Raw genomic sequence first — 57,388 nt, 5'->3', positions numbered from 1 at the left:
CATGATGAAGTCAGGCAGGGTGTGGTGGGTGGTGACGTCGATCGGCTTTGGATAGGCTGCGGTGTGGCAGAAGGACTGCATCACCAGGTCAGCCGAGAAGCCCAGGCACGCCAGGTCTTTCAGTTCGTCACGGGTCATTGGACCGGTGGTGTCCTGGGAGCCCACGGTGGTCATTTTCGGTTCGCAGTAGGTGCCAGGACGTACGCCTTGGCCTTCTGCCAGGCCACAAGCCTTGCCGACCATCTTCTGCGCCAGGGTGAAGCCCTTGGTGCTTTCAGCGGGAGCTTCAGGTTTCTTGAACAGGTCGAACGGTGGCAGGCCCAGCTCGGCGCGAGCCTTCTCGGTCAGGCCACGGCCAATGATCAGCGGAATACGGCCGCCGGCACGGACTTCGTCCAACAGTACGGGGGTCTTCATTTCGAAGGTGGTGATGACTTCGTCGGTACCGTGCTTGCAGACTTTGCCTGCATGTGGGTACAGGTCGATCACGTCGCCCATGTTCATGTTCGAAACGTCGAACTCGATTGGCAGTGCGCCGGCATCTTCCATGGTGTTGTAGAAGATCGGAGCGATTTTGCTGCCGAAGCAGAAACCGCCAGCGCGCTTGTTCGGCACATAAGGAATGTCGTCGCCGAAGAACCACAGCACCGAGTTGGTCGCCGATTTACGCGAGGAACCGGTACCGACCACGTCACCGACGTAGGCGATCGGGAAGCCTTGGCCGCGCATTTCTTCGATCTGCTTCATCGGGCCGGTCTTGCCTTGCTCGTCCGGAACGATGCCGTCACGGGCCATTTTCAGCATGGCCAGGGCGTGCAGCGGGATGTCGGGACGCGACCAGGCGTCTGGAGCAGGGGACAGGTCGTCGGTGTTGGTTTCGCCGGTTACCTTGAACACACGCAGGCTGATCTTGTCGGCCAGCACCGGGCGCTTCTTGAACCATTCGCCGTCAGCCCAGGACTGCAGCACGGCCTTGGCGTGAACGTTGCCGTTCTTGGCTTTTTCAGCCACGTCGTGGAAGGCATCGAACATCAGCAGGGTGTGCTTGAGTTCTTCGGCGGCTACCGGCGCCAGCTCGGCGTCGTCCAGCAGTTCCACCAGGGTCACGATGTTATAGCCGCCCTGCATGGTGCCGAGCAGTTCAACGGCACGCTTCTTGTCCAGCAGAGGGGATTGGGCCTGGCCCTTGGCCAGGGCGGACAGGAAGCCGGCCTTGACGTAGGCAGCCTCGTCGACTCCAGGCGGAACGCGATTGGTGATCAGGTCAACGAGGAAAGCTTCTTCGCCAGCCGGAGGATTTTTCAGCAGCTCGATCAGGCCTGCGGTTTGTTCGGCGTTAAGCGGCTGGGGAACGATACCCAGGGCTGCGCGCTCTTCGATATGTTTGCGGTAGGCTTCAAGCACAGTTATTACCCTCATCAGTGGTCCCAAATGGGTGTCCGGGACGCTCATCCAGGAACCCACGGTACTCATGCGCGTCGACGGCTTTTTGAGCCATCACGCCAGAGTTTCCGCACGTTCCTCACAGAAGCTGCTTTCAAAGTTTTACGCCTGCAGAACGGGAGCTGATGAGGGTTGGCGTTGGGCTTTCCCCGCTGGAAAGACCCTTCGCCAACACCGCTCTGAAGGAACGACTGTGCTCGTGACGCTTTGAAAACAGCTTCTAACGGACATTGGCGCCTTAAAAGGCTGGCTGATTCTACGGGAAAAAAAAATTAAAGGTAAGTTGGGCCTGGAAGTTTGAGGGGTGATCAATCTTAGACAAAGGGCTAACATGCCGGCCTGTCCTGCTTTTGCGTGTGCGTTTCCTTATGCCCAACCAGCTCATCAAGACCCCCTGCGTCGGCCTTTGCTCCACTGTCTACGGTGACCTGGTGTGCCGTGGCTGCAAGCGATTCCACCATGAAGTGATTCACTGGAACGGCTACAACGAGGACGAAAAGCGCGCGGTGTGGATGCGGCTCGAGCAACTGTTGGTGCAGGTGATGGTGGCCAAGTTGGAGGTTTTCGACCCGGTATTGCTGCGCCAGCAACTGGAGTCGCGCAAGATCCGCTTTGTGCCGCACCAGTCGGAATATTGCTGGGCCTATCAGTTGATCGCCAGGGGGGCGCGGGTGATCAACAACCTGGAAGCCTACGGCATGGTGCTGATGCCGGAGTTTCGCGACTGGGACCTGCCAGACCTGCGCGACGCCATTGATCGGGAATTTTTCCTCCTGTCCGAAGCCCACTACCAGCGCTACATCGCGCCGGGGTTCTTGAAGGATGCGATTGGCGGCTGACTCCCCAGCCATTTATGCAAAGGCGTTTTTGTGCCCGGGAGCTTTTGTGGCGAGGGAGCTTGCTCCCGCTCGGCTGCGCAGCAGACGCCTGGATTTTTCAGGACCGGAAATTTTTAAGATCAAGAGCGAGGGGCGCTTCGCAACCCAGCGGGAGCAAGCTCCCTCGCCACAAAAAGCCCATTTGATCGTTCCCACGCGCAGCAAAGGAATGCATCCCGTGACGCTCTGCGTCACTTTGCAGAAGCGGAACGCGGAGCGTCCCTGGCGGCGTTCCCACGCGGGAGCGTGGGAACGATCGCATCAAGAGCGAGGGTCGCTTCGCAACCCAGCGGGAGCAAGCTCCCTCGCCACAAAAAGCCCATTCGCTTTATTCCTTGACCGCCAACTCCACCAGATGGTCCTCGACCTCCTGCGGCTTGAGCACCAGCACATCGCTTTCCAGCGTATCGAGCACGGCCTCGGCGGTGTTGCCGATCAGCACCCCGGACAACCCCGAACGGGCCACGGTGCCGATCACCGTCACCGCCGCCTGCAGCTTGCGCGCCATGTACGGAATCAATACGTCCGCTGGGCCTTCTTCGATGTGCAGATGCTGGTCGTCGATGTCGAACTCGGCCTGGAATGCCCGGCATTGTTCGCGATAGCGGGCCTCGATGGTTTCCTTGAGCTGGAACGTCGGGTCGGCGGACGAAAGCATCGGTGTGGGGTGGGCACTGATCACGTGCAAGTGGGCCTTGGCGAGGAGGGCGATGTCATAGCCATGATCGATGATGGTGGAGTGCAGGTGGCGATGCTCGCCGTCGGCATTGCCAACGTCGACGGCGGCCAGGATCACCTTGTCTTTCCAGGAACCGGCGGTTTTCACCAGCAGCACCGGGGTTGGGCAGTGGCGGAGCAGCTTCCAGTCCGCCGGGGTCAGCAGGGCTTTTTTCAGCGGGCTGTCGGGGAAGTGCTGCTTGATCACCAGACCGCAACCTTCCGCCTGCTGCACGTCGATGATGGTGTCGTGGAGGCTTTCGTTCCAGGCCTGCTCGGTGGTGACGCTGTAGCCGTCGGCCAGCAGTGCGGCCTTGAGCACGCTGAGCAGGCCGGCATGGTCATGCTTTTTGTCACACACCAGCAGGTGCAGGTGGGCCTGGGTCACTCCGGCGATCAGTTTGGCGCGCTTGAGCGCCAGGCTTTCCGAATGTTCGGGCTCAATAACCACCAGGATGCTGCGAATGGCTTGCATGATCGGCGTTCTCCTGCAATGAAAAGGCTGGCGTTGCTCAACTATAGTTGTTGTGGGGCAGTCTAGTTGCTGTAGGTGAGTCTTTGACTTGATGCATATCAACGGCGGTGGCTGGTGGTCTGGGGGCAGGCCGGTATAATCGGCGCCCTTCGCTCGACTACCTTTTCCCGTGAGCCCCATGAATCTTCCCGAAATTCACGAATTCCTTGGTTGCCGCACCCCCGATGCCTGGGTCCAGGCCGCGTTGGCTGACCAGGAAACGTTGCTGATCGACCACAAGAACTGCGAGTTCAAGGCGGCCAGCACTGCCCTGAGCCTGATCGCCAAATACCATTCCCACGTCGACCTGATCAATCTGATGTCGCGCCTGGCCCGGGAAGAGCTGGTGCATCACGAGCAGGTCATGCGCTTGATGAAAAAGCGCAAGATCGGTTTGCGTCAGCTCTCCGCCGGGCGTTATGCCTCGGGGCTGCGCAAGGTGGTACGCAGCCACGAACCGGTCAAGCTGGTGGACACCCTGGTGGTTGGCGCCTTCATCGAGGCCCGCAGTTGCGAGCGTTTCGAGGCCTTGGTGCCGCATCTGGATGAAGAACTGGGCAAGTTCTATTTCGGTTTGCTGAAAAGCGAAGCCCGGCATTTCCAGGGCTACCTGAAACTGGCTTACCAGTACGGTGACGCCAAGGATATTGCCCAGGTGATCGACAAGGTCCGTGAGGCCGAGCGGGAGCTGATCGAATCGCCGGATGTGGAGTTTCGTTTCCACAGTGGTGTGCCGGCTCGATAGTTCAAAGGGATAGTTCAGAGGGATAGTGCAGAGATGCCGGTCCTGACGTCCTCGCGAGCAAGCTCGCTTCCGCAGGGGATTTGTGAATTTCCCAAGTCCAATGTGGGAGCTTGCTCGCGATGGGGCCTTATGCAGCACTGCATCTCTAAGTGACCAGCCCCAGGCGCTCGTGCCACTGGGCAATGGACTCCTCGGGATAAACCTCGAACTGCCGATCGTCCGGATGCGCCTCGACTTCCACCCACGACGCCCTGGAACCCAGCATCAGGTGGGTGTGCTCCGGCGGTACCGGCAGCGGTGTGTCGATGGCCGAGGCAAAGGGGTGAACCAGCTCCGGCCATTCGGGGCTGAACAGCCATAGCCCCGAACCGCACAAGGAACAGAAATGCCGTTCGGCACTGCTGCGGTGGGCGCGTTTATCGCCTTCGTCCTTGAGTCGTGCGTGGTAGATCGAGATGTGCTTGCGACCGCGCACCTTCAGGCTCTGGGCATCGCCCCCCAGGTTGATCGCAAAACCGCCGCCGCCCTGGGTCTTGCGGCAGATCGAGCAGTAGCAGCGCTGATAAGGGTAGGGGTGGGCGCTGTCGAGGGTGAACGACACGGCGCCGCAGTGGCAGGATCCTTCGAGCTGCATGGGAACCTCCGATTGGGGACTGTAATGACTCTGGACAGCCTGGGCGGCCCGATGTTCTGGGCAGTGAAACGCATGGCTGACATGCGGACGCTATCGCGAGCAAGCTCGCGATGAACGAAGACACGGTCTAACGACCGGGCACTCGCCACAAATACCACGCCGCCACCGTCCGATAAGGGCTCCACGCCAGGCCGATCTCAATCATCTGCTTGCGGCTGGGCTGTCGTTCCAACCCCTTTAGCCGTCGATAACCTTCGCGTACGCCAAAGTCATCGGCCGGCAGGATGTCGGGGCGTTCCAGGCTGTAGATTAGTAGCATTTCCACGGTCCAACGCCCGACGCCGCGCAAGCTGACCAGGCGTTCGATCAACGCTTCATCCTCCATCGCCCGCGCTGTGGCGTAATCCGGCACGATTCCGTCCAGCGTCGCCTGGGCGATGCCCTGGATCGTCGCGATCTTGCTGGCTGAAAACCCGCAGCCGCGCAATTGCGCAACGTCTGTCGCCAGGATCTGTCCGGGATGGGGGAATGTCTGCGCCGGGAACAACGCCAGCAGCCGACCGAGGATGGCATCGCCTGCCTTGGCGTGCAGTTGCTGGTAGGCAATCGCCCGCACCAAGGCTTCATAGGGATCGCGGGCCGGCTTGGGTTGCAGCAGGCAAGGGCCGATCGCCTCGACGTGACGTCGCCAGTCTTCGTCGAGACTTGCCAGCAACGCGCTGGCGTCGTGGTAGGGCACAGGCATCGGGTATTTGTTCTCCGGGGCGCTCAAAACGCCAGGGGCAGCGAAACCTGCACCGCGGCTTTCTCCAGCCGTAGCAGAAATGCCTTGCGCGGCTGTCCGCCACCATAGCCGGTCAACGAGCCATCCGCCCCGATCACTCGATGGCAGGGAATGACGATGGCCAAGCGATTCTGCCCGTTGGCCAGGCCCACGGCGCGGCTGGCGCCCGGGCTGCCCAGCGCCGTGGCGATGCCGCCGTAGCTGCGGGTTTCGCCGTAGGGAATCTTTTGCAGTTCAGCCCAGACCCGTACGGCGAAGGCGCTGCCCGGCATGTGCAGCGGAACGTTGAATGCCGTGAGCTTGCCGGCGAAATATTCGGCCAGTTCGGTTTCGATCTGTTGCAAATGAGCGTTGTGCCCCGGCGCAACCGTGTAGCCGTAGCGTAGCTGCAGCTCTTCCAGCTCCTTGGTCAGGGCCGGGCGGTCGAGGAATTCCAGCAGCACCAGGCCTCGTCGTTCGGCCATGGCCAGCATGGGGCCCAACGGTGTGGTCAGGCGGGTGAACAGCAAAGGTTCGCTGAGGGCTGCGCGGCCCGGCGTGATGTGAAAGGATTTCACGAAGGCGTCACGAAAACCGCTCAATGACTCATAACCGGAGTCGAATGCGGCGTTGTCGATGGAGTTGCCGTCCTTGATGCCGCCCAAGGCGATGCCCAGGCGGCGGGTGCGCAGATAGGCGTGAAAGGTCATGCCGAAATGTTGCTTGAACCAGCGGCGCAATTTCAGTGGCTCGATACCTTGTTCCAGCAACAAGGCATCGGTCCAGCGCAGGTCGGGTTCGGCGTCCACGGTTTTGAGCAGGGCCTGGATCCAGTCTGGCGCGATGGCGGCGGCGTCCAGGGGCTTGCAGCGCAGGCAGGCCCGGTAACCGGCCGACATGGCTTCGTCGGCATGGGCGAAGAACTCCACGTTCTCCGGTTTCGGCTTGCGCGCGGTGCAACTGGGGCGACAGAAAATACCGGTGGTCTTGACCGCAGTGAAGAACACCCCCTCGTAGGCGGTGTCTCGTTCGAGCATGGCGCGGACCATCTCGGCATGGGGCGGGAGCAGCGAGTCGTGTAGGTTCATGGGCCTGAGCATAGAGCCGTGCCTGGAACGACTCCACCGAAAAATCGACAGTGAATTTCCGTTCACTTGGTCGGACGGTCACGAACAAAAATTGAACCTGAGAGTCTTAAAGGTTCAACCGTTGTTTTTGTCTTTCGGAGACATCATGTCCAAACATAAGAAATCTCTCATCGCCGTTGCTGTCTGTGCCTTGGCGTTCGGTGCCTCGGCCTTGCTGCCTGCTGAGTTGTCGCCTATCGGTTCGAGCTATGCCGCAGGCAATGGCGGCGGTGGTGGCAATGGTGGGGGTGGCGGTCACGGTGGAGGAAATGGCGGTGGTCACGGTGGTGGCCAGGGCCATGACAAGTCTGGTGATTCCAGCGGCCTTGGCAAAGGATTGGCTAGCGACCACACCGGTACCCGCACCCGCGATCATGGCCTGAGCGGCAAGCACACCGGCACCACCCGCACCGATCGCACCAGCAAGTCCTCGCTGACTTCGACCATCGCCAAGGACCGTGATACCCGTGGCCTGACCAAGGCATCGGCGATTTCCACCGCTACGCCAGGTACCCACAACACCAAGGGCCTGACCAACGCGACCAGCTCTTCGATCAAGAACGACCGCTGATCGCTTGAAAAAAGCCGCGACGCCTGTTCAGGGCATCGCGGCTTTTTTTTGTCTTGTGTCCGATGTCTTCAATACTTCCAGAACACCGGCGTGAACAACACCAGTACCGTCAGGATCTCCAGCCGACCCAGCAGCATGCCTATGGTCAGCAGCCACTTCGCCGCATCCGGCAAGGTCGAGAAGTTGCCGGCTGGCCCGATGATCGTGCCCAGCCCGGGCCCCACGTTGCACACGGCGGTGGCCGCGCCGGTCAGGGCGGTGGTCCAGTCCAGACCGATCAGCGCCAGCCCCAGGGCGATAGCGCCAATGGTGATGGTGAAGAAGAACGAGAAGGTCAGCAGCGAGCGGACGATCTCTTCGTCGATGGGGTGATCGTTGTATTTTTTCTGGATCACCGCCCGGGGATGGATCAGTTGTTTCAGGCTGCCCATCAATAACTCGCCGGCTACCTGGAAGCGGAAGATCTTCAGTCCGCCGGCCGTCGATCCCGAGCAACCGCCAACGAACGTCAAATAGAAGAACAGCAGCAAGGCAAAGCTGCCCCATAGGGTGTAGTCGCCCAGCGCCACGCCCGTGGTGGTGACCACCGACGTCACGTTGACGGCCACGATACGGACAGCATCCCACCAGCTGTAGTCACTGTTCAGGCTCAGCCAGGTCCCCACGATGAGCCAGGTGATGACCAGGAATCCGACGAATCCCTTGACTTGCTGGTCCTTGAGCAACGCGCGTTTGTGGCCGCGCAAGGTGGCGACGTACAAAGTGAAGGGCAGCGCGCCTGCCATCATGACGACCACCGACACCCAGTGAATGGCCGGTTGGGGCCAATGCCCCAGGGAAGCATCCGATGTGGAAAAGCCACCCGTGGAAATCAACGACATCGCATGGTTGATCGCTTCGAAGGGCGTCATGCCGGCCAGCCACAAGGCCAGGGTGGCGAGAGCGGTCAAGCCGACATAGATCCACAGGATGTAGTTCGCCGCGACATGGGAGCGCGGCGTGACTTTCTCTGACCAGTCCGACGACTCGGTCTGGAACAGCCGCATGCCGCCGACCCGCAGCAATGGCAGGATCGCCACCGCCATGCCGATAAAGCCGATCCCGCCGAGCCAGTGCAACATCGAGCGCCAGATCAACAGGCCGGGAGAGGCCGTGTCCAGGCCGGTCAGGATGGTTGAGCCGGTGGTGGTGATGCCCGACATGGTCTCGAAAAAGGCATCGGTGTAGCTGATGTGCTGGATGAACACCATGGGCAGGGCGGCGAAGCTGCAAACGATGACCCAACTGGCGGTGGTCAACAGGTACATGTCCCGCGGGCGCATCTGGGTGTGTGCTGGCCGACCACGCGCCACTAACGCGATGCCGCAGACGAAGGTGATCAGGCTCGACCACAAAAACGCCGAGAGGTCATCGTTGCGCTCGTATATCACCAGCGTCAAAAGCGGGATTGCCATGCTGGCAGCCAGGGTGATCAGGAAAATACCGAGGATGAAGCCAATAAACCGCACTACCGCAATGGACATAGAACACGCCTGGATGAATGAGCCGCACAGTATTGTTTTTGTGAAGGGCTGATGGGTAGCCCCCTTGGGCAGTTTTGTTCAATACCGCCTGCGATTGGCAATTTACCTTGATCGTCCCCTCACAGATATAAAGAAGGTATGCGATGAGTTTGATTCTTTCCATGGCGGCGTTTGCCCTGGTCGCCTCCATTACACCTGGCCCGGTCAATATCGTCGCCCTCAGCTCCGGGGCGCGGTACGGGTTTCGTGCGACGTTGCGCCATGTGGGCGGTGCAACCCTGGGGTTTGTCTTGCTGCTGGTGCTGATGGGGTTGGGATTGCATGAAGTGTTGCAACGCTGGCCTGGCCTCACACGGGTGGTGCAACTGGGCGGCGTGGCGTTCCTGTTGTTCATGGCCTGGAAACTGGTGATGGATAACGGGCACCTGGGAGGCGAGGACGAGGGACGGGCGCCTTCGATGTTCTATGGCGCGTTGATGCAATGGCTCAACCCCAAGGCGTGGCTGGCCTGCGTGGCGGGAATGGGGGCATTCGTGGCCGATGGCGAGGCGCGGCTGGTGTGGCAGTTTGCGGCGATCTACCTGGTGATCTGCTACGTCTCGGTGGGCTGCTGGGCTTACGCCGGGAGTTTTCTGCGCAGCTGGCTGGGTAATCCGGCGACCATGCGCCTGTTCAATCGGACGATGGCGGTGTTATTGGTGGCCAGTGCGGTGTATTTATTGTTGCCGTGAGCAGAAGTGGCGGGCAATCCGGGCTTTTGAGACGAGTGCTATTGTGGCCCTAATCCGCATTTTCGAGGCGGGGATGCTGTTGTGGCGAGGGAGCTTGCTCCCGCTCGACTGCGCAGCAGTCGCCCAGAATCGAGGGCTACTGCGTAGCCCAGCGGGAGCAAGCTCCCTCGCCACAGAGGTCCACCTGTTTTTGGTCCAAACAAGGTGGTGGGGCAGTATCAGCCGCGATACTGGCCGGGCGTGGCCGCCAGGTGTTGCTTGAAGGCACGCTGGAAATGCGCCTGGTCGGCAAACCCGCTGTCCAGCGCCACGTCGGCGATCAGCTTGCCTTCGCGCAATTGGCGCCGGGCAAACTGGATTCGGCGGTTGACCAGGAAGGCGTGGGGCGTCATCCCGTAATGGCGCTTGAAGGCTCGGCTCAGGTAGGACGGCGACAGTTGCGCGGCGGTGCAGATGTCTTCCAGCTTCAAGGCTTCGCTGCAATGGTCGTGGATAAACTGTGCCGCACGCATCAGGCTCGGATGGCTGCCACGATCCGGGCGACCGGCAGGGTTGAGCCGTTGTTGCAGGTCAATGAAAAATGCCTCGGCGGCGGCGTGCTTGTCGCCAGCGTCGAGTTGCTCGTCTACCAATTGTCCATACAGTTTTTCCAACGCGGTAAACAGTTCCACGTCGCGGCTGTGGGTGGTGGCGAAACCCTGGAAATCCAGGCTTTCGTCAAAGCCGACACGGCGCTGCAAGTCTCTGAGCCATTGGGTGTCGACGTACAACATCACGTAGGACCAAGGCTGATCGTCGATTGGGTTGCACGCGTGAACGTCGCCCGGGTTCATCAGCACCACCGTGCCACTTTCCACCTGGAATTTCGATCGTTCGTGAAGGTAGGTGCTGCGCCCAGCGGTGATCGCGCCGATGGAAAAGTGGTCATGGGAGTGGCGCGAATAGCAGACCTTGCGCCCATCGCCGATGGCCCGGGCTTCGATGAAGGGCAGGGCCGCGTCGCGCCAGAAGCGTGGGGCGTCGTCATGGGGGGCGTGCTTCATCGGTCAGCGTCCTCGTCTTGAACTTGAGTGGCAGTGTATTAGTCCTGACCGGCAAATGCCCGTCGGATTTAGCCCGTTCGGTTTGAAGGGCTGGGGTCCTGGGCTAGACTTCATGAAGTCCTGCCAATGGAGTTTCCGATGCTTGCGCCACGCAAACCGGACGACGAAGCCGCTCGCCTCAAAAATCTGCACTCGCTCAAGCTGCTTGATACCGCACCTGAAGAACGGTTTGACCGCCTGACCCGTCTTGCCCGACGTCTGTTTGACGTGCCCATCGCCCTGGTGTCCCTGGTGGACGCCAACCGGCAGTGGTTCAAGTCCAGCGCCGGCCTGGACGCCAGCGAAACCCCGCGGGAAGTTTCCTTTTGCGGACATGCGATCTTGCAGGATCAGATCCTGGAAATCTGCGACGCGGAGCAGGACGAGCGCTTTCACGACAATCCGTTGGTCACGGACAAGCCTGGCATTCGTTTCTACGCCGGGCATCCGCTGGGGCTGGAGGACGGTAGCAAACTCGGTACGTTGTGCCTGCTCGACACCCGGCCGCGCAAACTCAATGATGAGGAGCGCGAACTGCTGCGCGACTTGGCGCGCATGGCCGAGCAGGAAATGGTCGCGGTGCAGATGGCGAGCATGGACGAGCTCACGCTGCTATCCAATCGACGGGGCTTCAGGACGTTGGCCCAGCATGCGCTGAATGTGTGTGATCGCTTGTCGCGACCGGCGACGTTGCTGTTTTTCGATCTCAACGACTTCAAGCCGATCAACGACCGTTATGGCCACGCCGAGGGCGACAACGCGCTGAAAACCTTCGCCGATGTGCTGCGTATCGCCTTTCGCGAAAGTGACGTGATCGGTCGCCTGGGCGGTGATGAGTTCGTGGCGTTGCTCACCGGTTCTTCCCATGTCGAGATAGCGGCAATCATGGCGCGCCTCAAGGAAATCCTCGATGAGCGCAATGCGATGTTGCAGCGTGGCTATGACATTCGTTTCAGCGTCGGCCAGATCGAGTACGACGCCCAGCGTCATCAGTTGATCGACAATCTATTGGCTGACGCGGACGCGGCGATGTATGCGCAGAAACAGGCGCTACGCAGCTAGCACAAGCCAACCCCCGATCACACAGGGATTTATGTTGGTCGAAGAACCGAGACTCCCCCCTCATTCAATGGCGAGGGAGCTTGCTCCCGCTGGGGCACGCAGCGGCCCTGGAGCCCGGCGACGCGGTGGATCAGGTTGATTGAGTGAGCTTGAGAGGGGCTGCTGCGCAGCCCAGCGGGAGCAAGCTCCCTCGCCACAAAAGCTCAAAAGCTCAAAAGCACAAAAGCACAAAAGCACAAAAGCACAAAAGCACAAAAGCACAAAAGCACAAAAGCTCAAAAACTCAAAAACTCAAAAACTCAAAAACTCAAAAACTCAAAAACTCAAAAACTCAAAAACATCCCGGTCGACCAACCGACTTGCTCTTGAAATTGACACTGATTCGAGGCATTCCCTTAACCCACGCCGTGCCCAATCCCCGTGGCGAGGGAGCTTGCTCCCGCTGGGGCGCGCAGCGGCCCTAGAATCCGGCGACGCGGTGGATCAGGTTGATTGAGTGAGCTTGAGAGGGGGCTGCTGCGCAGCCCAGCGGGAGCAAGCTCCCTCGCCACAAAAGCTCAAAAGCTCAAAAGCTCAAAAGCTCAAAAGCTCAAAAGCACAAAAGCACAAAAGCACAAAAGCACAAAAGCACAAAAGCACAAAAGCTCAAAAGCATCCCGGTCGATCAACCGATTTGCTCTTGAAATTGAAACTGATTCGAGGCATTCCCTTAACCCACGCCGTGCCCAATTCCCGGGGTGGGAGCTTGCTCGCGAAGGCGTCGGTACATTCATATCAATGCCAGCAGACTCACCGCCATCGCGAGCAAGCTCGCTCCCACAAGGTATTGCGGTGTAATCAGACAATCGGCAATAAAAAACGCCGCTTGGCCTTTCCAGGACGAGCGGCGTTTTTTTACGCGTGGCGCGGGTGAAGATTACTCTTCGAGGCTACCCATGGCGGTGGTGTTGAAGCCGCCGTCCACGTACATGATTTCACCGCTGATGCCCGACGCCAGGTCCGAGCACAGGAAGGCGCCGGCGTTGCCGACTTCTTCGATGGTGACGTTGCGACGCAGCGGGGTCTGCGCTTCGTTGGCGGCCAGCATCTTGCGGAAGTTCTTGATGCCGGAAGCGGCGAGGGTGCGGATCGGACCTGCCGATACGCAGTTGACGCGGGTGCCGTCCGGGCCCAGGGAGCCGGCCAGGTAACGTACGCCGGCTTCCAGGGAGGCCTTGGCCATGCCCATGACGTTGTAGTTCGGCATGGTGCGCTCGGCGCCCAGGTACGACAGGGTCAGCAGGCTGCCGTTGCGGCCTTTCATCATTTCGCGACCGGCCTTGGCCAGGGCCACGAAGCTGTAGGCGCTGATGTCGTGGGCAATGCGGAAACCTTCGCGGGTGGTGGCTTCGGTGAAGTCGCCGTCCAGTTGGTCGCCCGGGGCGAAGCCCACGGAGTGCACGATGCAGTCCAGGCCATCCCACTTCTTGCTCAGTTCTTCGAAGACCTTGGCGATTTCTTCGTCGCTGGCCACGTCGCACGGGAAGCACAGCTCAGGGCTCGAGCCCCAGCCTTGTGCGAATTCTTCGACACGACCCTTGAGTTTGTCGTTCTGATAAGTGAAGGCAAGCTCAGCGCCCTCGCGATGCATGGCGGCGGCGATGCCGGATGCGATGGACAGCTTGCTGGCGACACCGACGATCAGTACGCGCTTACCGGCGAGAAAACCCATGTGTTGCTCCTCTTTCAGGTTATTCGGCAGTTGTTGGGGCCAGGAAGGCGGCCTCCAGCAACTGCTGTGTATAGGGGTGCTGCGGCGCGGCGAATATGCTGCGGGCATCACCTTGTTCGACCACTTGGCCATGCTTGACCACCATCAACTGGTGGCTCAGCGCTTTGACGACAGCCAGGTCATGGCTGATAAACAGGTACGTCAGGTTGTACTTGGTTTGCAACGACCGCAACAGCTCCACCACTTGGCGTTGCACGGTACGGTCCAGGGCCGACGTCGGTTCATCCAGCAGAATCAACGCCGGCTTGAGCACCAGGGCCCGGGCAATGGCGATACGCTGCCGTTGCCCTCCGGAAAATTCATGGGGGTAGCGGTTCCGGGTTTCCGGGTCCAGGCCTACCTCCTTCAATGCCGCGATTATCGCTTGTTCCTGTTCGGCTTCGGTGCCGATCTTGTGGATCCGCAGGCCTTCGCCGACGATCTGGCTTACACACATCCGTGGGCTCAGGCTGCCAAACGGGTCCTGAAACACCACTTGCATCTCCCGGCGTAGCGGCCGGACTTGTTGCTGCGTCAGGCTGTCCAGCTGCTTGCCTTCGAAGCGGATCCCGCCCTGGCTGCCGATCAATCGCAGGATTGCCAGCCCCAGGGTGGATTTGCCGGAACCGCTTTCGCCGACGATACCCAGGGTCTGGCCCTGGGGCAGGCTGAAGCGGATACCGTCCACGGCCTTGATGTAGTCTACCGTGCGCTTGAACAGGCCTTTCTTGATCGGGAACCAGACTTTCAGGTCCTCGACCTGCAACAGCGGCGGGCCGACGACGTTACTCGCCGGGGTGCCGCTGGGTTCGGCGCCCAGCAGTTCCCGAGTGTACGGATGCTGCGGTGCGCGGAACAACTCTTCGCACGATGCCTGTTCGACGATGCAACCGCGCTGCATGACACATACGCGATGCGCAATTCTTCGCACCAGGTTCAAATCGTGGCTGATCAGCAGCAGCGACATGCCCAATCGCGCCTGCAATTGCTTGAGTAATTCGAGGATTTTCAGCTGGACGGTGACATCCAGCGCGGTGGTCGGCTCGTCGGCGATCAGCAGTTCCGGCTCGTTGGCCAGGGCCATGGCGATCATCACCCGCTGGCGCTGGCCGCCGGACAGCTCGTGGGGCAGGGCTTTGAGGCGCTTGTGGGGCTCGGGAATGCCGACCAGTTCCAGCAACTCGAGGGTCCGGCGGGTCGCGACCTTGCCGCTCAGGCCCTTGTGGATGCCGAGCACTTCATTGATCTGTTTTTCAATGGAGTGCAGCGGGTTGAGGGATGTCATCGGCTCCTGGAAAATCATCGCGATCCGGTTGCCGCGGATATGACGGATGGTTTTTTCCTTCAAGCCCAGCAAATTCTGGCCGGCATACTGGATGGTCCCGGTGGGGTGATGGGCCAGCGGGTAGGGCAGCAACCGCAGGATCGAGTGGGCGGTGACTGATTTGCCCGAGCCGCTTTCACCCACCAGGGCCAGGGTTTCGCCGCGCTTGATATCGAAACTGACCCCCTCGACCACACGTTGGCGGCGTTCGCCAACAATGAACTCCACCGCCAGGTCACGCACTTCGATCAGATTATCCTGGTTCATTTCATTTCCTCGGATCGAAGGCATCGCGAGCGGACTCGCCGATGAACACCAGCAGGCTCAGCATCACGGCCAGCACGGCGAACGCGCTGATGCCCAGCCATGGCGCCTGGAGGTTGGATTTGCCCTGGGCCACCAGCTCCCCCAGGGACGGTGCGCCGGGCGGCAGGCCAAAGCCGAGGAAATCCAGGGCGGTGAGGGTGCCAATGGCGCCGGTGAGGATGAACGGCATGAACGTCATGGTCGAGACCATGGCGTTGGGCAGGATGTGACGGAACATGATCGCGCCGTTCTGCATGCCCAGTGCCCGCGCCGCGCGGACGTATTCCAGGTTGCGCCCGCGCAGGAATTCGGCACGGACCACATCCACCAGGCTCATCCAGGAAAACAGCAGCATGATGCCCAGCAGCCACCAGAAGTTGGGCTGGACGAAACTGGCCAGGATGATCAGCAGGTACAGCACCGGCAGCCCGGACCAGATTTCCAGGAAGCGTTGGCCAGCCAGGTCCACCCAGCCGCCATAGAAGCCCTGCAGGGCGCCGGCGATCACGCCGATGATCGAGCTGAGCACGGTCAGCGTCAGGGCAAACAGTACCGAGATGCGGAAGCCATAGATGACCCGGGCCAGGACATCGCGGCCCTGGTCATCGGTGCCCAGCCAGTTCACGGAAGAGGGCGGTGCCGGGGCCGGGACCTTCAGGTCGTAGTTGATGCTCTGGTAGCTGAACGGAATCGGTGCCCACAGCACCCAGGCGTTCTTGGCCGCCAGCAGTTCACGGATGTACGGGCTCTTGTAGTTGGCTTCCAGCGGGAATTCGCCGCCGAACGTGGTTTCCGGGTAGCGCTTGACGGCCGGGAAGTACCAGCCGTCGTCGTAATGCACCACCAGCGGCTTGTCGTTGGCGATCAACTCGGCGCCCAGGCTCAGCCCGAACAGGATCAGGAACAGCCACAGCGACCACCAGCCACGCTTGTTGGCCTTGAACAGTTCGAAGCGGCGGCGATTGAGAGGGGACAGGTTCATCTCAATGCTCCCGGCTTTCGAAGTCGATGCGCGGATCGACAAAGGTGTAGGTCAAATCGCCGATCAGTTTCACCACCAGTCCCAGCAAGGTGAAGATGAATAGGGTGCCGAACACCACCGGGTAGTCGCGGTTGATCGCCGCTTCGAAACTCATCAGGCCCAGGCCGTCGAGGGAGAAGATCACTTCCACCAGCAGGGAGCCGGTAAAGAAGATCCCGATGAATGCCGAAGGGAAACCGGCGATCACCAGCAGCATGGCGTTGCGAAAGACGTGGCCATAGAGCACCCGGTGGCGGGTCAGGCCCTTGGCCTTGGCGGTGACCACGTATTGCTTGTTGATTTCGTCGAGGAAACTGTTCTTGGTCAGCAGGGTCATGGTGGCGAAGTTACCGATCACCAGGGCGGTCACGGGCAAGGCCAGGTGCCAGAAGTAATCGAGGATCTTGCCGCCCATGCTCAATTCGTCGAAGTTGTTGGAGGTCAGTCCGCGCAAGGGGAACCAGTCGAAATAGCTGCCGCCGGCAAACACCACGATCAGCAGGATGGCGAACAGGAACGACGGGATCGCGTAGCCGACGATGATGGCCGAGCTGGTCCAGACGTCGAAATGGCTGCCGTGCCGCGTGGCCTTGGCGATCCCCAGCGGGATCGACACCAGGTACATGATCAGCGTGCTCCACAACCCGAGGGAGATGGACACCGGCATCTTTTCCTTGATCAGGTCGATGACTTTGGCGTCGCGGAAGAAACTGTCGCCGAAGTCCAGGTGGGCGTAGTTCTTGATCATGATCCACAGGCGTTCGGGTGCCGACTTGTCAAAGCCGTACATACGCTCGATTTCCTTGACCAGCGCCGGGTCCAGGCCTTGGGCGCCGCGGTAGGAGGAACCGGCCACCGACACTTCGGCACCGCCGCCGGCAATGCGGCTGGTGGCGCCTTCGAAACCTTCGAGCTTGGCGATCATCTGCTCCACCGGCCCGCCGGGCGCGGCCTGGATGATGACGAAGTTGATCAGCAGAATGCCGAACAGGGTCGGGATGATCAGCAGCAGTCGCCGAAAAATGTAAGCCAGCATTTCGTTACTCCACGCTCGCAGGGGCGGCGATTTGCTGCTCGATGACCTGCTTCTCTACTTCATCGGCCGGCTTGACCTCCGGCTTGACCCACCAGGTGGTGGTGCCGATGTCATAGGTCGGCGTGATTTTCGGATGGCCGATGTGGTTCCAGTAGGCCACGCGCCAGGTCTTGATGTGCCAGTTCGGGATCACGTAGTAGCCCCATTGCAAAACCCGATCCAGCGCCCGGGCGTGAGCTACCAGGCTCTTGCGCGAATCGGCGTTGATCAGTTGTTCCACCAACTGGTCAACGGCTGGATCCTTAAGGCCCATGGTGTTGCGGCTGCCGGGTTTGTCGGCGGCGGCCGACATCCAGAACTCGCGCTGTTCGTTACCCGGTGAGCTGGATTGCGGGAAGCTGCCCACCACCAGGTCAAAGTCCCGGGAGCGTACGCGGTTGACGAATTGGGAGACGTCGACCCGACGGATGATCAGCTCGATGCCCAGGTCGCTCAGGTTGCGCTTGAACGGCAGCAGTATCCGTTCGAACTCGGTCTGGGCCAGCAAAAACTCCAGCACCACCGGTTTGCCTTGGGCATCGACCATCTTGTCGTCGACGATGCGCCAGCCGGCCTCTTGCAGCAATTGGTAGGCCTTGCGCTGCTGGTCGCGGATCATGCCGCTGCCGTCACACATCGACGGCTGGAAGGCGTCGGTGAAGACCTGTTCGGGAATCTTGCCGCGCAGGGGTTCGAGGATCTTCAACTCGTCTTCGCCGGGCAGCCCGGTGGCGGCCATCTCCGAATTCTCGAAATAGCTGCGGGTGCGGGCGTAGGCGCCGTTGAATAGCTGCTTGTTGGTCCACTCGAAGTCCAACAACAGGCTCAAGGCCTTGCGCACCCGTACGTCCTGGAAGATCGGCCGGCGCAGGTTGTAGACAAAACCCTGCATGCCGGTGGGGTTGCCGTTGGGGATCTGTTCCTTGATCAATCGGCCTTCGGTCACGGCTGGGATGTTGTAGGCGTTGGCCCAGTTCTTGGCGGTCATTTCCAGCCAGAAATCAAACTGCCCGGCTTTCAAGGCCTCGACCGCGACGGTGTTGTCGCGGTAGTAGTCGGTCGCCAGTACGTCGAAATTATAAAAGCCGCGATTGACCGGCAGGTCCTTGCCCCAATAGTCCTTCACTCGCTCATAACGGATCGAGCGTCCGGCCTTCACTTCAGCGACTTTGTAGGGGCCGCTGCCCAGGGGGATCTCCAGATTGCCCTTGCTGAAGTCGCGCTCGGCCCACCAGTGTTTCGGCAATACTGGCAGTTGGCCGAGGATCAACGGCAGTTCACGATTATTGGTGTGCTTGAACTTGAACAAAACCTTGAGCGGGTCTTCGGCGATGACGTCGGCGACGTCGTTGTAATAGCCGCGAAACATAGGCGCGCCGTCCTTGGTCAGGGTCTGGAAGCTGAAGACCACGTCTTCGGCGCGTACCGGATGGCCGTCGTTGAAACGGGCTTCGGGGCGCAGGTAAAAGCGCACCCAGCCATTGTCCGGGGCTTTCTCGATTTTTTCGGCGATCAGGCCATATTCAGTGAACGGTTCGTCCAGGCCCTGCTTGGCCAGGGTGTCGTAGATCAAGCCGATGTCATCGGCCGGCACGCCTTTGCTGATGAACGGGTTGAGGCTGTCGAAGCCCCCAAAACCGCCCTGGCGGAAGATTCCGCCTTTGGGCGCGTCCGGGTTGACGTAGTCGAAATGCTTGAAGTTGGCCGGGTACTTCGGCGGCTCGTTGTACAAGGTCACGGCATGCTGCGGCGCGGCGCAGGCCAGCCCGGTGAATAACAGGCTGCTGGCCTGCAGGAGCAGGGCGCGTAAAGGCTTCATTGATCTTTCTCCGAAGATTTCAGCCACCATGCGCTCAGGCCCAGGGTGTAGGGCGGCGTGGTGACGAAGGCGAACCGGTTTCGATAAGCCAGGCGATGATAATTGAGATACCAGTTGGGAATGCAGTAATGCTGCCACAGCAGCACGCGATCCAGCGCCTTGCCGGCGGCGACCTGTTCGTCGCGGGTCTGGGCGGCGAGCAGCTTTTCCAGCAGATGGTCGACCACTGGGTTGGCGATCCCGGAGTAATTCTTGCTGCCCTTGACCCCGACCTGGCTGGAGTGGAAGTACTGCCATTGCTCGAGACCCGGGCTGAGGGTCTGGCTCAAGGTCAACAGGATCATGTCGAAGTCGAACTGGTCAAGACGCTGCTTGTATTGGGCTCGGTCCACCGTGCGCAGCCGGGCCTGGATGCCGATGCTGGCGAGGTTCTCGACGTAGGGTTGCAGGATGCGCTCCAGGTTCGGGTTCACCAGCAGGATTTCGAAGCTCAGGGGCTGGCTGTCGGCGTTCAGCAGGCGTTGGCCGTTGAGGTTCCAACCTACTTGCTTCAATAACCCCAGGGCTTTACGCAGGGTTTCCCGGGGAATGCCGCGACCGTCGGTCTTGGGCAAGCTGAAGGGTTCGGTGAGCAGTTTGGCCGGCAATTGTTCCCGGTACGGCTTGAGCAGCAGCCATTCATGGCCCACCGGCAGGCCAGTGGCGGAAAACTCGCTGTTGGGGTAATAACTGAGGGTGCGCTTGTAGGCGCCGCTGAACAGGGTGCGGTTGGTCCACTCGAAATCAAACATCAGCCCCAGGGCTTCACGTACCTTGACTTCGGCAAACGTGCCGCGCCGGGTGTTCATGAACAGGCCTTGGGTCTGGGTCGGGATCTGGTGGGGAATCTGCGCCTTGATTATGTCGCCGCGCTTGATTGCCGGAAAGTCATAGCCATTGGCCCAGTTCTTGGCCTGGTGTTCGATGTAGATATCGAACTCGCCAGCCTTGAAGGCTTCGAAGGCAACTTCGCTGTCACGATAGAACTCCACGTCCATGCGGTCGTAGTTGTACTTGCCGCGATTGACCGGCAGTTCCTTGCCCCAGTAATCCTTGACTCGTTCGAACACCAGCTGGCGGCCTGGTTGCACTTTGGTGATGCGATACGGCCCGCTGCCCAGGGGCGGTTCGAAGGTCGTCGCCTTGAAATCGCGGTCTTTCCAGTAATGCTGGGGCAACACCGGCAGTTCCCCCAGGCGCAGGATCAGCAGCGGATTGCCCGCGCGCTTGAAGACAAAGCGGATTCTCCGTGGGTTGAGAATGTCGACCCGTAGCACTTCCTGCAGGTTGGTGCGGTATTGCGGATGGCCTTCCTTGAGCAGTGTCCTGTAGGAGAACGCCACGTCATAGGCGGTAATGGGCACGCCATCGTGAAAGCGCGCTTCGGGGCGCAGGTTGAACACCACCCAGCTGCGGTCCTCGCTGTACTCCACCGACTGGGCGATCAGGCCGTAGCTCGACGTCGGTTCATCACCGGACGGTGCGTACTGGCCTGTGCCGACCATCAGTGGTTCGTTCAGCTCATTGATGCCGTATTGCAGGAAATTGGGCGTGGAAACCGGGCTGCTGCCCTTGAACGTGTAGGGATTGAGCGTATCGAAGGTGCCGAATGCCATGACTCGCAAGACACCGCCCTTGGGCGCTTGCGGGTTGACCCAGTCGAAGTGGGTGAATCTGGCCGGGTACTTGAGCGTGCCGAACTGCGCATAGCCATGGCTTTCGCTGATGGTTGCGCTGGCGGGAGAGCTCAAGGCCAGGCTGATCAGGAGCAAGAGGAGGGGACGTATCAAGTCTGAGATCCGATCCAGGCGGCTTGGGCTTTATGGCCTGTACAGTAACAGCTTGTATCGGCAGGAAAAAGGCGGGGGCTCAAAGCTTCAGGGTTTGCTTGAACTGTGGCGAGGGAGCTTGCTCCCGCTGGGTTGCGAAGCGACCCCGAATCTGGCACCTCGGTGTGACAGGTGGATTGAGTCGCTGCTTTTGGGGCTGCTGCGCAACCCAGCGGGAGCAAGCTCCCTCGCCACAGGGCCGTCAGTGCGGGGAGTAGACCGTCAGCATCTGCCCAGGCTTGAGTGCCTTGCCCATCCGCGGGTTCCAGCGCTTGAGGTGCTGCATTTCCACGTTGAAGCGCTTGGCGACGACGTACAGCGAATCACCTTGCTTGACCTTGTATTGGGTCTGCTTCTTCTGGTCCTTGCTGTTGGCGGCCACCACGGTGCTGATGCGCTTGCCACGGGCCTTGCTGGCCTTGGCGTCCTGCATCACCAGGGTCTGGCCGACCTTGAGCTTGTTGCCACTGAGCTTGTTCCAGCGTTGCAGGTCCTTGGTCTGGACGTTGTTGGCCTTGGCGATCTGAGCCAGGTTGTCGCCGCGTTTGACGCGGTAGGTGCGCCTGGCACCTTCCACTTCGCTGTCGTCGGCGGATTCGAAAACCGGCTTGAGCGCGCGCTGGCTGATCAGCTCTTCCGGGCGCATGGTCGACAGGCTGGCGGTCAGCAGCTGGGCCTTGGACGTGGGCACCAACAGGTGCTGGGGGCCGTCGATGGTGGTGCGTTGCTTGAAGGCCGGGTTGAGCTGGAACAGCTCGTCTTCGTCGATGTTGGCCACCGCCGCGACCTTGGACAGGTCCATGCGCTGGTTGATCTCGACGACCTGGAAATAGGGTTCGTTGGCGATCGGGTTGAGGTTCACGCCATAGGCATCGGGCGAGAGCACCACCTGGGACAGCGCCAGCAACTTTGGCACATAGGCCTGGGTCTCGCTGGGCAGCGGCAGGTTCCAGTAGTCGGTGGGCAGGCCAAGCTTTTCGTTGCGCTCGATGGCGCGGCTGACCGTACCCTCGCCGGCGTTGTAGGCCGCCAGCGCCAGCAACCAGTCGCCGTTGAACATGTCGTGCAGGCGCGTCAGGTAGTCCAGGGCGGCCGTGGTGGAGGCGGTGATGTCGCGACGTCCGTCATAGAAGCGGGTCTGACGCAAGTTGAAGTAACGCCCCGTGGACGGGATGAATTGCCACAGGCCCACTGCGTTGGCCCGGGAATAGGCCATGGGGTTGTAGGCACTCTCGATCACCGGCAGCAACGCCAGTTCCAGCGGCATGTTGCGCTCTTCGAGGCGTTCGACGATGTAGTGGATGTACAGGCTGCCGCGCTCACCGGCGTTTTCCATGAAGGAAGGGTTGCTGGCGAACCACAGGCGCTGTTGCTCGATACGCGGGTTGACGCCGGCCGTTTCCTGCAACTGGAAGCCCTGGCGCATGCGCTCCCAGACGTCCTGGGGGACTTGAGGGCTGGGTTTCTCGGTGAGCCATACCGGCTTCTGTTTGGCGCGAGCGGCGATATTCGGTGTGTGTGCCGCGTCGGTCTGCGGCAGCTGGCTCGTGCTCTGGCAGCCCGCCAAGGTGGCGGACACAGCCACCGCGATGGCTTGAGCCAAGCGGGTCAATGTGTCTGACTGGACGGACCTGCGTATGGATGACGACATTGGCTGGAAGTAAGTTCCGGGCAAAAATGTCGGCCGATTCTAGGAAGCGCACCCCAACAGGTCAACCTTTCAGAATTTTTGTATCAATCGATAGCTGCCTTAGAACGTATCTTTCCAAGCCCTCAAGGCCGCAAAAACCTCACTCGGCGTCTGGTTTCGCTGGCCGTTCCGTTCGTCTGCTTTTTGTTTAACGGATGTTTCAGTCGTGCGCAGGAACGGATTGGTGAGTTTTTCCAGGGCCAGGGTCGAGGGCAGGGTCATGATGCCTTCGTTGCGTTGCCGGCTGACTTTTTCCAGGCGGGCAGCGACGTCCGGATTGCCGGGCTCCACGGCGGCCGCGAACTTCAGGTTGCTGAGGGTATATTCATGGGTGCAGTAGACCAGCGTATCTTCAGGCAGGGCGGCGAGGCGACTGAGCGAATGGTGCATTTGCGCAGGCGTGCCTTCGAAGAGCCGGCCGCAACCGGCGGCGAACAGGGTGTCGCCACAGAACAGCAGGCCATGGCGGTAGTAGGCAATGTGCCCGAGGGTATGGCCAGGCACGGCGTAGACATCGAAGTCCCAGCCGAGCACGCTGACCTTGTCGTTGTCATGCAGGGCCTTGTCCCGCGCCGGGATGTTTTCGCTGGCCGGGCCGTAGACGGTGGCGTTCGTCGCATTCTTCAGCGCCTGGACGCCGCCGACATGATCATGGTGATGGTGGGTGATCAAGATGTCGCTCAGGACCCAGCCCGGATGGGTCTCGAGCCAGGCCTGCACCGGAGCGGCGTCACCTGGGTCGACCACGGCGCAGCGCAGGGTGGCGTGGTCCTGTAACAACCAGATGTAGTTATCGGTGAATGCGGGCAGGGCACTGATCTGTATCATCGTGGAATTCGCCAAGCGGAAAACAAAGGCGCATCTTAGAACTTCCTGACGCGTTGGAGAATGCAATGACCGATGAAGCGTTCGCTCAGGCTGATCCTGACTGGCTGGCGTTGATCAGCGCCGCCCGTGAATGGCTGTCCGGCCCTGTCGGGCAATTTTTGCTGGAAGAAGAACGGCGCATGCTCGAAGACGAGTTGGGCCGGTTCTTCGGCGGCTATCTGGTGCACTACGGCCCTTCGGCGCAAATGCCGCCGTCGGCACCGCAAGTCCAGCGCAACGTGCGCCTGGGGGCGCCGTTGCCCGGGGTGGAAATCGTCTGCGAGGAGCAGGCCTGGCCGTTGAGCGAACATGCCGCCGACGTGGTGGTCATGCAGCACGGCCTGGATTTCTGCCTGTCGCCCCACGGTCTGTTGCGTGAGGCCGCCAGCAGCGTGCGTCCCGGCGGCCATCTGTTGATCATCGGCATCAACCCCTGGAGCGCTTGGGGCTTGCGTCATGTGTTTGCCCACGATGCCTTGCGCCAGGCCCGCTGCATCTCGGCGTCGAGGGTCGGCGACTGGCTCAACCTGCTGGGCTTTGCGCTGGAGAAACGCCGCTTCGGGTGCTATCGTCCGCCGCTCGCGTCGCCCAAGTGGCAGGCGCGCCTGGCCGGCTGGGAGCGCAAGGCCGGTGATTGGCAGCTCTCCGGTGGTGGTTTCTACCTGCTGGTGGCACGCAAGATCGCGGTCGGTCTGCGCCCGGTGCGCCAGGCGCGACGCGAGCCGATGGGCAAGCTGATTCCTTTGCCAATGGCCAAGGTCAATCGTCGCCACATCGAGCCGTAACCTTTTTCAATGGTGCTTGCCGGCATTGGGCTGCGGGTGTTGTCGGGCCTGATCGGCGGGCCTTTGCATTTTTTCCTGGATAGATTGGCATGAGCGATAACGTAGAACTCTTCACTGATGGCGCCTGCAAGGGCAACCCCGGTCCGGGCGGCTGGGGCGCGTTGCTGGTGTGCAAGGGCGTGGAGAAGGAGCTCTGGGGCGGCGAAGCCAATACCACCAACAATCGCATGGAGCTGATGGGCGCCATCCGTGGCCTGGAGGAGCTCAAGCGGCCCTGCGATGTGCTGTTGGTGACCGACTCTCAGTACGTCATGAAAGGCATCAACGAATGGATGGCGAACTGGAAGAAACGCGGCTGGAAGACGGCGGCAAAGGAACCGGTAAAAAACGCCGACCTCTGGAAGCTGCTGGATGAACAGGTCAACCGCCACAACGTCACCTGGAAATGGGTGCGCGGCCACATCGGCCACCACGGCAACGAACGGGCGGACCAGTTGGCCAATCGTGGGGTGGATGAGGTGCGGGGCTACAAGCAGGCTTGATAGAGACGTTGTCATGATCTGGAGAGGATGACACCTGTGGCGAGGGAGCTTGCTCCCGCTCGGTTGCGCAGCGACCGCCCGAAGGGGCCTGCTTCGCAGTCCAGCGGGAGCAAGCTCCCTCGCCACAGGTGCGGCACCGCGTTCCGTGAGCGTGTTAAGATCCGCGCTTTTGCAAGACTGCCCGCTGAGAGCTGAACACTGATGGCCAACAGATCTGTAGTACTGGATACCGAAACCACCGGCATGCCGGTGACCGATGGTCACCGGATTATTGAAATCGGTTGTGTCGAGCTGATCGGCCGGCGCCTGACCGGTCGCCATTTCCACGTTTACCTGCAACCGGACCGCGAAAGCGACGAAGGCGCCATTGGCGTGCACGGCATCACCAACGAATTTCTGGTGGGCAAGCCGCGTTTCGCCGAAGTGGCCGACGAGTTCTTCGAATTCATCCAGGGCGCGCAGTTGATCATCCACAACGCGGCGTTCGACGTCGGGTTCATCAACAACGAATTCGCCCTGATGGGCCAGCACGACCGGGCTGACATTACCCAGCATTGCACCATCCTCGACACCTTGATGATGGCCAGGGAACGTCACCCCGGGCAGCGCAACAGCCTCGATGCCTTGTGCAAGCGCTATGGCGTCGACAACTCCGGTCGTGAACTGCACGGCGCCTTGCTCGACTCCGAGATCCTGGCCGACGTCTACCTGACCATGACCGGCGGCCAGACCAGCCTGTCCCTGGCCGGTAACGCCTCGGACGGCAATGGTACCGGCGAAGGCTCCGGCAACCAGGCCACGGAGATCCGGCGTTTGCCCGCTGACCGCCAGCCATCGCGGATTATCCGCGCCAGCGAAAGCGACCTGGCCGAACATGCCGCGCGTCTGGAAGCCATCGCCAAGTCTGCAGGCGCTCCGGCATTGTGGACGCAGTTGGCCGAGGCACAGGCCGCCACGCACTGATGAAACCCTGTGAGAGCCATGCTGTTCATTCAAGGTAAGTAAAGAGCCTGTGGCGAGGGAGCTTGCTCCCGCTGGGCTGCGTAGCAGCCCATTTTGTGAGCGCTTCGCACTCAAGCGGGAGCAAGCTCCCTCGCCACAATGATCCAGGCAATCCTTGTGTGAGCTACTGCATCCATCGTTCATTTCTCGCCACAATCGCCACGACCTTCTACCCTGAGGTAACGGGCAGGCTACGGATCCCGCTTGATGTGTGAAGATTTGAAAGGCAAGGGCAATGGATGGCACCACGCCGTTGGTTGTCTCAAGGAATGAGGACCTTCCCCAGTATGCAACCGGTCATGAATCCCAAGCACCCCGGGTTGTCGGTGCGCGTCGTCGATGACGGCTTTGCCGCTTATATCTGGGGCAGTGACTTCAGCTTCGAAGTCAGCGACTACGCGACGGCGCAGATCGGCCGGCCCGTCAGCCAATGGCCGGTGACGCCCATTGTTCCCTATCGCAAGTGCTATGGCATCGATCCCGAGGAATTCAGCAGCTTCCGCAATGCCCCGGACAGCGAGATTTTCATGGCCTATCTCGACGACCAGCCCGTGGGGCATCTGGTCGTCAGTACCAACTGGAACGGCTACGCCCACATCGACGAGTTGGCGGTGCACGCCCCAGCCCGTCGCCACGGGGTGGCCAAGGCATTGCTCGATGTCGCCCAGTTCTGGAGCCGCAAGAAAAAACTGCCGGGCATCATGCTCGAAACCCAGAACAACAATCTGGGTGCATGCCGGCTCTATGAACGTTGCGGCTACGTGCTCGGTGGTATCGATCACCTGCGCTATCGCGGCATTGACCGACATACCGCCGAAGTGGCGTTGTTCTGGTACCGGCTGTTCGACGATCCGCTGGGCATGTCGATCAGTGGCTCAGCAACGCCTCGGCTTGTTCCGTAACCCGTTCCAGCAGCGATTGGACAGCGGGTGAGGGCGGCGTGCCGTTCAGGCTCAAGGCATAGAGGCTAATCGCAATGGCGGGCGATACCGGGCAGACGTCCAGGCCACTGCCCTTGGCACCCGAGGCAGTGAACGGGTCGACGATGGCAAGGCCTTCGCCGGCCTCGACCATCGCGCGCATCATCTGATGGGTCTGGACGCGGATCTGGATCATCGGCGCCGGACGCAGCGCCGCCAGTTTATGCTCGAACGCCGGGCTCAGCGGGTCATGGCCATCCAGGCCTACCAACGGCTGGCCTGCCAGGTCCTGGAGCGAAATGTATTTCTGTCGTGGTTGCAGCCAGCCGTGAGGTGCCAGCAATTGCAGTTTGCCCTGGGCGATCATCTGGCAATGGATGTCGGGGTGTTCGGGGTCGTGCAAGCTCAGGCCCAGGTCACTTTCACGCAACAGCAGGCTGTGGACGATGTCGCGAGTCGGTTGGCTGAGCAGGGTGCAGGGCGCATCCGGATGGCGGCGACGCAGGGCGGCGATGCTCTGGGGCAACAACTGCTGGGCCAGCGGCGGGGTGCAGATAATGCGCAAGGGTGGCGCCTGATAGTGTTTCAGGCTGCTGGCCAGGCGCTGCACCGGTTCGAGGGTGTCGTACACCCGCGTGATGCCGTCGCGCAGTTCAAGGGTTTCCCGGGTGGCCTGCAGGCGCCCGCGCACGCTGGCAAACAGCATGAAGCCCAACTGGGCCTCGGCATCGCGCAGGATCGCCTCGACCTCCGCCACCGGCAGTTGCAGCCATTCGGCCGCCGTGCCGAGGTGACCGGTCTGCAGCAGCGCCTGGATCACTTCGATGTGGCGTAAACGCATGCAAGAAGTCCATGTTCGGCGGGTGAGCCATTGAGTGGCTGAATCCTAACCCAAGTCCGGGCACGACTTCTGCTCATAACTGCCGGTTATGAAGCTATTTGCGTTTCAGTGGGTGTTTGAGCTTGCAGTGGCGTTTCCGGTTCGCGCGTCAGTTCGATTTGAGATTGCACTAGAATAAATTTTCCGTCTTCGAGTTTGTTGACTCGATCACCGATAGCCAACTTATAGGTGGTGACAGGCTCCTTGCCGTTTCCGTCGGGCGACGGGGTCGATTCCTGAAACTCATGCACCGAATAGACGCGACCTTCGGCGTCCCGCGCATGAAATTGTCCGACAAGTACTGCTGCCATCGCTTAGAACCTCTGGAAATAAATCACTCGATTTGCGGTTCTGTAGACCCTGGTCAAGCGCGGTAAGTTTTCCTACATGAAAAAAATAGTCCAGCCGCCAGGTTTTCGTCGCTCCACTGGTCCAATTGTCACCCCGATCATCTATAACTACAGGCTCCTTTGAGCCGATAGTCGAGAAGCCTCTCATGAGTAATGTCTACACAGTGGCCGTTTTGGTGGGCAGCCTGCGCAAGGCATCGATCAACCGCAAGGTGGCGCTGGCACTGGCTGACCTGGCGCCAGCGAACCTCAAGCTGAACATCGTCGAGATCGGCGAGCTACCACTTTATAACGAAGACATTGATGTAGCGCCGCCGGCAGCCTACACCACATTCCGCCAGCAGGTGGGCGCGGCCGACGCCTTGTTGTTCGTCACGCCAGAGTACAACCGCTCGGTACCGGCACCGCTGAAAAATGCCATCGATGTCGGCTCGCGTCCCTATGGCCAGAGTTGCCTGAGTGGCAAGCCGGGCGCGGTGATCAGTGCATCGCCGGGCGCCATCGGTGGTTTTGGTGCCAACCATCATTTGCGCCAGTCCCTGGTGTTCCTCAATGTGCCTTGCATGCAGCAACCGGAAGCCTACCTGAGCGGCGCCGGGACGGCGTTCGACGAGGCGGGCAATCTCTCGGAGTCCGTGCGGCCGTTCCTGCAGACATTCATCGATGCCTATGGCAAGTGGGTCGAGCAGCACAAGAAGGTCTGATGTTCCGAGGCTCCAGATAACCCCGTGGCGAGGGAGCTTGCTCCCGCTCGGTTGCGCAGCAACCGCCCGAAGGGGCCTGCTTCGCAGTCCAGCGGGAGCAAGCTCCCTCGCCACAGGTGCAACTTCAAATCCCCGCTTTACTGGATATTCGAATTTCCATATATTCGCCCCTTCGTACCTCCAGGCCGTCCTTAGCCATGTCTGATTCCCACAATCCCGTCGATGTCTTCAAGGCGCTGGCCGACGACACCCGTACGCGCATTGCGCTGCTGGTGGCCCGTGAAGGCGAGTTGTGTGTCTGTGAGCTCACCGCCGCGCTGGACCTGAGCCAGCCGAAGATCTCCCGGCACCTGGCGCAGTTGCGTAACGCCAGCCTGCTCAGCGATCGGCGCCAGGGGCAATGGGTCTACTACCGTCTGCATCCGCAGTTGCCGGCCTGGGTCAGCAATTTGCTGGAGCAGGCGTTGGCAGCCAACACGGCGTGGCTGATGGCGGATGTCGAGCGTTTGGGGGCCATGGCTGATCGTCCGGTGGCGCGTTGCTGCTGATTTCGTCTTTTCAATCCTCCTTCCAAGGCTGTTGCGCATGCTGATCGCGTCATTGATTTTCCTGCTGACCATTACGTTGGTGATCTGGCAGCCCAAGGGGCTTGGCGTCGGCTGGAGCGCGACGCTCGGCGCGCTGCTGGCGTTGTTGAGCGGGGTGGTGCAGGTCGGTGACATTGCACTGGTCTGGCAGATTATCTGGAACGCCACCGGTACGTTTGTCGCGCTGATCATCATCAGCCTGCTGCTGGACGAGGCCGGCTTCTTTGCCTGGGCGGCCTTGCATGTGGCCCGTTGGGGAAAGGGCAGCGGGCGCAAGCTGTTTGCCTTCATGGTGCTGCTGGGGGCGTTGGTGTCGGCGTTGTTCGCCAATGACGGGGCGGCGTTGATCCTGACGCCGATCGTGATCTCGATGCTGCTGGCGCTGCGTTTTTCCCCGGCGGCGACCCTGGCATTCGTGATGGGCGCCGGTTTCATTGCCGACAGCGCGAGCCTGCCGCTGGTGGTGTCGAACCTGGTGAACATCGTCTCGGCGGACTTCTTCGGCATTGGCTTCAACCGCTACGCGGCGGTCATGGTGCCGGTGAACCTGGTCAGCGTGGCGGCCAGCCTGGCGATCTTGCTGTGGTTCTTTCGTCGCGACATCCCGGGTAACTACGACCCCGATCAACTGGACGATCCGGCGACGGCGATCCACGACAAGGCAACGTTTTATGCCGGCTGGGTGGTGCTGGTGATCCTGCTGCTGGGCTGCTTTGCGCTGGAGCCGCTGGGGATTCCCATCAGCGCGATCTCAGCGGTCTGCGCTGCGTTGCTGCTGGCGGTCGCGGCCCGCGGTCACAAGATTTCCACCCGCAAGGCGATGAAGGAAGCGCCCTGGCAGATCGTGATCTTCTCCCTCGGCATGTACCTGGTGGTCTATGGCCTGCGCAATGCCGGGCTGACCGGCTACCTGGCCCATTGGCTTGACGGCTTTGCCGAATATGGCGTGTGGGGGGCGGCCATGGGCACCGGCGTGCTGACGGCGTTGCTCTCGTCGGCCATGAACAATTTGCCGACGGTGCTGGTCGGCGCCTTGTCCATCGATGCCAGCCAGGCCACCGGGGTGGTGAAGGAGGCGATGATCTACGCCAACGTCATCGGCAGCGACCTGGGCCCGAAAATCACCCCGATCGGCAGCCTGGCGACTTTGCTGTGGTTGCATGTGCTGGAGCGCAAGAACATCCGGATCGGCTGGGGGTACTACTTCAAGGTCGGGATCGTGCTGACGGTGCCGGTGTTGCTGGTGACGTTGGCGGCGCTGGCGGTGCGGTTGTCCTTCTAGGCCAGACCGAATTGACGTCGAGCAAGCTCGCTCCCACATTGGAGTGCAACTTCCTCTAGGAATGTGACCCCTTGTGGGACAAGCGAGCTTGCTCGCGATGAGGCCCTGACAGGCAGCACAAGGCTCAGCTGTTACCCGGCACATCCGGCCAAAGATCGGCCACCAGGAATAGCCGCTCAGCTTCTTCCCACTCGCCCTCGGCATTTTCAGTCAGGCGCACCATCAGTTGCGCCGGCGCCATCGGGTCGAGGGCCATTCGCCAGGCCTCCAGTTGCTCGGTGCTCCAGGTCTGCTCCGCCGGATAATGGGCCGGGGCCAACCAGGCGGCGCGGGGCAGGGGTTGCCAGCGCCCAGGTGGACGCTGGGCGATGAATGCAGGCCAATCCCGCTGATGCAGCCAACTGCCCCGCAAATGCCGGGGGTGCGCACCGGTCGGCGGGTCGGCGTGGCCCGGCCAGGGGTAGAGCAGGTAGCCGCCGAGCCAGAGCTCGGAGCGGAATACCTCGAGGCCGGTCGGCTCAATACCCAGTGCCGCCAGGGCCTCACGGCTTTCCGGGCGGGCCGAGATCGGCAACTGGTGTTCGCGCAGATGGGCCAGCTTGCGGTCAAGCCGGTCATGGCAACCCGGACCCAGCCATTGCGCGGCGTCCCGCCCGTGACCTTGTTGCGGGCCGAGGTACAACTTGATCGCCAACTCCAGATGATGGATGCCGTCACGATCGCGTAGCAGCAGGTCCAGTTCGCCCAGGGTATGGCCTTCGTGGCGGATCGGCAGGTTCGCGGCAATCAGCTCGATGCCGGGAGCGTGCTGCACGGCGAACTGCCACAGCCTTTCGTAATACAGGCCCAGGCGTCGCGTCCGTCCCAGGGACAGGCAGTGCAGCAGCGGGTAGCTGTCGCGGTCCAGTTGTCGCAGCCAGTGTTCCAGTCGATGGGGATCCTGCACCCAGTCACTGCCGGCCAGGGGATGGCGCTGGGGCCAGGGCGTGTCGATGAGCATCGGCGGGGCGATGATCGCCCACGCGAGGTCGCGCACTTCGGGATGGCGCAGGCGGCGGGGCAAGTCCAGCAATTCAGGGAACAGGATCATTTTGCGAGCATAGCCGCTATGCGGCCAATGCTGTCAATTCAGGAAGGTAAAGACCCTGTGGCAAGGGAGCTTGCTCCCGCTGGACTGCGAAGCAGGCCCCTTGGGGCGGTTGCTGCGCAACCGAGCGGGAGCAAGCTCCCTCGCCACGGTGATTCAGGTACCCCTTGAATAACAGCATTGCGCCACGGTGAAGGCTTAAAGAATTTTGTCTATGGAGCGCTTTCGCCCATAATCGTGTTTTTCGCCCGCCGCAGACCCTCGCAGGAGCCTCATGGAGCAATTTCGCAATATCGGCATCATCGGTCGCCTGGGCAGTTCGCAGGTGTTGGACACCGTTCGCCGTCTCAAACGTTTCCTCCTGGAGCGACACCTGCATGTGATCCTCGAAGACACCATCGCCGAAGTCTTGCCGGGCCATGGCCTGCAGACGTCGTCGCGCAAGATGCTGGGCGAGGTCTGCGACATGGTCATCGTGGTCGGCGGCGACGGCAGCCTGCTGGGGGCTGCCCGGGCCCTGGCGCGGCACAACATCCCGGTGCTGGGGATCAACCGGGGCAGCCTGGGGTTCCTCACCGATATCCGCCCTGACGAGCTGGAAACCAAGGTCGCCGAGGTGCTGGACGGCCACTACCTGGTGGAAAACCGTTTCCTGCTGCAAGCCGAGGTCCGTCGTCACGCCGAGGCCATCGGCCAGGGCGATGCCCTCAATGACGTGGTGCTGCACCCCGGCAAGTCCACGCGCATGATCGAATTCGAGCTGTACATCGACGGCCAGTTCGTCTGCAGCCAGAAGGCCGACGGCCTGATCGTCGCGACCCCGACCGGTTCCACGGCCTACGCACTGTCGGCCGGCGGACCGATCATGCACCCCAAGCTCGACGCTATTGTGATTGTGCCCATGTACCCCCATACCTTGTCTGGGCGACCGATTGTGGTCGATGGCAACAGTGAGCTGAAAATCGTCGTGTCCAAGGATATGCAGATCTACCCGCAAGTGTCCTGTGACGGCCAGAACCATTTCACCTGCGCGCCGGGTGACACCATCACCGTCAGCAAAAAAGCGCAGAAGCTGCGCCTGATCCATCCGCTGGATCACAATTACTATGAAGTCTGCCGGACCAAACTCGGCTGGGGAAGTCGGTTGGGGGGTGGAGGCGACTGATGCTCGATCCTGCGCGCAGTTACGATTTGATCGGTGACGTGCACGGATGCGCCCTGACCCTGGAACACCTGCTGGACCGACTCGGTTACCACAAGCAGGGCGGGGTCTGGCGGCATCCGTCGCGCATGGCTGTGTTCCTGGGGGACATCATCGACCGTGGCCCGCGGATCCGCGAGGCGCTGCACATCGTCCACGACATGGTCGTGGCCGGCCAGGCGCTGTGCATCATGGGCAACCACGAGTTCAATGCCCTGGGCTGGAGCACACCGGCATTGCCGGGCAGTGGCCAGCGCTACGTGCGCGAACACACGCCACGCCATGCCCGCCTGCTCAACGAGACCCTGACTCAGTTCGAGCAGCATCCCGGCGACTGGCATGACTTTCTCAAGTGGTTCTATGAGCTGCCGCTGTTTGTCGACGCCGGCCGGTTCCGGGTGGTGCATGCCTGTTGGGACTCCGGCCTGATCGAACCGCTGCGTGGCCTGTTCCCGGATGGTTGTGTCGACGAACATTTCCTCCAGGCCTCGGCGCAACCGGGCAGTTTTGCCTGCACGGTATTCGATCGTTTGCTGCGCGGCACCGACATGCGCCTGCCCCATGGCCTGACGCTGACCGGTGGCGATGGCCTGACCCGTTCGTTTTTCCGCACCAAGTTCTGGGAAGACAACCCGCAGACCTACGGCGACATCGTCTTCCAGCCCGACGCCTTGCCGGAACCGGTGGCCCGTACGCCGCTGTCGCCGGATGAAAAAAACAACCTGCTGCGCTATGGCGTCCACGAACCGCTGTTGTTCGTCGGCCACTACTGGCGCAGCGGCAAACCCGCGCCGATCCGCCCGAACCTGGCCTGCCTGGATTACAGCGCGGTGCTCTACGGCAAGCTGGTCGCCTATCGCCTCGACCAGGAAACCCGCCTGGATCCGCACAAGTTCGTCTGGGTCGATGTCGAGCGGCCGGAGGTGCTGCAATGAGTGTCGTCGCGGTATTGCGCCTGCCCCTGGCAGCGGACTTGAGTGGCTTCGTCAAGCTGCTGCAACGCATGCAGGTACCCCATCGTGTCAGCGAAGAGGCCGGCGAGCAGGTGCTTTGGGTGCCGGATGAAATCAGTGAGGATGTGCGTTCGTTGTACGCACGTTTTCCCGCCGGCGATCCCGATCAGCAGTTGGAACTGCCCAACACGGGTGGCACTTCCCGGCGAGCGGGGTTCGTCCAGCAACTGACGCGCAGTCCAGTGACGGCCGTGGTGTTGTTGCTGAGCCTGAGCGTCAGCGCGGTCACCCTGCTGGGGGAGAATCTTGAGATCCTGCGCTGGCTGACCTTCCTCGAGTTCCGCGTCGTTGGCGACTACATCCAGTTCACGCCGTTGGCCGATAGCCTGGCGGCGGGGCAGTGGTGGCGCCTGGTGACGCCGATGCTGATTCACTTTGGCTTTCTGCACATCGCCATGAATGGCATGTGGTACTGGGAACTGGGACGGCGGATCGAAGCGCGCCAGGGCGGCATCAACTTGTTGGGGCTGACGCTGCTGTTCAGCCTCGTCTCCAATTTTGCCCAGTACTTTTTCAGCGGCCCGACACTGTTCGGTGGGTTGTCGGGGGTGTTGTACGGCTTGCTGGGCCATTGCTGGATCTACCAACTGCTTGCACCGAACCCGGCCTATCACTTGCCCCGCGGGGTGTTGGTGATGATGCTGGTGTGGTTGCTGCTGTGCCTGTCCGGGCTGGTTTCGCTGATCGGTTTCGGTGAAATCGCCAATGCGGCTCACGTCGGCGGGCTGCTCGTCGGGTGCTTCACGGGGTTGTTGGGCGGGCTGTTCGCTCGCCGTAAAATGGCCCTTTGACCGGCACCTGTGCCTTTTGAGAATGCGCAATTGCGCGGAGAACCCATGGCTTCCTTCAACGAAATGATCCAGAACATCACTCCCGACATCTACCGGAGCCTGAAACTGGCGGTGGAAATCGGTAAATGGGCCGATGGCAACAAGCTCACCGCCGAGCAGCGCGAGCTGTCGCTGCAGGCGATGATCGCCTGGGAAATCCAGAACCTGCCCGAAGACGAGCGCACCGGTTACATGGGGGCGCAGGAATGCCATTCGAAGTCCACTGAAGTGCCGAATATCCTGTTCAAGTCGGACGCCATCCATTGATCGAGATTGGCCGCGGTGCAATCAGCAAGATGTCGGCGCGCCTTGACGGGCCGACCGTTCAATACGCCTTTCGCCTGGGCGATGTCGAGGTGCCGGTCAACCCGTTGATCGGCAGCACGGTGCGCCTGGAGTACCTCGGTGCGATCCACTGCACCCACTGTGGACGCCGGACCAAGACCAGCTTCAGCCAGGGATATTGTTACCCCTGCATGACCAAGCTGGCCCAGTGCGACCTGTGCATCATGAGCCCCGAGCGTTGCCATTACGAGGCGGGCACCTGCCGTGATCCGGCTTGGGGCGAGCAGTTCTGCATGACCGATCATGTGGTCTACCTGGCCAATTCCTCGGGCGTGAAGGTCGGCATCACCCGTGCCACGCAATTGCCGACCCGCTGGTTGGACCAGGGGGCAAGCCAGGCGCTGCCGATCCTGCGGGTCGCCACCCGTCAGCAGTCGGGGTTTGTCGAGGACCTGTTCCGCAGCCAGGTGGCGGACAAGACCAACTGGCGCGCCTTGCTCAAGGGTGACGCCGCGGCGGTGGACCTGCCTGCGATCCGCGACGCGCTGTTCGAAAGCTGCGCCCAGGGATTGCAGGGCTTGCAGGAACGATTTGGCTTGCAAGCGATCCAGACCATAGCGGACGTCGAACCCATCGAGATCCGTTATCCGGTGGAGCAATACCCGGCCAAGATCGTCAGCTTCAACCTGGACAAGAACCCGATTGCCGAAGGCACGCTGCTGGGAATCAAGGGCCAGTACCTGATTTTTGACACCGGCGTGATCAATATTCGTAAATACACGGCCTACCAGCTCGCCGTGCATCAGTAGAAGGATTCGACCCATGCGCACCGAACAGCCGAAGATGATTTACCTGAAGGACTATCAGGCCCCTGAATACCTGATCGATGAGACGCACCTGACCTTCGAGTTGTTCGAGGACCACAGCCTGGTCCATGCGCAACTGGTGATGCGCCGCAACCCCGAGCGTGGTGCCGGGCTGCCGCCGCTGGTGCTTGATGGCCAGCACCTGGAACTGCTCTCGCTCAAGCTCGACGACGCCGACCTGGGGCAGGGCGACTATCAGTTGGACGACAGCCACCTGACCCTGCACCCCAAGGCCCAGGCCTTCACGGTCGACACCTCCGTCCGGATCCACCCGGAAACCAACACCGCCCTGGAAGGTTTGTACAAATCCGGCAGCATGTTCTGCACCCAGTGCGAGGCCGAGGGTTTCCGCAAGATCACCTATTACCTGGACCGCCCGGATGTGATGAGCAAGTTCACCACCACCGTGGTGGCCGAGCAGCACAGCTATCCGGTGCTGCTGTCCAACGGCAACCCGATTGCCAGCGGCCCGGGCGAAGACGGTCGGCACTGGGCGACCTGGGAAGACCCGTTCAAGAAGCCGGCCTACCTGTTTGCCCTGGTGGCCGGCGACCTGTGGTGCGTCGAGGACACCTTCACCACCCTGAGCGAGCGCACCGTGGCGCTGCGTATCTATGTCGAGCCGGAAAACATCGACAAATGCCAGCACGCCATGACCAGCCTGAAGAAGTCGATGCGCTGGGACGAAGAGGTATACGGGCGTGAGTACGATCTGGACATCTTTATGATTGTCGCGGTCAACGACTTCAACATGGGCGCCATGGAGAACAAGGGCCTCAATATCTTCAACTCCAGCGCCGTGCTGGCCCGCGCCGAAACCGCCACCGATGCTGCGCACCAGCGGGTCGAGGCGATCGTGGCCCACGAATATTTCCACAACTGGTCGGGCAACCGCGTGACCTGCCGCGACTGGTTCCAACTGTCGCTCAAGGAAGGCTTCACGGTGTTCCGCGACGCCGGGTTCTCGGCCGACATGAACTCTGCCACGGTCAAGCGCATCCAGGACGTGGCATACCTGCGCACCCACCAGTTCGCCGAAGACGCCGGTCCCATGGCCCACCCGGTGCGTCCGGACAGTTTTATCGAAATTTCCAACTTCTACACCCTGACCGTGTACGAAAAGGGCTCGGAAGTGGTTGGCATGATCCACACCCTGTTGGGGCCTGAAGGTTTCCGCAAGGGCAGTGACCTGTACTTCGAACGCCACGACGGCCAGGCCGTGACCTGTGACGACTTCATCAAGGCCATGGAAGATGCCAACGGCGTCGACCTGGCCCAGTTCAAGCGCTGGTACAGCCAGGCCGGTACACCACGGCTGGCGGTGAGCGAGTCTTATGACGCCGCCGCCAAGACCTACAGCCTGACCTTCAGCCAGAGTTGCCCGCCGACCCCGGACAAGATGGAAAAGCTGCCGTTCGTGATTCCCGTGGAGCTTGGCCTGCTGGACAGCAAGGGGGCTGAAATCCCTCTGCGCCTGGTCGGTGAAGCCGCGGCAGACGGCACGTCCCGAGTGATCTCGGTGACCGAAGCCCAGCAGACCTTCACTTTCCTCGATGTCGCCGAACAGCCGCTGCCTTCGTTGCTGCGTGGTTTCTCGGCGCCAGTGAAGCTGAGCTTCCCGTACAACCGCGACCAGTTGATGTTCCTCATGCAGCACGACAGCGACGGCTTCAACCGCTGGGATGCCGGCCAGCAGTTGTCGGTGCAGGTGTTGCAGGAATTGATTGCCCAGCATCAGCAGGGTGCCAGCCTGGCACTGGATCCACGTCTGGTCAGTGCACTGCGCAGCGTGCTGTCGGACGAATCCCTGGACCAGGCCATGGTCGCCGAAATGCTCTCGCTACCAAGCGAAGCCTACCTGACGGAAATTAGCGAAGTGGCTGACGTCGAGGCGATCCATGCCGCCCGTGACTTCGCCCGTCAGCAGTTGGCCGAGAACCTGTTTGAAGCCCTGTGGCTGCGTTACGCAGCCAACCGCGACCTGTCGAAGAAAACGCCTTACGTGGCTGAGGCCGAGCATTTCGCCCGTCGCGCGTTGCAGAACATCGCGCTGTCGTACCTGATGCTCACCGGCAAGCCTGAGGTGCTGAGTGCGACTTTGGAGCAGTTCGACACCGCCGACAACATGACCGAGCGCCTGACTGCGCTGGCGGTGCTGGTCAACTCGCCATTCGAAGCCGAGAAGGCCAAGGCCCTGGAAGTCTTTGCGGAAAACTTCAAGGGCAATCCGCTGGTCATGGACCAGTGGTTCAGCGTCCAGGCCGGCAGCCCATTGCCCGGTGGCCTGGCGCGGGTCAAGGCCTTGATGGAGCACCCGGCGTTCAATATCAAGAACCCGAACAAGGTGCGGGCGCTGGTCGGCGCGTTTGCCGGGCAGAACCTGATCAACTTCCACGCCGCCGACGGTTCGGGTTATCGCTTCCTGGCGGACCTGGTCATTCAGCTCAATGGCCTCAACCCGCAAATCGCTTCGCGGCAACTGGCACCGTTGACCCGCTGGCGCAAATACGACAGCGCCCGCCAGGCGTTGATGAAAGGCGAACTGGAACGCATCCTGGCGTCCGGCGGGCTGTCGGCCGATGTGTTCGAAGTGGTGAGCAAGAGCCTGGCGTAAACCGGCACTGCCTTACCTTTGTGGCGAGGGAGCTTGCTCCCGCTGGCCTGCGAAGCAGGCCTGATCCTGGTTCACTTTTGCTGCGAATGGCGGGTGGACCAAGCTCAGGGAGTCCTTCGGCCTCCAGCGGGAGCAAGCTCCCTCGCCACATTCATCACCCTCACGAATGTCTTCTTATTCGCCGTTGGCCTATATCCCCCTGGTTAACAAAAGATAACGCGGCGTCGATTGTCAGACCTTTCGAAAGCCCGATAGGATAGGTCAGCTTCCGAAGTGGCTCTAGATTGCAGGTTTCAGGACTATGCTCCAGGACTGGCAACCTTCCAGAGCCTGCTTACGGCGCCCTGAAAGGTTGAATGACCTAACAATAATAATGGGGGAAAGGTCTATGAATGAGCCTGTCATGGCTGTGGGCCGCAGCCGGCCGCCGATGCTGCGCAGAGTGGCGTTGCTGGCTTCGGCGCTCTCGCTGCTGGGCTCTGCGGTGTTGTCGGCACCGGTGATGGCTGTTGCGGCGTCGACGTCCGATGTCATCTATTCCGTCGAATCGGCCAAGGCCAGCAAAACCCTGATGCTCGATGTGGTCCACGCCGGCCAGCGCCTGGTGGCGGTCGGTGATCGGGGGCACATTGTCTATTCAGACGACCAGGGCAAGTCCTGGACCCAGGCCAAGGTGCCGACTCGTCAACTGCTCACGGCGGTATTTTTCGTCGATGACAAACACGGCTGGGCCGTGGGGCACGACGCGCAGATCCTCGCCAGCGATGACGGTGGCAGCACCTGGACCAAGCAATTCGAAGACCTTACCCGCGAAGCACCGCTGCTGGACGTCTGGTTCAAGGATGCCAGCAACGGTTTCGCCGTGGGTGCCTACGGCGCATTGCTGGAAACCACCGACGGCGGCAAGCACTGGGAAGACGCCAGCGACCGCCTCGAAAACGAAGACCAGTTCCACCTCAATGCGATAGCCGCCGTGAAAGATGCCGGGCTGTTCATTGTCGGCGAGGCTGGCAGCATGTTCCGTTCCGCCGACTGGGGCCAGACCTGGGAAAAGGTCGAAGGCCCTTATGAAGGCTCGCTGTTCGGGGTCATCGGCACCGCCCAGCCTTCGACGCTGCTGGCCTATGGCTTGCGCGGCAACCTTTATCGTTCCACTGATTTCGGCGGCACTTGGGATCAGATCGAGCTCAAGGCCGCGCGCGGTGCCCTGGAGTTCGGCCTGTCAGGCGCCACGCTGCTGGCGGACGGTTCCATCGTGATTGTCGGCAACGGCGGCAGCGTCGTGCGCAGTACCGACGACGGCGAGACCTTCAGCGTGTTCAATCGCCCGGATCGAATTTCCGTGGCAGCCGTCACGACCGCCGGCAACGGCAACCTGATCCTGGCGGGGCAAGGCGGCGTACGCGCCACCACGTCCACCGGCGCCGAACTGAGCAAATGAGTCACGCCTGCAAGACGGGCACAAAAACAAGAAGGCGGACCCCATGAGCAGTCATCACCAAGACAAGGCGACGTTCCTCGAGCGCCTGATTTTCAACAACCGCCCGGCAGTGATCATCATTTGCCTGCTGGTCAGCATTTTCCTGTTTTGGCAGGCCACGCTGATTCGGCCGTCCACCAGTTTCGAAAAAATGATCCCCCTCGAGCACCCCTTCATCCAGAAGATGCTCGAGCACCGCAATGACCTAGCGAACCTGGGCAACACGGTGCGCATTTCCGTGGAGGCCACCAACGGCGATATTTTCTCCAAGGAATACATGGAGACCCTGCGCCAGATCCATGACGAAGTCTTCTACATCTCCGGCGTCGACCGTTCTGGACTGAAGTCGTTGTGGAGCCCGAGCGTGCGCTGGACCGAAGTGACGGAGGAGGGCTTCGCTGGCGGTGAGGTGATTCCCCAGAGCTATAACGGTTCGGCCGACAGCCTCGACCTGCTGCGCAACAATGTGCTCAAGTCCGGCCAGGTCGGGCGCCTGGTGGCCAACGATTTCAAGTCGAGCATCATCGATATCCCGCTGCTGGAGTCCTATCCCGACCCGCAGGACCAAGGCAAATTGCTCGCCCTCGACTACCGGAAATTTTCCCACGAGCTTGAAGACAAGATCCGCAACAAGTTCGAAGCCCAGAACCCCAACGTGCAGATCCATATCGTCGGTTTCGCCAAGAAAGTCGGCGACCTGATCGACGGCCTGGTCATGGTGGTGCTGTTCTTCGGCGTGGCCTTCGTCATCACCCTGATCCTGCTTTACTGGTTCACCAACTGCATGCGCAGTACCGTTGCGGTGTTGACCACCACCCTGGTGGCCGTGGTCTGGCAACTGGGGCTGATGCATGCGGCCGGTTTCGGCCTCGATCCGTACTCGATGTTGGTGCCGTTCCTGATCTTCGCCATCGGCATTTCCCATGGTGTGCAGAAAATCAACGGCATCGCCTTGCAGTCCAGCGAGGCGGACAACGCCCTGACAGCGGCGCGGCGCACCTTCCGGCAATTGTTCCTGCCGGGAATGATCGCGATCCTGGCGGACGCCGTCGGCTTCATCACCTTGCTGATCATCGACATCGGCGTGATCCGCGAACTGGCCATTGGCGCCTCTATCGGCGTGGCGGTGATTGTGTTCACCAACCTGATCCTGCTGCCGGTGGCGATCTCCTACGCCGGCATCAGCAAGCGTGCGGTCGAGCGCAGCAAGAAAGACGCGACCCGTGAGCATCCGTTCTGGCGCCTGTTGTCGAATTTCGCCAGCGCCAAAGTCGCCCCGGTGTCCATTGCCCTGGCCGTGATCGCCTTTGGCGGTGGCCTCTGGTACAGCCAGAACCTGAAGATCGGCGACCTGGACCAGGGGGCGCCGGAACTGCGTCCGGACTCGCGCTACAACCAGGACAACAACTTCATCATCAGCAATTACTCCACCAGCTCCGACGTACTGGTGGTGATGGTCAAGACCAAGGCCGAAGGCTGCTCGCGCTATGAAGCCATGGCCCCCATCGATGAGCTGATGTGGAAGATGCAGAACACCGAGGGCGTGCAGTCGGCGATTTCCCTGGTGACCGTGTCCAAGCAAATGATCAAGGGCATGAACGAGGGCAACCTGAAATGGGAGACCTTGTCGCGCAACCCTGACGTGCTGAACAACTCCATTGCCCGGGCCGATGGCCTGTACAACAACAGCTGCTCCCTGGCGCCGGTGCTGGTGTTCCTCAACGACCACAAGGCCGAGACGTTGGACCGGGCGGTGAAGGCGGTGCAGGACTTCGCCAAGGAAAACAACCGCGACGGCCTGGAGTTCATCCTTGCCGCCGGTAACGCGGGTATTGAAGCGGCCACCAATGAAGTGATCAAGGCGTCGGAACTGACCATCTTGGTCCTGGTGTACATCTGCGTGGCGACCATGTGCATGATCACCTTCCGTTCCTGGGCGGCGACGTTGTGCATCGTGCTGCCGCTGGTGCTGACCTCGGTGCTGGGCAACGCCCTGATGGCATTCATGGGCATCGGCGTGAAGGTCGCGACCTTGCCAGTGGTGGCACTGGGCGTGGGCATCGGCGTGGACTACGGCATCTACATCTACAGCCGCCTGGAAAGTTTCCTGCGGGCCGGGTTGCCGTTGCAGGAGGCTTACTACCAGACACTGAAATCCACCGGCAAGGCGGTGCTGTTCACCGGTTTGTGCCTGGCCATCGGTGTGTGCACCTGGATCTTCTCGGCCATCAAGTTCCAGGCGGACATGGGGTTGATGCTGACGTTCATGTTGCTGTGGAACATGTTCGGTGCACTGTGGCTGCTGCCGGCGCTGGCACGCTTCCTGATCAAGCCGGAGAAACTGGCGGGGCAGAAGGGCAATTCGTTGTTTGCGCACTGACTGCCGGCTGAATGGCAATGCTGCAACCTTGAGACTATCCGCTCAAGGGGCTTGGAATGATCTGTGGCGAGGGAGCTTGCTCCCGCTGGGCTGCGAAGCAGCCCCCAAACCAGGCACCTCGGTATAACTGGCTGATCGCATCCAACCTTTTTGGGGCTGCTGCGCAGCCCAACGGGGATAAATCCCCTCGCCACAAGAAGTCCTCAGTTCGGGCTCATGTGGCGAGGGAGCTTGCTCCCGCTGGGCTGCGAAGCAGCCCCCAAACCAGGCGCCTCGGTGTAACGGGCTGAATGCTTCCAGGCTTTTTGGGGCTGCTGCGCAGCCCAGCGGGAGCAAGCTCCCTCGCCACGGGGTTTGTGTTTGGCGATGGGCTGGGTGAGTCAGGTAGTTCAAGCAGCTATTACCAACCCCGATCCTGTGGCGAGGGGATTTATCCCCGCTGGGCTGCGAAGCAGCCCCCAAACCAGGCGCCTCGGTGTAACGGGCTGAATGCTTCCAGGCTTTTTGGGCTGCTGCGCAGCCCAGCGGGAGCAAGCTCCCTCGCCACGGGGTTTGTGTTTGGCGATGGGCTGGGTGAGTCAGGCAGTTCGAGCCACTGGTCTCACGTGAGCAGCGTCTTGCCCTTTCACCGCGATCAAGGCGCCAACGGCAAAAATTTGCTTTGTGCCAACGGCCTGCCGATCTGTCCTCGATGCACATTCACCACCGCGTAAGGGCTTTTAGCCTTGGCCAGCATTGAATGGTAGTGCTCCTTGCGCTGTTCCTTGGTTTTCAAATGCGCCACGCTAAAGTCGGCCTTTGGTGTGTCGGCGGTTTCGTAATGAAAATGCGCGTACCAGAGCGGCCAACCGTCCCGGTCATTGATGGCGTACTCCTGGAGGAAATCCTTGCGCTCTCCTTTCAAGGCTATGCGTTCGCCGAGCCTCGCGACTTGCACCAGGTTTTTCTCGAACAGGTAGCGAAGGTTGCTGTCGGTGGGAGGCAGTTTCAGACTCAATTCGGTGCGCAGTTCACTGCCTCGGGTGGTCAGACGCGAAACAGCGTTTGACAGCTGCTCGGTCAGTGTCTGATCGGCTGCGGTGCGCGGGTTTTTCGAGGCCGTGAAGGCTCTTTCGAGTTCTTCGGACAGTTTGCGGTAGCGACTCGCCTCATTGCTCAGGATTTCCTCGATTTCTTGAGGGAAGCGACACTGGGTTTTATAGCGCTCGGCGTTCGCCAGACTGTTGTCCAGTTGCCCGAGCAGCTTTCGTGCATCGGCCTTGATCGCTTTGACCGAGCGTGTGCGGGGTGCCGGGGCCGGTCGTTGGACCTCGACGAGGTCCCAGACGTCGTCGTGTTGCGAGTAAGTGGCGAGCAACCTGTCGTCGACTTCTGAGCGCAGCTCGACGACCTCGATCGGCAGCGACGTGCCTGCCGGCTTCAAGTCACCGATCAACACGCCGCTCTTGCGCGTCTTGATCACCTTTTTCTGCGGGCGTCCGGCCGCTGTCCGGCTGCGTTTCGGCGGGCGTTTGCGCGGCTGCGGCTCGGGCTTGATCTCGGCGGCCAGTTTCGTGGACGCCTCTTCATAAAGACCCTCGACCAGCCTGAACAGCCTGCCGAAATAGGACGTGTCCATGTCAGCGGCATTGAGGGCTTTCATGCCCTGCATGGCATCGAGTGCCGCGCCATAGTGTTCGACCAGGCTTTCCAGGACCTCGATTTGTTCCGATGGGGTCAGCTCGTAGGTGCTCAGGTCGGATTGGGAGCGCGCCTGTTCCATCAACAGCTTGGTGACGCTGTGCAGGTTCTCGGGAAGATTGGAGTCGGGATCCTTGAATATCAGTGACGCCAGCGTAGGCAGTTGCAGGGCCTTGGTAGCCAATGGCGTTCGTTCACCCAATGGACGGTCCCGGGTCAGGCGTTCGAACACTTGCGCGCCGGCGGCACCCAGGTTCAACAGCGCTTCCAGGTAACGATCCCTGAGTTCCAGCCAATAGATCGAGCGATCGTTGATGTCACTCAAGGCGTCAAGGTAGTTGAAATAGTCGAGAACGTTGCCAGCGACATTCGCTTGCAGGGTCGAATAATCTTGCGTGAATTGGCCATAGGCGGCATCCAGCGCCGTCAGCTCGAATTCGTTGATCAAGAAGCCCTTGCGGGCGTTGTTGACCACGTTCTCCATCAAGGCCCGAATGATGCCGGGGGGTAATTGCATGTCGTGGCTGGCATATTCGGTGACGTTGTCCAGCAGCTTCAGATAAGTGTCAGTCTGCTTCTCAAGGAGCTTGTAGAACCGCGCCCGCTTGTCCGCGCGTTGCGCCTCGGTAAAGTTGCCTGCCTGGGTCCTGGTCATGACTTCCTGGGCAGTGTCGAGGGCGCGTTGCTCATCGGCCTCGCCCTTGTAGTAATTCTTCAGAAGCTCGCTCAGTTCGGCCGCGCGTTGGGTCTTGATGTCCCGCAGTTTGGCCAGGCGCTTGGGCGGCATGCCTCCACGCAGGCGCAGACGCAGGTCGATGGACCAGTTGCCGCGGGCATCCGCTTGCAATACGGGACCGTTCTGGGCCGGATCCCGCGGGGCGAGCGGGTTGACGATGATCGCGCTGCCGTCCGATTCAGGGGTCACCTGATACATTTTTCCATCCACCAGGGCGTGCCAGGTGTTTCGAATGACGTACAGGCCCGTGTAGGGGCCGTATTTTGTCGGCTCGGGCAGGGACGCCGGGAGGCTTACCTGAAAGCGCTGCAGGCGGGCGAGTTGCTCCGCTGTCAGCCGGCGGCGGGCGCTGGCGAAACTGAGGTCAAGGTTTGCGCCGCTGTCCCCGAAGCGTTCCCCTGGCAAGGCCACCGACCCTTCATGAATGTTCGGCGGCGCGGGTGTGGGCCACTGCTCCGGGATGATGCGCGGCGCGGGAGGGCGCATCGCCTGTTCCTTGAGCATTTCGGGCAAGGGGGCACGAGGCGGCGCACTGATGGAGGGAAATTGAAGCAGCAGCATGCCGAGGTTGAGCAGCAGATCGACGGCGGCGAGTTCTCGCGTCACCGCGTCTTCGCTGCTTAGCGCCGGAATGTCCTGACTGGCGCTGGCCATCAGGTTCCATAGCCAGGCCGTGGCCATGGCTGGGCCGCGTAGCAAGGGCAAGAGCAGCGTGTTGAACAGCAGGCTGCCGCCATGCAGCAGAACGGCCCAGCGACTTTCGCTGTTGGAAACCGAATCCCGGTCGGCCTGGGTGACCAGGGCCCGCGCGTTGCTGCCATAGAGGTATTGCATCAGCTCGCCGTTGCGCAGGAACTGCCGCAACTCGTCGTTGACACTGTCGACCGCCAGGGTGGCCGGGGCTGGCTTCTCAGGCAGGCTGAATTCATCGCCCTGGTAGAAGCGCACGATATGGGGCTCCTGGAAGCCGCCATTGGCATAGATCGGGCGGGCGGCGTCGGACATCCAGGCCAGGACGCTCTGCTGCAGGTCTCCGGGGGCGACGATGGCTTGCAGCAAGGCTTGGCGCGTCGGGTATTGCTGCAGCGAAGGTGTATAGAGCGGGCGGTACAGCACATGCGGGCCCGTCGCGACGTCCTCCGGTTCGATGATGAACATGTTCGTCACGGTATCGGGGTGGGCTTCGGGCTTGCGCAGGAACGCCAGGTGGCGAATGACGACGGGGCGGCCTGCGACCCGCTGCTCATCGGCGTCGGGCTTGAGGAGGGCTTCGATCAGCGCCAGGCCTTGGCGGGTCATGCCGTTTTCCTGGTTGAGCAGCTGCTTGAGGGCATCCAGCGGCAGTTGGGCGGGCATCTCATCGGCAAACATGCGTTGGCGCTCCTGGGTTCGAGGCCCACCGTCCAGCAGGTTTTGTTGCAGGTAGCGTGGGTAGCTCGTGCCGATGTCCACCTGTTCGATCAAGCCGCCCTTGCGGGTGATGAAGTCCGCCGTCAGCCACACCGGCAGCGCCAGGCCCCGGCGATGGCTGAGCACCGGATCCACGCCAGGTCGGGCGACGAGGTTGTTGATCGCCAGTTCGGTCAGGCTCATCGTTCTTTTTTCGACGATGCCGATGGTTCCGGGATAGCCCGCCGCCGCGCTGAAGGTCAGTTCCACATCGTCGGGCTGGTATTGGTTGGCTTGCGCCTTCGCCGGACTGCTGTCGTTGGCTTGTCCCATGCACTTGAGCAAGGCGTCGGCGGCAAAGGCCCTGATGTCCTGGATGCCGCTGAGAAAGGTGCGTCCCTGGTTGCGTTTCTTGGCGCTGGCCAAGGCGAGGCTGTATTGCTGGATTTTCGTCCTGTCGAGGACCGACGCCTGCTTCAACCAGTCAGGGATCAGGGGCGCGATCCGCGCCGACGTTACCGGCATCGGACGCGGTGCATCGAGCAGATAGCGGGCAGGGTCGCTCAACTCGTTATAGAGCGCCTGGAGGTCGGGCAGGCCAATGCGCGCGGGCAACTGCACGGCCTGCAGGTCGGCCAGTTGCTGCTCCAGGATCAGGGCCGCCTGGGTCTCGAAGGCATTGCCACTGATCTCGTTACGCTGGCAGGTGACGCTGTCGACGATGTACTGGCTGGCGATCAGCGTGCCCCAGTGCTGAGTGAACGCTTCCAGGGAGTCAAAGACCTGGACCGCACCCGCAGGGCTGCAAAGCAGCCAGAGCGTCGCGTTGTTCTTGCACTGGATCAACAGGATGTCGCTGCTGGTCAACAGACTGCTGGAGCCGTCCCGAGTGAGTCGGGTCTCCAGGCTGTAGGCATAGACGGCCGATTGGCCGTGGCGCCGAAAGCGTTGTTCCCGATCGGGCCATTGGACAATCTGGCCCAGGGCTTCCCGGGCCTGCCCAGTGAGGTCCTGTTGTTGCAGGCTGCGGATCTGCGCAAGGTTGCGCAGTACCTCGCTGAGCCACTGCCAACGGCTGGTGCCGTCCTGCTTGTCGTCCTGCGGGCCGGTGTCGATGTTGGCGTTCCAATAGCGGGTCAGCGCGTCCTCCAGTCCGATGGGTACGGTCCAGGGCAATTCGAGCAGCAGCTTTTCAATGACCTTCATCTCCAGTTTCCCGTCATCTGGCGCAAGAAGGCGCGGTGGCGAGTCGGACAGGAAACTGCGACGCCCGTTGCGATCCTTGAATTCAACGGGGGTGCCCAGCGCCAGGTAATCGAGGACGCGAGGCATGAAGGGTTCAAGCAAGTAGCCGCGAGAGGCCGGATCGGGCGTCGCCAGCCGAGTCTTGGAAAGATCGAAGACCAGTGTGGGGTACTTTTCCTGGATGGCTTGTTCAAGCATGCGTTGTGCGAACTGCTCGAAGGTCGGACGACTGGAAAATTGCAGGCTGACGCTTTGTGCAAGCGCAGAGGGACTGTCAGCCGGGGAGGGTGAGGTCATGGGAAATCCTTTTCATGGGGCGTTGGAAATGACGCCGGAAAAGTATCGACCCCTGGGCTCGCGCGGGCGGTATATAGATACCGCCGCGGCGGCTGGAATGTGTGCCAGGCCACGGATGGGCCGGGCTAGATATCAGGAAGGATCGGCGCCCAACACCACATTCAGGGCACTGCGGGCATCGTCCAGTTGCACCAGGGTGGCATGGCGCGCACCGAGGGCATCGCGGTTCTCGATGGCGGTGAGGATCGCCTTGTGCCGTGGCATCGCCAGCTCATGGAGGTTAGGCCGCTGGTTGGAATGCTTGAGCGCTTCGGCGATGGCGACCGACAACATGTTGCACAGGTTGGCGAGCAGGTCGTTGTGGGTGGCGTCGGCGATGCGGCTGTGGAAGTCCAGGTCCGGCTGGAGCACGGCCTCGGGGGTCGGTGCCGCTTCCATGCGCTGGTAGGCCTCGCGGATGGAAGCGATGTCGTCCTCGTTGGCGAACTGTGCGGCGAGGGCCGCGGCGGCCGGCTCGATGATGCTGCGCACGCTGGTCAGCAGGTTGAAGAATTCATTCTGCGGGCTGCTCTGCATCAGCCAATGCAGCACATCCGGATCGAGCATATGCCACTCCCGCCGGGCCTTGACCACCGTGCCCACCCGCGGTCGCGAATACACCAGGCCCTTGGCGACCAGCACGCGCGTGGCTTCGCGCAGCACCGGGCGGCTGACCGCATACTCTTCGCACAACAAGGCTTCGGCGGGCAGTTTATCGTCCGGCTTGAAGCGCCCGGAAACGATCTGCATGCCCAGTTCCTGGACGATGCGCGCGTGCATGCTCTTGCGGTCGGAGGGTTTACGGTAATCCATGGGGCGCGGCGCGATCCTGTGCGAGGGGAGTGTTGCGCATGATAGCAGGCGCGGCGGATATTCATCAGGCCAAACCCTTGGGCCTGGTGACCTGTTTGGTCCGGGGACATGGTTACCTTGTGGCGAGGGAGCTTGCTCCCGCTGGAGTGCGGAGCGCTCCCAAAAGTCTGAAAGCCCGCACATCATTTTGCATAAGTCCGCCGCTTTTGGGGCTGCTTCGCACTCTAGCGGGAGCAAGCTCCCTCGCCACAGTCGGTGTGATAGCCAACTTTGGATGTTGTCTGTTACACCGCTATCGCGAGCAAGCTCAGCTCCCACAAAAGCTCGCTCCCACAGGGGGATGGATGGGGTCAGTGGGAATGACGCGGCACCTCGGCCCCACGGCAACCGACCAGGAAGTCGAAGTCACAGCCCTGGTCGGCCTGCAACACATGGTCGATGTACAGCTGGCGGTAGCCGCCCACCAGCAGTTGCTGCGGGGGGACGATGTCGACGAGGCGGGCGGCGAGTTCGGCGTCCGGGATGTCCAGGTGCAGACGCCCGCTGGCGCAATCGAGCTCGATCCAGTCACCTTCCTTCACCGCCGCCAGGGGCCCGCCGGCGGCGGCTTCCGGTGCCACGTGCAAGACCACGGTGCCGTAGGCGGTGCCGCTCATCCGCGCATCGGAAATCCGCACCATGTCGGTCACGCCCTGGGCCAGCAGCTTGGCCGGCAAGCCCATGTTGCCGACTTCGGCCATGCCTGGGTAACCCTTGGGCCCGCAGTTTTTCATCACCAGGATCGAGCTGGCGTCCACGTCCAGTTCCGGGTCATTGATCCGGGCCTTGTATTCGTCGAAGTTCTCGAACACCACGGCGCGACCGCGATGTTGCATCAGTTCGGCGGTGGCGGCGGACGGCTTGAGTACCGCTCCCAATGGCGCCAGGTTGCCGCGCAGCACGCAGATACCGCCGTCGGCGCGGATCGGGTTGTCCAGGGTGCGGATGACTTCATCCTGGCCGTAGATCGGTGCGTCCTTGGTGTTCTCGCCGATGCTCTTGCCGTTGACGGTCAGGGCATTCGGGTGGGGGATCAGGTTGGCTTCGTCGAGACGCCGCAGTACGGCGGGCAGGCCACCGGCATAGTAGAACTCTTCCATCAGGAAGCGTCCGGACGGTTGCAGGTCGACAATGGTTGGCATGCCGCGACCGATGCGGGTCCAGTCGTCCAGGTCCAGTTGCACGCCGATGCGTCCGGCGATGGCCTTGAGGTGGATCACCGCGTTGGTGGAGCCGCCGATGGCCGCGTTGACCCGGATGGCGTTTTCGAAGGCTTCCTTGGTCAGGATCTTCGACAGCTTGAGGTCTTCGCGGACCATTTCCACGGCGCGCATGCCGGACATATGGGCCAGCACATAACGCCGTGCATCCACCGCCGGAATGGCCGCGTTGTGCGGCAGCGACGTGCCGAGGGCTTCGGCCATGCAAGCCATGGTCGAGGCGGTGCCCATGGTGTTGCAGGTGCCGGCCGAACGGGACATGCCGCCCTCGGCCGCGAGGAAGTCGTCGATGGTGATGGTGCCGGCCTTGACCTGCTCGCTCAATTGCCAGACCACGGTGCCGGAGCCAATGTCCTGGCCCTTGTGCTTGCCGTTGAGCATCGGCCCGCCGGTGACGACGATGGCCGGGACGTCGCAACTGGCGGCGCCCATCAGCAACGCAGGGGTGGTCTTGTCGCAACCGGTGAGCAGCACGACGCCGTCAATCGGGTTGCCGCGAATCGCTTCTTCCACATCCATGCTCGCCAGGTTGCGGGTCAGCATGGCGGTGGGGCGAAGGTTCGATTCGCCGTTGGAGAACACCGGGAATTCCACCGGGAAGCCTCCGGCTTCGATCACGCCGCGCTTGACGTGCTCGGCGATCTGCCGGAAGTGCGCGTTGCACGGCGTCAGCTCCGACCAGGTGTTGCAGATGCCGATGATCGGCTTGCCGTGGAACTGATGGTCGGCGATGCCCTGATTTTTCATCCAGCTGCGGTACATGAAGCCGTTTTTGTCGGCGGTGCCAAACCATTGGGCCGAGCGCAGGGAGGGTTTCTTATCAGACATGATCGATTCTCTTATTGTATGACTATATTGTTCTAGCGTGAGCGTAACATAAGCGCAATTTACGCGGTTTGGAAGTGTTGTTGGGTAAATAGTATTACTATATAGTCCGATTCAACGGAGGGGTTGTCCTGGCGGTCATTCGCGAGAGAAATCCCCCGAGGTTCCATAACAACAACAATCGGAGACCGGTCCCATGAGCCAGGAATTGCGGCTTATTCGTCGCATCACGCTGAAACTGATTCCCTTCCTGATCCTGCTGTACCTGATCGCCTACGTGGACCGCTCTGCCGTGGGCTTTGCCAAGCTGCACATGGGCGCCGACCTCGGCATCGGCGACGCCGCCTACGGCCTTGGCGCAGGGCTGTTTTTCATTGGTTATTTCCTGCTGGAGATCCCCAGCAACCTGATGCTGGAACGCTACGGCGCCCGGCGCTGGTTCGCCCGGATCATGATCACGTGGGGCGCCATCACCATCGGCATGGCGTTCGTACAAGGCCCGCATAGCTTCTATGTGATGCGCTTTTTGCTCGGCGCGGCCGAGGCCGGGTTCTTCCCGGGCGTGCTGTACTACATCACCCAGTGGTTCCCGGTGCGCCATCGCGGCAAGATCCTGGGCCTGTTCATTCTGTCCCAACCCATCGCGATGATGATCACCGGCCCGGTGTCCGGTGGCTTGCTGGGCATGGACGGCATCCTTGGCCTGCACGGCTGGCAGTGGCTGTTCATCGTCATCGGCCTGCCGGCGGTGCTGTTGACCTGGCCGGTGCTGCGTTACTTGCCGGACGGCCCGCAACAAGTGAAATGGATGGACCAGGCCGAGAAGGACTGGCTGACCGGTGAACTGAAAAAAGACCTGCAGGAATACGGCCAGACCCGCCACGGCAATCCGCTGCATGCCCTGAAGGACAAGCGGGTCTTGCTGCTGGCGCTGTTCTACCTACCTGTCACTTTGAGCATCTACGGCCTGGGACTGTGGCTGCCGACGCTGATCAAGCAATTCGGTGGCAGCGACCTGGTGACCGGTTTCGTGTCGTCGGTGCCGTACATCTTCGGCATCATCGGTTTGCTGATCATTCCCCGCAGTTCAGACCGCTTGAACGACCGCTATGGTCATCTGGCCGTGCTCTATGTGCTGGGCGCCATCGGCCTGTTCCTCAGCGCCTGGCTGTCGGTGCCGGTGTTGCAACTGGCGGCGCTGTGCCTGGTGGCGTTCGCGCTGTTTTCCTGCACGGCGGTGTTCTGGACCTTGCCTGGCCGTTTCTTCGCCGGAGCCAGTGCGGCGGCGGGTATTGCGCTGATCAACTCGGTGGGCAACCTGGGTGGCTACATCGGCCCGTTTGTGATCGGTGCGCTGAAGGAGTACACCGGCAACCTGGCCTCGGGGCTGTATTTCCTGTCCTGCGTGATGCTGTTCGGCCTGGTGCTGACCGGGGTGGTGTATCGGTTGCTGGAGCGCAAGCACGTGCTGCCGGCGGATCAGTTCGCGGCCAGTGCCCGGGGAGCGACGCGTACCTGAGGTCACTGTGGGAGCGAGCTTTTGTGGCGAGGGAGCTTGCTCCCGCTGGGGTGCGAAGCGCCCCCCAATATCAGGCGCCGAGTTTATTCAGGCAAAACACAATCGCCTGTTTTGCGACTGCTGCGCAGTCGAGCGGGAGCAAGCTCCCTCGCCATAAGAGCTTGCAAGAGGGCCCCACAGTTCACTGCATATTCATGTTTTGTTTCACAGGAGAAAATTCATGCGTTTAGTTCAGTTCGAATTGCCTAACGGCGAACGCCGCGTCGGTGTGGTCGACGGCGACCAGGTGCGGGAAGTGCAGGGCGCCGGTAGCGTGCGCGACCTGGCGCTGGCGGCCATCGAGGCGGGCGTGAAGCTTGAAGAGCAGGTCAACAGCCTGGGCCTGGGCGCTGGCCATGACTATGCCCGGTTGCTCAGTGAGCTGCGCATCCTGCCTCCGCTGGATCACCCGGACCCGGCGCACCTGCTGGTCAGCGGCACCGGCCTGACCCACTTGGGCAGCGCCTCGGCCCGGGACAAGATGCATCAACAGGCTGGCGACGAAAGCGCCATGACCGACACCATGCGCATCTTCAAATGGGGCGTGGAGGGCGGTAAACCCCAGGCTGGGCAGGCCGGCGTGCAACCGGAATGGTTCTACAAGGGCGATGGCAGCATTGTGGTCCGTCCGGGCCATCCGTTCCCGCTGCCACCCTTTGCCGAAGACGCTGGCGAAGAGCCGGAAATCAGCGGCCTGTATGTCATCGGTCACGACGGCAAGCCCTATCGCCTGGGCTTCGCAGTGGGTAACGAGTTCTCCGATCACGTCATGGAACGCAAGAATTACCTGTACCTGGCCCACTCGAAATTGCGCAGCTGCAGTTTTGGTCCGGAACTTCGCGTCGGTGAACTGCCTCAACATCTTTCCGGGACCAGTCGTATCCTGCGCAATGGCGAAGTGCTGTGGCAGAACGAATTCCTCAGCGGCGAGGCGAACATGTGCCACAGCCTCGAAAACCTGGAATTCCACCATTTCAAGTACAGTCAGTTCCTGCGCCCGGGGGACGTGCACGTTCACTTCTTCGGCACCGCGACCCTGTCGTTCGCCGACGGCGTCCGTACCCAACCGGGGGATGTGTTCGAAATCAGCCAGGCTGAATTCGGTGCGCCGCTGGTCAACGGCATTGCCCCGGTGGACGCGGTGTTCAACCCGGGTACTATCGGCACACTTTAAAAGGAGACTTGCGATGAACCAGATCCTTGGCCACAACTACATCGGTGGCGCACGCAGCGCGGCCGGCCAGACTCGCCTGCAAAGCGTCGACGCCAGCACCGGCGAAGCCTTGCCCCATGATTTCATCCAGGCCACGGCCGAAGAAGTCGATGCTGCCGCCAAGGCCGCGGCTGCGGCTTATCCGGCCTACCGGAGCCTGAGCGCGGTGCGCCGGGCCGAGTTCCTCGAGGCCATTGCCGATGAACTGGACGCCTTGGGCGATGCGTTCGTGGCTGTGGTCTGCCGTGAAACGGCGCTGCCGGCGGCACGGATCCAGGGCGAGCGCGGTCGCACCAGCGGCCAGATGCGCCTGTTCGCCAAGGTTCTGCGTCGTGGCGATTTCTACGGTGCGCGTATCGACCGCGCCTTGCCGGAACGCACGCCGTTGCCACGTCCGGACCTGCGGCAGTACCGCATCGGCCTGGGGCCGGTGGCGGTGTTCGGTGCCAGTAACTTCCCCCTGGCGTTTTCCACCGCCGGTGGCGACACGGCGTCGGCCCTGGCCGCCGGTTGCCCGGTGGTGTTCAAGGCCCACAGCGGTCACATGGCGACCGCCGAGCACGTGGCCGATGCGATCATCCGCGCGGCGGAAAAAACCGCGATGCCGGCGGGTGTGTTCAACATGATCTACGGCGGTGGCGTTGGCGAGTGGCTGGTCAAGCATCCAGCGATCCAGGCCGTGGGTTTCACCGGTTCCCTCAAGGGCGGGCGTGCCCTGTGCGACATGGCGGCCGCACGGCCCCAGCCGATCCCGGTGTTTGCCGAGATGTCGAGCATCAACCCGGTAATCGTGTTGCCCCAAGCCCTGGAAAACCGCGCCGAGAGCGTCGCGCGCGACTTGACCGCTTCGGTGGTGCAGGGCTGCGGTCAGTTCTGTACCAACCCGGGCCTGGTGATCGGCATTCGTTCGCCGCAGTTCACTGCCTTCACCCAGCAGGTAGCCGCACTGATCGGCGACCAGGCGCCCCAGACCATGCTCAACGCCGGCACGCTGCAAAGCTACGGCAAGGGCCTGCAGAAGTTGCTGGCTCACCCCGGTATCGAGCATTTGGCCGGGCGCGAGCAGCAGGGCAACCAGGCCCAGCCGCAGTTGTTCAAGGCTGACGCCAGCCTGCTGATCAACGGTGACGAGGCGTTGCAGGAAGAAGTGTTCGGCCCGACCACGGTGTTTGTCGAAGTCGCCGATCAGGCGCAACTGACCGCTGCGCTGAACGGTCTGCACGGCCAGTTGACCGCGACGATGATCGGCGAGCCGGCGGATTTCGAACGGTTCAGCGAATTGACGCCGCTGCTGGAACAGAAGGTCGGCCGCATCCTGCTCAACGGTTATCCGACCGGGGTCGAGGTGTGTGATTCGATGGTGCACGGTGGGCCTTACCCGGCGACGTCCGATGCCCGCGGCACTTCGGTGGGGACCCTGGCGATCGATCGTTTCCTGCGCCCGGTGTGCTTCCAGAACTATCCCGACAGCCTGCTGCCGGAACCGCTGAAGAACGCCAACCCGCTGGGGATCCTGCGGTTGGTGGATGGCGTGCCGGGGCGCGAGGCGGTCTGAGGATCGCGGTCAGGCCGTTACGTTGAGGTGGAATGTACCGGCCTCTTTGCGAGCAAGCTCTCACATTGGAATGCGCTCCCATGTGAGAGCTTGCTCGCGAAGTCAATCGCCCAGTCAACATCGAGTCTGAAGTTATGGCCCAAGGCCCACTCCCACATTGGGTTATCATGGCAACTTTCCCAACGACCGACTGATCACCATGACTGCCGTTACCGAGACCCTGCTGGATGCCCTTCAAAAATGCGACATGCTGATCATCGACAATATGCACGCTTTCGATTTTTTCCTCGATGATCAGGACCAGTTGCACGTCGAATGCATGAACGGCCGCACCCTTGAGCATTGGCGTTTCACGCCGGCGCAGATGAAGGCCGCGACCTTCGATAAAACCCGGAACAAATGGACCATTACCAGCGATTCGGGTGACCACCACCTGGAGTGCGTGGAAGCGGCCAGCGGCCACGACGATGATGAGGACGACGAACATGAAGATGCGTAGTCTCTGGCCGTTGCTGATGGCCGGCAGCCTGGGCGCCATGGGCGTCCAGGCAGACACCGATGAACGCCATCAACTGCTGGTGGGTTCCTACACCGCCGGCCAGAGCCAGGGCATCTACCGGTTGCAATTCGACAGCCGCACCGGCCAGCTCGATGCCAACCCATTGCAAGTGATCAAGACAGACAACCCGTCGTGGCTGACCCTTTCCAAGGACATGACCCGGCTGTTCGTGGTCAATGAAAACGGGCCGGGCCAGAAAGACCCGGTGGGCAAGGTCAGCAGCTACGCCATTGACCCGAAGACCCATGAACTGAGCCTGATCAATCAGGTGCAGTCCCTGGGCAACGAGCCGACCCATTCCAGCCTCAGCGGTGATGGCCGGCATTTGCTGGTCAGTAACTACTCGGTGGTGGAAGACCCGGGCGGCACCCTGGCGGTGTTGCCGGTGGGCGCCGATGGCAAGCTGGCGCCGGTGGTGCAGTTGAGCAGTCATCAGCCGAGCAAGGTCAACCCCGAGCGGCAGATGTCGGCCCATGTCCACGCCGCAGTGTCCTCGCCCGATGGCAAGTACGTGTTCGCCAACGACCTGGGGGCGGACAAGGTATTCATCTACCGCTACGACCCCAAGGCCAATCCAGAGCTACCGTTGACCGCTGCCGATCCAGCCTTCGTGCAGTTGCCACCCGGCAGCGGCCCGCGTCACCTGCTGTTCAGCGCTGACGGCAAGCACGCCTGGCTGACCATGGAAATGAGCGCGCAAGTGGCGGTGTTCGACTATCAGGACGGCCGATTGACCCAGCGTCAACTGGTCGACCTGGCCGCCGGCAAACCCCAGCCGGGCAGGGCGGCGGCTGCGCTGCATGCGTCCAGGGATGGAAAGTTCCTCTACGTCAGCAACCGTGGCACCACCAACGAAGTGCTGGTGTTCGCTATCGACCCGGCCGCTGGTACGCTCAAAGAGCTGCAGCGGCGCTCGGTCGAAGGCGATCATCCACGGGAATTCAGCCTCGACCCGAGTGGAAGATTCCTGCTGATTGCCAACCAGAAGAGCAACCAGATCGTGGTGATCGAGCGCGATCCGAAGACCGGCCTGCTGGGTAAAACCGTGCAGAAAATGCCGATGGATGCGCCCAGCGATTTGAAGTTCATGGTCCGTCAATAGCCCACAGGCCCCGTTTTTCGGGGCCTGCGCCGTTGTATCAACGAGACTGATATTCGCAAGTGATGTAAAGCATTTCAACGCGGGACGCCTCGGCGCGTAAGTTTGCTTCACGGCCCAACCGGGCAAGTCAGCCAACTGAATCCGAGGTCTACCGCCATGAATCTGAATCTCTTCTCCGTGATCGCCGCTTCCGCCATCTCTGCCACCGTGGCGCTGCCCGCCAGTGCCAGCGTCGAAATCAGCGACAAGAAAAATCGCACCCAGAGCTATACCGAGAAATACCTGCAACAAAGTGCCAACTTCTATGCGGCGCTGGACCACAAGACCCAACACTGAAATAGCGCGCAACGACTGAAGCCTGCGATCTTTTCATCTTCACTGCCCCCCAGGTGCAAGAGAAAAGATCGCAGGCTTCGCCGTTTCTGGAAAAAACCAGCTGTAATATCATTTGGCCATGTGCTTAAATTTGACGCTGACAAATTGACTCCTTCGCAGATAAGGATGGACACCATGGCGATGCGTCTGGCAGTGATGCTGCTGTTTCTCTACTCCACGCCGATAGTCTCGGCGGCGCAGCCGGATTCCGGCGAGTTGGAAGTGGCGCGTGAGCGATTATTGAGTCTGCTGAGCGACTGATCGGATCGGCAACAATCGGGTTGCAGGATTGCCTTTGTGGCGAGGGAGCTTGCTCCCGCTGGGCCGCGCAGCGGACCCTTTTTGCGATTGCTGCGCAATCGAGCGGGAGCAAGCTCCCTCGCCACAAAAGCATCCCGGTCGACCAACCGATTTGCTCTTGAAAC

At 61.4% G+C, this 57,388-nt stretch carries 49 protein-coding genes (1 of these 49 only partly in view); 28 read left to right on the top strand and 21 right to left on the bottom strand.

Translation table 11 applies throughout. The annotated features are described in order from the left end of the window. Positions 1-1,404: the 5' portion of a bifunctional aconitate hydratase 2/2-methylisocitrate dehydratase gene (acnB, locus tag BLU76_RS24455; protein WP_003202783.1), read on the bottom strand. Its footprint begins 1,206 nt before the window's first position; 1,404 of the gene's 2,610 nt are visible here — the first part of the coding sequence; the start codon lies at positions 1,402-1,404; the stop codon falls past the left edge of the window. 407 nt (positions 1,405-1,811) lie between these two features. Between acnB and BLU76_RS24450 the strand changes: the two genes are divergently transcribed. Continuing rightward, positions 1,812-2,282 (top strand): DUF1289 domain-containing protein, encoded by a 471-nt coding sequence (locus tag BLU76_RS24450; RefSeq protein ID WP_003202781.1) that lies wholly within the window; start codon positions 1,812-1,814, stop codon positions 2,280-2,282. 367 nt (positions 2,283-2,649) lie between these two features. Here BLU76_RS24450 and BLU76_RS24445 read toward each other — a convergent pair whose 3' ends face one another. Next, complete coding sequence (locus BLU76_RS24445) at positions 2,650-3,513, bottom strand: universal stress protein (RefSeq protein WP_072341820.1); 864 nt, start codon at positions 3,511-3,513, stop codon at positions 2,650-2,652. A gap of 178 nt (positions 3,514-3,691) precedes the next feature. On the opposite strand from BLU76_RS24445, the gene BLU76_RS24440 reads away from it, so the two are divergent. Continuing rightward, a complete protein-coding gene (locus tag BLU76_RS24440) occupies positions 3,692-4,297 on the top strand; it encodes a MiaE family protein (protein WP_060741958.1) in 606 nt (201 codons plus the stop codon). 145 nt (positions 4,298-4,442) lie between these two features. Here BLU76_RS24440 and BLU76_RS24435 read toward each other — a convergent pair whose 3' ends face one another. From BLU76_RS24435 to BLU76_RS24425, 3 genes are all read right to left on the bottom strand, one after another. Further along, a complete protein-coding gene (locus tag BLU76_RS24435) occupies positions 4,443-4,931 on the bottom strand; it encodes a GFA family protein (protein ID WP_092145963.1) in 489 nt (162 codons plus the stop codon). A 127-nt stretch (positions 4,932-5,058) separates the two neighbouring features. Continuing rightward, the gene (locus BLU76_RS24430) at positions 5,059-5,676 is read right to left on the bottom strand and encodes a DNA-3-methyladenine glycosylase family protein (protein WP_063320723.1); all 618 of its coding nucleotides are present in this window, start codon (positions 5,674-5,676) and stop codon (positions 5,059-5,061) included. A 23-nt stretch (positions 5,677-5,699) separates the two neighbouring features. Then, positions 5,700-6,782 carry a bifunctional transcriptional activator/DNA repair enzyme AdaA gene (locus BLU76_RS24425; protein WP_092145961.1) on the bottom strand — a complete coding sequence of 361 codons (1,083 nt, stop codon included), beginning with the start codon at positions 6,780-6,782 and terminating at the stop codon, positions 5,700-5,702. Positions 6,783-6,927: 145 nt separating this feature from the next. On the opposite strand from BLU76_RS24425, the gene BLU76_RS24420 reads away from it, so the two are divergent. Next, entirely contained in the window at positions 6,928-7,392 is a 465-nt protein-coding gene (locus BLU76_RS24420; protein WP_092146059.1) for a hypothetical protein, read from the top strand. A 68-nt stretch (positions 7,393-7,460) separates the two neighbouring features. On the opposite strand, the gene BLU76_RS24415 is transcribed toward BLU76_RS24420, so the two are convergent. Further along, the gene (locus BLU76_RS24415; RefSeq protein WP_063320725.1) at positions 7,461-8,915 is read right to left on the bottom strand and encodes a TrkH family potassium uptake protein; all 1,455 of its coding nucleotides are present in this window, start codon (positions 8,913-8,915) and stop codon (positions 7,461-7,463) included. Between the two features lie 143 nt (positions 8,916-9,058). Between BLU76_RS24415 and BLU76_RS24410 the strand changes: the two genes are divergently transcribed. Then, positions 9,059-9,646, top strand: coding sequence for a LysE family translocator (locus BLU76_RS24410; RefSeq protein ID WP_092145959.1), 588 nt, complete (start codon positions 9,059-9,061; stop codon positions 9,644-9,646). A gap of 218 nt (positions 9,647-9,864) precedes the next feature. Here the strand turns inward: BLU76_RS24410 and BLU76_RS24405 are convergent, their stop codons facing one another. After that, on the bottom strand, positions 9,865-10,689 hold the full coding sequence (locus BLU76_RS24405) for a helix-turn-helix transcriptional regulator (RefSeq protein ID WP_072341797.1): 825 nt from the start codon (positions 10,687-10,689) through the stop codon (positions 9,865-9,867). A 138-nt stretch (positions 10,690-10,827) separates the two neighbouring features. Between BLU76_RS24405 and BLU76_RS24400 the strand changes: the two genes are divergently transcribed. Continuing rightward, positions 10,828-11,790 (top strand): GGDEF domain-containing protein, encoded by a 963-nt coding sequence (locus BLU76_RS24400; RefSeq protein ID WP_063325048.1) that lies wholly within the window; start codon positions 10,828-10,830, stop codon positions 11,788-11,790. Between the two features lie 139 nt (positions 11,791-11,929). Beyond that, a complete protein-coding gene (locus BLU76_RS31605) occupies positions 11,930-12,286 on the top strand; it encodes a hypothetical protein (protein ID WP_170867321.1) in 357 nt (118 codons plus the stop codon). A 420-nt stretch (positions 12,287-12,706) separates the two neighbouring features. Here BLU76_RS31605 and fabI read toward each other — a convergent pair whose 3' ends face one another. The 8 genes from fabI to gloB form a co-directional block, all read right to left on the bottom strand. Further along, positions 12,707-13,501, bottom strand: a complete 795-nt coding sequence (fabI, locus tag BLU76_RS24395; protein ID WP_007988438.1) for an enoyl-ACP reductase FabI — start codon at positions 13,499-13,501, stop codon at positions 12,707-12,709. Positions 13,502-13,520: 19 nt separating this feature from the next. Next, on the bottom strand, positions 13,521-15,131 hold the full coding sequence (locus BLU76_RS24390; RefSeq protein ID WP_063320731.1) for an ABC transporter ATP-binding protein: 1,611 nt from the start codon (positions 15,129-15,131) through the stop codon (positions 13,521-13,523). Position 15,132: 1 nt separating this feature from the next. After that, positions 15,133-16,152, bottom strand: coding sequence for an ABC transporter permease (locus BLU76_RS24385; protein WP_092145955.1), 1,020 nt, complete (start codon positions 16,150-16,152; stop codon positions 15,133-15,135). Position 16,153: 1 nt separating this feature from the next. After that, positions 16,154-17,227, bottom strand: a complete 1,074-nt coding sequence (locus BLU76_RS24380; protein WP_063320733.1) for a microcin C ABC transporter permease YejB — start codon at positions 17,225-17,227, stop codon at positions 16,154-16,156. A 4-nt stretch (positions 17,228-17,231) separates the two neighbouring features. After that, positions 17,232-19,085, bottom strand: a complete 1,854-nt coding sequence (locus BLU76_RS24375; protein ID WP_063320734.1) for an extracellular solute-binding protein — start codon at positions 19,083-19,085, stop codon at positions 17,232-17,234. Further along, on the bottom strand, positions 19,082-20,914 hold the full coding sequence (locus tag BLU76_RS24370) for an extracellular solute-binding protein (RefSeq protein WP_092224787.1): 1,833 nt from the start codon (positions 20,912-20,914) through the stop codon (positions 19,082-19,084). The genes BLU76_RS24375 and BLU76_RS24370 overlap by 4 nt, the downstream gene beginning before the upstream one ends. A 241-nt stretch (positions 20,915-21,155) precedes the next feature. Further along, positions 21,156-22,604, bottom strand: a complete 1,449-nt coding sequence (locus tag BLU76_RS24365; protein WP_063320736.1) for a transglycosylase SLT domain-containing protein — start codon at positions 22,602-22,604, stop codon at positions 21,156-21,158. A gap of 99 nt (positions 22,605-22,703) precedes the next feature. Further along, positions 22,704-23,471 (bottom strand): hydroxyacylglutathione hydrolase, encoded by a 768-nt coding sequence (gloB, locus tag BLU76_RS24360; protein ID WP_092145951.1) that lies wholly within the window; start codon positions 23,469-23,471, stop codon positions 22,704-22,706. Positions 23,472-23,536: 65 nt separating this feature from the next. Here gloB and BLU76_RS24355 point away from each other — a divergent pair, with 65 nt between their 5' ends. The 4 genes from BLU76_RS24355 to BLU76_RS24335 all read left to right on the top strand — a co-directional run bounded on the left by BLU76_RS24355 (position 23,537) and on the right by BLU76_RS24335 (position 26,741). Continuing rightward, positions 23,537-24,295, top strand: a complete 759-nt coding sequence (locus BLU76_RS24355; RefSeq protein ID WP_092145949.1) for a class I SAM-dependent methyltransferase — start codon at positions 23,537-23,539, stop codon at positions 24,293-24,295. 89 nt (positions 24,296-24,384) lie between these two features. After that, positions 24,385-24,837 carry a ribonuclease HI gene (gene rnhA, locus BLU76_RS24350; RefSeq protein WP_092145947.1) on the top strand — a complete coding sequence of 151 codons (453 nt, stop codon included), beginning with the start codon at positions 24,385-24,387 and terminating at the stop codon, positions 24,835-24,837. Between the two features lie 201 nt (positions 24,838-25,038). Next, complete coding sequence (gene dnaQ, locus BLU76_RS24345; protein ID WP_060741972.1) at positions 25,039-25,800, top strand: DNA polymerase III subunit epsilon; 762 nt, start codon at positions 25,039-25,041, stop codon at positions 25,798-25,800. 326 nt (positions 25,801-26,126) lie between these two features. Then, on the top strand, positions 26,127-26,741 hold the full coding sequence (locus tag BLU76_RS24335) for a GNAT family N-acetyltransferase (RefSeq protein ID WP_092145943.1): 615 nt from the start codon (positions 26,127-26,129) through the stop codon (positions 26,739-26,741). On the opposite strand, the gene BLU76_RS24330 is transcribed toward BLU76_RS24335, so the two are convergent. Together BLU76_RS24330 and BLU76_RS24325 are read right to left on the bottom strand one after the other, a co-directional pair. Beyond that, on the bottom strand, positions 26,707-27,600 hold the full coding sequence (locus tag BLU76_RS24330; protein ID WP_092145941.1) for a LysR family transcriptional regulator: 894 nt from the start codon (positions 27,598-27,600) through the stop codon (positions 26,707-26,709). The genes BLU76_RS24335 and BLU76_RS24330 overlap by 35 nt on opposite strands. Positions 27,601-27,686: 86 nt before the next feature. Further along, the gene (locus BLU76_RS24325) at positions 27,687-27,950 is read right to left on the bottom strand and encodes a hypothetical protein (protein ID WP_063320740.1); all 264 of its coding nucleotides are present in this window, start codon (positions 27,948-27,950) and stop codon (positions 27,687-27,689) included. Positions 27,951-28,135: 185 nt separating this feature from the next. Here BLU76_RS24325 and BLU76_RS24320 point away from each other — a divergent pair, with 185 nt between their 5' ends. The 3 genes from BLU76_RS24320 (at position 28,136) to BLU76_RS24310 (ending at position 30,562) form a co-directional block, all read left to right on the top strand. Next, positions 28,136-28,693: an NADPH-dependent FMN reductase gene (locus tag BLU76_RS24320; protein ID WP_092145939.1), complete on the top strand. Its 558-nt coding sequence runs from the start codon at positions 28,136-28,138 to the stop codon at positions 28,691-28,693. Between the two features lie 197 nt (positions 28,694-28,890). Further along, entirely contained in the window at positions 28,891-29,241 is a 351-nt protein-coding gene (locus BLU76_RS24315) for a metalloregulator ArsR/SmtB family transcription factor (protein ID WP_063320742.1), read from the top strand. A gap of 37 nt (positions 29,242-29,278) precedes the next feature. Beyond that, complete coding sequence (locus BLU76_RS24310; protein ID WP_092145937.1) at positions 29,279-30,562, top strand: arsenic transporter; 1,284 nt, start codon at positions 29,279-29,281, stop codon at positions 30,560-30,562. A 124-nt stretch (positions 30,563-30,686) separates the two neighbouring features. Here BLU76_RS24310 and BLU76_RS24305 read toward each other — a convergent pair whose 3' ends face one another. After that, positions 30,687-31,652 carry a DUF1853 family protein gene (locus tag BLU76_RS24305; RefSeq protein WP_092145935.1) on the bottom strand — a complete coding sequence of 322 codons (966 nt, stop codon included), beginning with the start codon at positions 31,650-31,652 and terminating at the stop codon, positions 30,687-30,689. Positions 31,653-31,923: 271 nt separating this feature from the next. Here BLU76_RS24305 and BLU76_RS24300 point away from each other — a divergent pair, with 271 nt between their 5' ends. The 8 genes from BLU76_RS24300 (at position 31,924) to BLU76_RS24265 (ending at position 42,318) form a co-directional block, all read left to right on the top strand. Then, positions 31,924-32,814 (top strand): NAD(+) kinase, encoded by an 891-nt coding sequence (locus tag BLU76_RS24300; protein WP_003202709.1) that lies wholly within the window; start codon positions 31,924-31,926, stop codon positions 32,812-32,814. Then, the gene (locus BLU76_RS24295; RefSeq protein ID WP_170862103.1) at positions 32,811-33,785 is read left to right on the top strand and encodes a metallophosphoesterase; all 975 of its coding nucleotides are present in this window, start codon (positions 32,811-32,813) and stop codon (positions 33,783-33,785) included. The genes BLU76_RS24300 and BLU76_RS24295 overlap by 4 nt, the downstream gene beginning before the upstream one ends. Beyond that, positions 33,782-34,654, top strand: a complete 873-nt coding sequence (locus BLU76_RS24290) for a rhomboid family intramembrane serine protease (protein WP_092145933.1) — start codon at positions 33,782-33,784, stop codon at positions 34,652-34,654. Before BLU76_RS24295 ends, BLU76_RS24290 begins: the two co-directional genes overlap by 4 nt. Before the next feature lie 45 nt (positions 34,655-34,699). Further along, a complete protein-coding gene (locus tag BLU76_RS24285) occupies positions 34,700-34,960 on the top strand; it encodes a YeaC family protein (protein ID WP_063320747.1) in 261 nt (86 codons plus the stop codon). Then, positions 34,957-35,787 (top strand): DUF2797 domain-containing protein, encoded by an 831-nt coding sequence (locus BLU76_RS24280; RefSeq protein WP_072341749.1) that lies wholly within the window; start codon positions 34,957-34,959, stop codon positions 35,785-35,787. The genes BLU76_RS24285 and BLU76_RS24280 overlap by 4 nt, the downstream gene beginning before the upstream one ends. A 13-nt stretch (positions 35,788-35,800) precedes the next feature. Continuing rightward, complete coding sequence (gene pepN, locus BLU76_RS24275) at positions 35,801-38,458, top strand: aminopeptidase N (protein ID WP_092224785.1); 2,658 nt, start codon at positions 35,801-35,803, stop codon at positions 38,456-38,458. Between the two features lie 388 nt (positions 38,459-38,846). Beyond that, positions 38,847-39,899 (top strand): WD40/YVTN/BNR-like repeat-containing protein, encoded by a 1,053-nt coding sequence (locus tag BLU76_RS24270; protein WP_092145929.1) that lies wholly within the window; start codon positions 38,847-38,849, stop codon positions 39,897-39,899. A gap of 43 nt (positions 39,900-39,942) precedes the next feature. After that, a complete protein-coding gene (locus BLU76_RS24265) occupies positions 39,943-42,318 on the top strand; it encodes an efflux RND transporter permease subunit (protein ID WP_063320751.1) in 2,376 nt (791 codons plus the stop codon). Positions 42,319-42,952: 634 nt separating this feature from the next. On the opposite strand, the gene BLU76_RS24260 is transcribed toward BLU76_RS24265, so the two are convergent. From BLU76_RS24260 to BLU76_RS24250, 3 genes are all read right to left on the bottom strand, one after another. Further along, entirely contained in the window at positions 42,953-47,665 is a 4,713-nt protein-coding gene (locus tag BLU76_RS24260; protein WP_092224783.1) for a dermonecrotic toxin domain-containing protein, read from the bottom strand. A gap of 132 nt (positions 47,666-47,797) precedes the next feature. Next, entirely contained in the window at positions 47,798-48,517 is a 720-nt protein-coding gene (locus BLU76_RS24255; RefSeq protein ID WP_092224782.1) for a FadR/GntR family transcriptional regulator, read from the bottom strand. Positions 48,518-48,867: 350 nt separating this feature from the next. Further along, entirely contained in the window at positions 48,868-50,604 is a 1,737-nt protein-coding gene (locus BLU76_RS24250; protein ID WP_092224780.1) for an IlvD/Edd family dehydratase, read from the bottom strand. 193 nt (positions 50,605-50,797) lie between these two features. Between BLU76_RS24250 and BLU76_RS24245 the strand changes: the two genes are divergently transcribed. From BLU76_RS24245 to BLU76_RS31995, 7 genes are all read left to right on the top strand, one after another. Then, a complete protein-coding gene (locus BLU76_RS24245; protein ID WP_092145923.1) occupies positions 50,798-52,120 on the top strand; it encodes an MFS transporter in 1,323 nt (440 codons plus the stop codon). Positions 52,121-52,340: 220 nt separating this feature from the next. Then, positions 52,341-53,333 (top strand): AraD1 family protein, encoded by a 993-nt coding sequence (gene araD1, locus BLU76_RS24240; RefSeq protein WP_092224778.1) that lies wholly within the window; start codon positions 52,341-52,343, stop codon positions 53,331-53,333. A gap of 13 nt (positions 53,334-53,346) precedes the next feature. Continuing rightward, positions 53,347-54,927 carry an aldehyde dehydrogenase (NADP(+)) gene (locus BLU76_RS24235; RefSeq protein WP_092145919.1) on the top strand — a complete coding sequence of 527 codons (1,581 nt, stop codon included), beginning with the start codon at positions 53,347-53,349 and terminating at the stop codon, positions 54,925-54,927. A 199-nt stretch (positions 54,928-55,126) separates the two neighbouring features. Next, entirely contained in the window at positions 55,127-55,426 is a 300-nt protein-coding gene (locus BLU76_RS24230; RefSeq protein ID WP_170862102.1) for a DUF5629 family protein, read from the top strand. Further along, positions 55,413-56,588 (top strand): lactonase family protein, encoded by a 1,176-nt coding sequence (locus tag BLU76_RS24225; protein WP_063320758.1) that lies wholly within the window; start codon positions 55,413-55,415, stop codon positions 56,586-56,588. Before BLU76_RS24230 ends, BLU76_RS24225 begins: the two co-directional genes overlap by 14 nt. Before the next feature lie 156 nt (positions 56,589-56,744). Further along, positions 56,745-56,924 (top strand): hypothetical protein, encoded by a 180-nt coding sequence (locus BLU76_RS24220; protein ID WP_003202673.1) that lies wholly within the window; start codon positions 56,745-56,747, stop codon positions 56,922-56,924. 174 nt (positions 56,925-57,098) lie between these two features. Then, positions 57,099-57,224, top strand: a complete 126-nt coding sequence (locus BLU76_RS31995) for a hypothetical protein (protein ID WP_003180680.1) — start codon at positions 57,099-57,101, stop codon at positions 57,222-57,224. Positions 57,225-57,388: the final 164 nt, after the last annotated feature.

Origin of the sequence: Pseudomonas sp. NFACC08-1, assembly GCF_900106735.1 — a bacterium.
GTDB lineage: Bacteria > Pseudomonadota > Gammaproteobacteria > Pseudomonadales > Pseudomonadaceae > Aquipseudomonas > Aquipseudomonas fluorescens_Q.
Note: the sequence above shows the minus strand (reverse complement) of the source record. Positions and strands in the feature narration are given on the sequence as shown.

What these genes read in the sequence shown, in the direction of transcription:
- BLU76_RS24325 (WP_063320740.1), bottom strand. Translation starts at nt 27,950, where the DNA reads ATGGCAGCAGTACTTGTCGGACAATTTCATGCGCGGGACGCCGAAGGT.
- BLU76_RS24320 (WP_092145939.1), top strand. Translation starts at nt 28,136, where the DNA reads ATGAGTAATGTCTACACAGTGGCCGTTTTGGTGGGCAGCCTGCGCAAG.
- BLU76_RS24310 (WP_092145937.1), top strand. Translation starts at nt 29,279, where the DNA reads ATGCTGATCGCGTCATTGATTTTCCTGCTGACCATTACGTTGGTGATC.
- BLU76_RS24425 (WP_092145961.1), bottom strand. Translation starts at nt 6,782, where the DNA reads ATGAACCTACACGACTCGCTGCTCCCGCCCCATGCCGAGATGGTCCGC.
- BLU76_RS24390 (WP_063320731.1), bottom strand. Translation starts at nt 15,131, where the DNA reads ATGAACCAGGATAATCTGATCGAAGTGCGTGACCTGGCGGTGGAGTTC.
- rnhA (WP_092145947.1), top strand. Translation starts at nt 24,385, where the DNA reads ATGAGCGATAACGTAGAACTCTTCACTGATGGCGCCTGCAAGGGCAAC.
- araD1 (WP_092224778.1), top strand. Translation starts at nt 52,341, where the DNA reads ATGCGTTTAGTTCAGTTCGAATTGCCTAACGGCGAACGCCGCGTCGGT.
- BLU76_RS24450 (WP_003202781.1), top strand. Translation starts at nt 1,812, where the DNA reads ATGCCCAACCAGCTCATCAAGACCCCCTGCGTCGGCCTTTGCTCCACT.
- pepN (WP_092224785.1), top strand. Translation starts at nt 35,801, where the DNA reads ATGCGCACCGAACAGCCGAAGATGATTTACCTGAAGGACTATCAGGCC.
- BLU76_RS24245 (WP_092145923.1), top strand. Translation starts at nt 50,798, where the DNA reads ATGAGCCAGGAATTGCGGCTTATTCGTCGCATCACGCTGAAACTGATT.
- BLU76_RS24400 (WP_063325048.1), top strand. Translation starts at nt 10,828, where the DNA reads ATGCTTGCGCCACGCAAACCGGACGACGAAGCCGCTCGCCTCAAAAAT.
- dnaQ (WP_060741972.1), top strand. Translation starts at nt 25,039, where the DNA reads ATGGCCAACAGATCTGTAGTACTGGATACCGAAACCACCGGCATGCCG.
- BLU76_RS24235 (WP_092145919.1), top strand. Translation starts at nt 53,347, where the DNA reads ATGAACCAGATCCTTGGCCACAACTACATCGGTGGCGCACGCAGCGCG.
- BLU76_RS24405 (WP_072341797.1), bottom strand. Translation starts at nt 10,689, where the DNA reads ATGAAGCACGCCCCCCATGACGACGCCCCACGCTTCTGGCGCGACGCG.
- BLU76_RS24435 (WP_092145963.1), bottom strand. Translation starts at nt 4,931, where the DNA reads ATGCAGCTCGAAGGATCCTGCCACTGCGGCGCCGTGTCGTTCACCCTC.
- BLU76_RS24255 (WP_092224782.1), bottom strand. Translation starts at nt 48,517, where the DNA reads ATGGATTACCGTAAACCCTCCGACCGCAAGAGCATGCACGCGCGCATC.
- BLU76_RS24305 (WP_092145935.1), bottom strand. Translation starts at nt 31,652, where the DNA reads ATGATCCTGTTCCCTGAATTGCTGGACTTGCCCCGCCGCCTGCGCCAT.
- BLU76_RS24385 (WP_092145955.1), bottom strand. Translation starts at nt 16,152, where the DNA reads ATGAACCTGTCCCCTCTCAATCGCCGCCGCTTCGAACTGTTCAAGGCC.
- BLU76_RS24380 (WP_063320733.1), bottom strand. Translation starts at nt 17,227, where the DNA reads ATGCTGGCTTACATTTTTCGGCGACTGCTGCTGATCATCCCGACCCTG.
- BLU76_RS24330 (WP_092145941.1), bottom strand. Translation starts at nt 27,600, where the DNA reads ATGCGTTTACGCCACATCGAAGTGATCCAGGCGCTGCTGCAGACCGGT.
- BLU76_RS24250 (WP_092224780.1), bottom strand. Translation starts at nt 50,604, where the DNA reads ATGTCTGATAAGAAACCCTCCCTGCGCTCGGCCCAATGGTTTGGCACC.
- BLU76_RS24410 (WP_092145959.1), top strand. Translation starts at nt 9,059, where the DNA reads ATGAGTTTGATTCTTTCCATGGCGGCGTTTGCCCTGGTCGCCTCCATT.
- BLU76_RS24230 (WP_170862102.1), top strand. Translation starts at nt 55,127, where the DNA reads ATGACTGCCGTTACCGAGACCCTGCTGGATGCCCTTCAAAAATGCGAC.
- BLU76_RS24335 (WP_092145943.1), top strand. Translation starts at nt 26,127, where the DNA reads ATGCAACCGGTCATGAATCCCAAGCACCCCGGGTTGTCGGTGCGCGTC.
- fabI (WP_007988438.1), bottom strand. Translation starts at nt 13,501, where the DNA reads ATGGGTTTTCTCGCCGGTAAGCGCGTACTGATCGTCGGTGTCGCCAGC.
- gloB (WP_092145951.1), bottom strand. Translation starts at nt 23,471, where the DNA reads ATGATACAGATCAGTGCCCTGCCCGCATTCACCGATAACTACATCTGG.
- BLU76_RS24375 (WP_063320734.1), bottom strand. Translation starts at nt 19,085, where the DNA reads ATGAAGCCTTTACGCGCCCTGCTCCTGCAGGCCAGCAGCCTGTTATTC.
- BLU76_RS24260 (WP_092224783.1), bottom strand. Translation starts at nt 47,665, where the DNA reads ATGACCTCACCCTCCCCGGCTGACAGTCCCTCTGCGCTTGCACAAAGC.
- BLU76_RS24440 (WP_060741958.1), top strand. Translation starts at nt 3,692, where the DNA reads ATGAATCTTCCCGAAATTCACGAATTCCTTGGTTGCCGCACCCCCGAT.
- BLU76_RS24300 (WP_003202709.1), top strand. Translation starts at nt 31,924, where the DNA reads ATGGAGCAATTTCGCAATATCGGCATCATCGGTCGCCTGGGCAGTTCG.
- BLU76_RS24315 (WP_063320742.1), top strand. Translation starts at nt 28,891, where the DNA reads ATGTCTGATTCCCACAATCCCGTCGATGTCTTCAAGGCGCTGGCCGAC.
- BLU76_RS24445 (WP_072341820.1), bottom strand. Translation starts at nt 3,513, where the DNA reads ATGCAAGCCATTCGCAGCATCCTGGTGGTTATTGAGCCCGAACATTCG.
- BLU76_RS24265 (WP_063320751.1), top strand. Translation starts at nt 39,943, where the DNA reads ATGAGCAGTCATCACCAAGACAAGGCGACGTTCCTCGAGCGCCTGATT.
- BLU76_RS24355 (WP_092145949.1), top strand. Translation starts at nt 23,537, where the DNA reads ATGACCGATGAAGCGTTCGCTCAGGCTGATCCTGACTGGCTGGCGTTG.
- BLU76_RS24290 (WP_092145933.1), top strand. Translation starts at nt 33,782, where the DNA reads ATGAGTGTCGTCGCGGTATTGCGCCTGCCCCTGGCAGCGGACTTGAGT.
- BLU76_RS24365 (WP_063320736.1), bottom strand. Translation starts at nt 22,604, where the DNA reads ATGTCGTCATCCATACGCAGGTCCGTCCAGTCAGACACATTGACCCGC.
- BLU76_RS24430 (WP_063320723.1), bottom strand. Translation starts at nt 5,676, where the DNA reads ATGCCTGTGCCCTACCACGACGCCAGCGCGTTGCTGGCAAGTCTCGAC.
- BLU76_RS24285 (WP_063320747.1), top strand. Translation starts at nt 34,700, where the DNA reads ATGGCTTCCTTCAACGAAATGATCCAGAACATCACTCCCGACATCTAC.
- BLU76_RS24220 (WP_003202673.1), top strand. Translation starts at nt 56,745, where the DNA reads ATGAATCTGAATCTCTTCTCCGTGATCGCCGCTTCCGCCATCTCTGCC.
- BLU76_RS31995 (WP_003180680.1), top strand. Translation starts at nt 57,099, where the DNA reads ATGGCGATGCGTCTGGCAGTGATGCTGCTGTTTCTCTACTCCACGCCG.
- BLU76_RS24415 (WP_063320725.1), bottom strand. Translation starts at nt 8,915, where the DNA reads ATGTCCATTGCGGTAGTGCGGTTTATTGGCTTCATCCTCGGTATTTTC.
- BLU76_RS24270 (WP_092145929.1), top strand. Translation starts at nt 38,847, where the DNA reads ATGAATGAGCCTGTCATGGCTGTGGGCCGCAGCCGGCCGCCGATGCTG.
- BLU76_RS24420 (WP_092146059.1), top strand. Translation starts at nt 6,928, where the DNA reads ATGTCCAAACATAAGAAATCTCTCATCGCCGTTGCTGTCTGTGCCTTG.
- BLU76_RS24225 (WP_063320758.1), top strand. Translation starts at nt 55,413, where the DNA reads ATGAAGATGCGTAGTCTCTGGCCGTTGCTGATGGCCGGCAGCCTGGGC.